The sequence below is a fragment of the Paenibacillus sp. FSL P4-0338 genome (genome assembly GCF_038002365.1).
In the GTDB taxonomy this organism is placed as follows: domain Bacteria; phylum Bacillota; class Bacilli; order Paenibacillales; family Paenibacillaceae; genus Paenibacillus_AQ.
In genome coordinates this window covers 3,640,001-3,697,671 of record NZ_JBBOCG010000001.1, presented here as the reverse complement: position 1 = coordinate 3,697,671, position 57,671 = coordinate 3,640,001, and the positions used below count along the sequence as shown (strand labels likewise).

At 53.8% G+C, this 57,671-nt stretch carries 54 protein-coding genes, 1 pseudogene, 1 riboswitch and 2 other annotated features (1 of these 58 cut by a window edge); of the genes and pseudogenes, 51 read left to right on the top strand and 4 right to left on the bottom strand.

Translation table 11 applies throughout. From position 1 onward, the window contains the following. The first annotated feature begins 40 nt into the window (after positions 1-40). The 5 genes from MKZ07_RS16265 to MKZ07_RS16245 all read left to right on the top strand — a co-directional run bounded on the left by MKZ07_RS16265 (position 41) and on the right by MKZ07_RS16245 (position 3,565). A complete protein-coding gene (locus tag MKZ07_RS16265) occupies positions 41-1,228 on the top strand; it encodes a hypothetical protein (protein WP_036697494.1) in 1,188 nt (395 codons plus the stop codon). A gap of 176 nt (positions 1,229-1,404) precedes the next feature. Next, a complete protein-coding gene (locus MKZ07_RS16260; RefSeq protein WP_036697493.1) occupies positions 1,405-1,722 on the top strand; it encodes a hypothetical protein in 318 nt (105 codons plus the stop codon). 116 nt (positions 1,723-1,838) lie between these two features. After that, complete coding sequence (locus MKZ07_RS16255; protein ID WP_076162166.1) at positions 1,839-2,618, top strand: SDR family NAD(P)-dependent oxidoreductase; 780 nt, start codon at positions 1,839-1,841, stop codon at positions 2,616-2,618. 217 nt (positions 2,619-2,835) lie between these two features. After that, positions 2,836-3,168, top strand: coding sequence for a DUF3139 domain-containing protein (locus MKZ07_RS16250; protein WP_036697491.1), 333 nt, complete (start codon positions 2,836-2,838; stop codon positions 3,166-3,168). 130 nt (positions 3,169-3,298) lie between these two features. Further along, positions 3,299-3,565, top strand: coding sequence for a hypothetical protein (locus MKZ07_RS16245; RefSeq protein WP_036697490.1), 267 nt, complete (start codon positions 3,299-3,301; stop codon positions 3,563-3,565). A 79-nt stretch (positions 3,566-3,644) separates the two neighbouring features. Here the strand turns inward: MKZ07_RS16245 and hpt are convergent, their stop codons facing one another. Genes hpt through MKZ07_RS16230 form a run of 3 tightly spaced genes read right to left on the bottom strand, consistent with a single transcriptional unit; the run spans position 3,645 to position 6,310 of the window. Beyond that, positions 3,645-4,175 (bottom strand): hypoxanthine phosphoribosyltransferase, encoded by a 531-nt coding sequence (gene hpt / locus MKZ07_RS16240; RefSeq protein ID WP_200869229.1) that lies wholly within the window; start codon positions 4,173-4,175, stop codon positions 3,645-3,647. Positions 4,176-4,202: 27 nt separating this feature from the next. Next, entirely contained in the window at positions 4,203-5,717 is a 1,515-nt protein-coding gene (locus tag MKZ07_RS16235) for an IMP dehydrogenase (protein ID WP_036697488.1), read from the bottom strand. Between the two features lie 32 nt (positions 5,718-5,749). Further along, a complete protein-coding gene (locus MKZ07_RS16230) occupies positions 5,750-6,310 on the bottom strand; it encodes a phosphoribosyltransferase (RefSeq protein WP_036697487.1) in 561 nt (186 codons plus the stop codon). A gap of 124 nt (positions 6,311-6,434) precedes the next feature. After that, positions 6,435-6,537, bottom strand: a riboswitch (purine riboswitch). Positions 6,538-6,868: 331 nt separating this feature from the next. On the opposite strand from MKZ07_RS16230, the gene hemA reads away from it, so the two are divergent. From hemA to ypfJ, 11 genes and pseudogenes are all read left to right on the top strand, one after another. Then, entirely contained in the window at positions 6,869-8,260 is a 1,392-nt protein-coding gene (gene hemA / locus MKZ07_RS16225) for a glutamyl-tRNA reductase (RefSeq protein WP_036697486.1), read from the top strand. Positions 8,261-8,265: 5 nt separating this feature from the next. Continuing rightward, positions 8,266-9,093 (top strand): cytochrome c biogenesis protein CcsA, encoded by an 828-nt coding sequence (gene ccsA, locus MKZ07_RS16220; protein WP_341026523.1) that lies wholly within the window; start codon positions 8,266-8,268, stop codon positions 9,091-9,093. 159 nt (positions 9,094-9,252) lie between these two features. After that, positions 9,253-9,891, top strand: coding sequence for a precorrin-2 dehydrogenase/sirohydrochlorin ferrochelatase family protein (locus MKZ07_RS16215; RefSeq protein WP_036698997.1), 639 nt, complete (start codon positions 9,253-9,255; stop codon positions 9,889-9,891). Between the two features lie 611 nt (positions 9,892-10,502). Then, positions 10,503-11,447 (top strand): hydroxymethylbilane synthase, encoded by a 945-nt coding sequence (gene hemC, locus MKZ07_RS16210; protein WP_036698944.1) that lies wholly within the window; start codon positions 10,503-10,505, stop codon positions 11,445-11,447. 98 nt (positions 11,448-11,545) lie between these two features. Continuing rightward, positions 11,546-13,102, top strand: coding sequence for a uroporphyrinogen-III C-methyltransferase (gene cobA, locus MKZ07_RS16205; RefSeq protein WP_036698945.1), 1,557 nt, complete (start codon positions 11,546-11,548; stop codon positions 13,100-13,102). Between the two features lie 122 nt (positions 13,103-13,224). Next, complete coding sequence (gene hemB / locus MKZ07_RS16200; protein ID WP_036698946.1) at positions 13,225-14,223, top strand: porphobilinogen synthase; 999 nt, start codon at positions 13,225-13,227, stop codon at positions 14,221-14,223. Between the two features lie 18 nt (positions 14,224-14,241). Beyond that, positions 14,242-15,543, top strand: a complete 1,302-nt coding sequence (gene hemL / locus MKZ07_RS16195; RefSeq protein WP_341026518.1) for a glutamate-1-semialdehyde 2,1-aminomutase — start codon at positions 14,242-14,244, stop codon at positions 15,541-15,543. 41 nt (positions 15,544-15,584) lie between these two features. Beyond that, a pseudogene (locus MKZ07_RS16190) lies at positions 15,585-16,388 on the top strand (RluA family pseudouridine synthase); the annotation flags it as partial. Positions 16,389-17,164: 776 nt separating this feature from the next. Next, on the top strand, positions 17,165-17,608 hold the full coding sequence (locus tag MKZ07_RS16185; protein WP_036698947.1) for a hypothetical protein: 444 nt from the start codon (positions 17,165-17,167) through the stop codon (positions 17,606-17,608). A 118-nt stretch (positions 17,609-17,726) separates the two neighbouring features. After that, a complete protein-coding gene (locus MKZ07_RS16180; protein ID WP_036698948.1) occupies positions 17,727-18,278 on the top strand; it encodes a hypothetical protein in 552 nt (183 codons plus the stop codon). 195 nt (positions 18,279-18,473) lie between these two features. Next, positions 18,474-19,334: a KPN_02809 family neutral zinc metallopeptidase gene (gene ypfJ / locus MKZ07_RS16175; RefSeq protein ID WP_036698949.1), complete on the top strand. Its 861-nt coding sequence runs from the start codon at positions 18,474-18,476 to the stop codon at positions 19,332-19,334. Positions 19,335-19,576: 242 nt separating this feature from the next. Here ypfJ and MKZ07_RS16170 read toward each other — a convergent pair whose 3' ends face one another. Then, on the bottom strand, positions 19,577-20,818 hold the full coding sequence (locus MKZ07_RS16170) for a GGDEF domain-containing protein (protein ID WP_036698950.1): 1,242 nt from the start codon (positions 20,816-20,818) through the stop codon (positions 19,577-19,579). A 198-nt stretch (positions 20,819-21,016) separates the two neighbouring features. Between MKZ07_RS16170 and MKZ07_RS16165 the strand changes: the two genes are divergently transcribed. From MKZ07_RS16165 to ilvE, 35 genes are all read left to right on the top strand, one after another. After that, a complete protein-coding gene (locus tag MKZ07_RS16165) occupies positions 21,017-22,438 on the top strand; it encodes a glycosyltransferase family 4 protein (protein WP_076162105.1) in 1,422 nt (473 codons plus the stop codon). A 135-nt stretch (positions 22,439-22,573) separates the two neighbouring features. Further along, complete coding sequence (locus MKZ07_RS16160; RefSeq protein WP_036698952.1) at positions 22,574-23,827, top strand: LysM peptidoglycan-binding domain-containing protein; 1,254 nt, start codon at positions 22,574-22,576, stop codon at positions 23,825-23,827. A 239-nt stretch (positions 23,828-24,066) separates the two neighbouring features. Further along, positions 24,067-24,729, top strand: coding sequence for a stalk domain-containing protein (locus MKZ07_RS16155; RefSeq protein ID WP_051493905.1), 663 nt, complete (start codon positions 24,067-24,069; stop codon positions 24,727-24,729). Between the two features lie 92 nt (positions 24,730-24,821). Beyond that, positions 24,822-25,106, top strand: a binding site (T-box leader). Between the two features lie 159 nt (positions 25,107-25,265). Continuing rightward, a complete protein-coding gene (locus MKZ07_RS16150) occupies positions 25,266-27,902 on the top strand; it encodes a valine--tRNA ligase (RefSeq protein ID WP_036699001.1) in 2,637 nt (878 codons plus the stop codon). A 5-nt stretch (positions 27,903-27,907) separates the two neighbouring features. Next, positions 27,908-29,284 carry a bifunctional folylpolyglutamate synthase/dihydrofolate synthase gene (locus MKZ07_RS16145; RefSeq protein WP_036698953.1) on the top strand — a complete coding sequence of 459 codons (1,377 nt, stop codon included), beginning with the start codon at positions 27,908-27,910 and terminating at the stop codon, positions 29,282-29,284. A 7-nt stretch (positions 29,285-29,291) separates the two neighbouring features. Then, positions 29,292-30,668, top strand: coding sequence for a UDP-N-acetylmuramate--L-alanine ligase (gene murC / locus MKZ07_RS16140; protein WP_341026505.1), 1,377 nt, complete (start codon positions 29,292-29,294; stop codon positions 30,666-30,668). A gap of 259 nt (positions 30,669-30,927) precedes the next feature. Then, positions 30,928-32,127, top strand: coding sequence for a GGDEF domain-containing protein (locus tag MKZ07_RS16135; RefSeq protein ID WP_036698959.1), 1,200 nt, complete (start codon positions 30,928-30,930; stop codon positions 32,125-32,127). Positions 32,128-32,144: 17 nt separating this feature from the next. Further along, complete coding sequence (locus MKZ07_RS16130) at positions 32,145-33,341, top strand: GGDEF domain-containing protein (protein ID WP_341026504.1); 1,197 nt, start codon at positions 32,145-32,147, stop codon at positions 33,339-33,341. A 182-nt stretch (positions 33,342-33,523) separates the two neighbouring features. Further along, positions 33,524-34,705, top strand: a complete 1,182-nt coding sequence (locus MKZ07_RS16125) for a glycosyltransferase family 4 protein (protein ID WP_341026502.1) — start codon at positions 33,524-33,526, stop codon at positions 34,703-34,705. 174 nt (positions 34,706-34,879) lie between these two features. Beyond that, the gene (locus MKZ07_RS16120; protein WP_036698965.1) at positions 34,880-36,067 is read left to right on the top strand and encodes a glycosyltransferase; all 1,188 of its coding nucleotides are present in this window, start codon (positions 34,880-34,882) and stop codon (positions 36,065-36,067) included. A 76-nt stretch (positions 36,068-36,143) separates the two neighbouring features. Further along, positions 36,144-37,499: an SPOR domain-containing protein gene (locus MKZ07_RS16115; RefSeq protein WP_051493906.1), complete on the top strand. Its 1,356-nt coding sequence runs from the start codon at positions 36,144-36,146 to the stop codon at positions 37,497-37,499. A 227-nt stretch (positions 37,500-37,726) separates the two neighbouring features. Next, positions 37,727-37,972, top strand: coding sequence for a DUF4321 domain-containing protein (locus MKZ07_RS16110; RefSeq protein ID WP_036698966.1), 246 nt, complete (start codon positions 37,727-37,729; stop codon positions 37,970-37,972). 36 nt (positions 37,973-38,008) lie between these two features. After that, positions 38,009-38,611, top strand: a complete 603-nt coding sequence (locus tag MKZ07_RS16105) for a Maf family protein (protein WP_036698967.1) — start codon at positions 38,009-38,011, stop codon at positions 38,609-38,611. Between the two features lie 26 nt (positions 38,612-38,637). Continuing rightward, positions 38,638-39,327: a RadC family protein gene (gene radC, locus MKZ07_RS16100; RefSeq protein ID WP_036698968.1), complete on the top strand. Its 690-nt coding sequence runs from the start codon at positions 38,638-38,640 to the stop codon at positions 39,325-39,327. A 39-nt stretch (positions 39,328-39,366) separates the two neighbouring features. Beyond that, the gene (locus MKZ07_RS16095; protein WP_036698969.1) at positions 39,367-40,401 is read left to right on the top strand and encodes a rod shape-determining protein; all 1,035 of its coding nucleotides are present in this window, start codon (positions 39,367-39,369) and stop codon (positions 40,399-40,401) included. 67 nt (positions 40,402-40,468) lie between these two features. Beyond that, positions 40,469-41,338, top strand: a complete 870-nt coding sequence (gene mreC, locus MKZ07_RS16090) for a rod shape-determining protein MreC (protein WP_235218519.1) — start codon at positions 40,469-40,471, stop codon at positions 41,336-41,338. Next, the gene (gene mreD / locus MKZ07_RS16085; RefSeq protein ID WP_341026499.1) at positions 41,338-41,868 is read left to right on the top strand and encodes a rod shape-determining protein MreD; all 531 of its coding nucleotides are present in this window, start codon (positions 41,338-41,340) and stop codon (positions 41,866-41,868) included. The genes mreC and mreD overlap by 1 nt, the downstream gene beginning before the upstream one ends. 81 nt (positions 41,869-41,949) lie before the next feature. Continuing rightward, the gene (minC, locus tag MKZ07_RS16080; RefSeq protein WP_036698972.1) at positions 41,950-42,609 is read left to right on the top strand and encodes a septum site-determining protein MinC; all 660 of its coding nucleotides are present in this window, start codon (positions 41,950-41,952) and stop codon (positions 42,607-42,609) included. Between the two features lie 5 nt (positions 42,610-42,614). After that, a complete protein-coding gene (minD, locus tag MKZ07_RS16075) occupies positions 42,615-43,409 on the top strand; it encodes a septum site-determining protein MinD (protein ID WP_036698975.1) in 795 nt (264 codons plus the stop codon). 166 nt (positions 43,410-43,575) lie between these two features. After that, positions 43,576-44,442 carry a M23 family metallopeptidase gene (locus MKZ07_RS16070; RefSeq protein WP_036698977.1) on the top strand — a complete coding sequence of 289 codons (867 nt, stop codon included), beginning with the start codon at positions 43,576-43,578 and terminating at the stop codon, positions 44,440-44,442. Next, on the top strand, positions 44,435-45,277 hold the full coding sequence (locus MKZ07_RS16065) for a M50 family metallopeptidase (RefSeq protein WP_036698979.1): 843 nt from the start codon (positions 44,435-44,437) through the stop codon (positions 45,275-45,277). The genes MKZ07_RS16070 and MKZ07_RS16065 overlap by 8 nt, the downstream gene beginning before the upstream one ends. A gap of 33 nt (positions 45,278-45,310) precedes the next feature. Next, positions 45,311-46,552: an Rne/Rng family ribonuclease gene (locus MKZ07_RS16060; RefSeq protein WP_036698981.1), complete on the top strand. Its 1,242-nt coding sequence runs from the start codon at positions 45,311-45,313 to the stop codon at positions 46,550-46,552. Positions 46,553-46,657: 105 nt separating this feature from the next. Further along, positions 46,658-46,743 (top strand) — a sequence feature (ribosomal protein L21 leader region). Between the two features lie 14 nt (positions 46,744-46,757). Beyond that, a complete protein-coding gene (gene rplU / locus MKZ07_RS16055; protein WP_036698983.1) occupies positions 46,758-47,069 on the top strand; it encodes a 50S ribosomal protein L21 in 312 nt (103 codons plus the stop codon). A gap of 12 nt (positions 47,070-47,081) precedes the next feature. After that, a complete protein-coding gene (locus MKZ07_RS16050; protein WP_036698984.1) occupies positions 47,082-47,417 on the top strand; it encodes a ribosomal-processing cysteine protease Prp in 336 nt (111 codons plus the stop codon). 17 nt (positions 47,418-47,434) lie between these two features. Next, positions 47,435-47,746 carry a 50S ribosomal protein L27 gene (gene rpmA / locus MKZ07_RS16045; RefSeq protein ID WP_020429282.1) on the top strand — a complete coding sequence of 104 codons (312 nt, stop codon included), beginning with the start codon at positions 47,435-47,437 and terminating at the stop codon, positions 47,744-47,746. A gap of 239 nt (positions 47,747-47,985) precedes the next feature. Next, the gene (locus tag MKZ07_RS16040; RefSeq protein WP_036698985.1) at positions 47,986-48,726 is read left to right on the top strand and encodes a Spo0B domain-containing protein; all 741 of its coding nucleotides are present in this window, start codon (positions 47,986-47,988) and stop codon (positions 48,724-48,726) included. Between the two features lie 15 nt (positions 48,727-48,741). After that, complete coding sequence (gene obgE / locus MKZ07_RS16035) at positions 48,742-50,049, top strand: GTPase ObgE (protein WP_036698986.1); 1,308 nt, start codon at positions 48,742-48,744, stop codon at positions 50,047-50,049. Between the two features lie 225 nt (positions 50,050-50,274). Further along, positions 50,275-51,450, top strand: a complete 1,176-nt coding sequence (locus tag MKZ07_RS16030) for an SPFH domain-containing protein (protein ID WP_036698987.1) — start codon at positions 50,275-50,277, stop codon at positions 51,448-51,450. A 5-nt stretch (positions 51,451-51,455) separates the two neighbouring features. Further along, complete coding sequence (locus MKZ07_RS16025; RefSeq protein ID WP_036698988.1) at positions 51,456-52,196, top strand: hypothetical protein; 741 nt, start codon at positions 51,456-51,458, stop codon at positions 52,194-52,196. A 15-nt stretch (positions 52,197-52,211) separates the two neighbouring features. After that, positions 52,212-52,967: a hypothetical protein gene (locus MKZ07_RS16020; protein ID WP_341026492.1), complete on the top strand. Its 756-nt coding sequence runs from the start codon at positions 52,212-52,214 to the stop codon at positions 52,965-52,967. 271 nt (positions 52,968-53,238) lie between these two features. Next, the gene (locus MKZ07_RS16015) at positions 53,239-53,676 is read left to right on the top strand and encodes an ACT domain-containing protein (RefSeq protein ID WP_036698990.1); all 438 of its coding nucleotides are present in this window, start codon (positions 53,239-53,241) and stop codon (positions 53,674-53,676) included. Between the two features lie 8 nt (positions 53,677-53,684). Further along, positions 53,685-54,971, top strand: a complete 1,287-nt coding sequence (locus tag MKZ07_RS16010) for a homoserine dehydrogenase (protein ID WP_036698991.1) — start codon at positions 53,685-53,687, stop codon at positions 54,969-54,971. A gap of 64 nt (positions 54,972-55,035) precedes the next feature. Then, entirely contained in the window at positions 55,036-56,016 is a 981-nt protein-coding gene (thrB, locus tag MKZ07_RS16005; protein WP_036698992.1) for a homoserine kinase, read from the top strand. Then, a complete protein-coding gene (gene pheA / locus MKZ07_RS16000; RefSeq protein WP_036698994.1) occupies positions 56,013-56,900 on the top strand; it encodes a prephenate dehydratase in 888 nt (295 codons plus the stop codon). Before thrB ends, pheA begins: the two co-directional genes overlap by 4 nt. A gap of 4 nt (positions 56,901-56,904) precedes the next feature. Then, on the top strand, positions 56,905-57,671 hold the 5' portion of the coding sequence (ilvE, locus tag MKZ07_RS15995; RefSeq protein ID WP_036698996.1) for a branched-chain-amino-acid transaminase. 115 nt of this gene lie beyond the right edge of the window; the window shows 767 of its 882 coding nt (coding positions 1-767); its start codon is at positions 56,905-56,907; its stop codon lies beyond the right edge, outside the window.

The window sequence follows — 57,671 nt, the reverse complement described above, 5'->3', positions numbered from 1 at the left end:
TTCTGTGGAGAGGGTAATATATATTCAGGAGGTGTTACCGATGAATAGAACGACCAGATTACAGCAGATAACCGTAACTCTTCTTACCGCAGGTCTACTTGCCCTGTCAGGCTGGGGAGCGGCGGCTTCCCCGGTTCAGGCGGCGGCAGCTTCGGCCGCGGCACCGGCTTGCGGGACTGGAGATCACGAGCTGCTTCAGGATTTGCAAAAGGCACATGGCGGAGCTGACAGCATTCCGCTTACCTTCTCGGATGTGGAGTTTCTGAACGCGAATATCGGGCGCGCAGCCGGAAACGGTTTTCTGATTGGAACCTCGGACGGCGGCTGCCATTTCCAAAAGATCTATGAAGGACAGTGGAGTTTCCAGCAGATTGATTTCCCAGATAATGTTCACGGCTGGGCGCTTGCTGCCGTCAAGGACGGGCAGGCTAAATATCTGCTAAGAACGGCAGACGGCGGCTCTACCTGGACAAGGCTGTCGAACCAGGCAGTAACCTTTGAACGGATAGAGTTCCTGGACAAGAGTCAGGGCTTCGGATACAACCGCGCATCTACATATTATACGAAGGATGGCGGGGAGAGCTGGAGTCTGATCAAGACGCCTGCCAACACACGCGGAGCGGAATTCACCAGCCGGAATAACGGCTGGGCTGTGGTGGTCGTTCCCGGCAGCGGCTATCGGGTGATGAAGACAACTAACGGTGGAGCAGCCTGGAAGCAGGTACTTAGCGCTTCCACCCCTGAGGCGAATTACGGACAGATCTACGCTAAGGACAGTCAGGTGTATGCGCTGCTGTACGGCGGCGTCGGCATGTCGCAGACCTCTTATTCCCTCTACGGCAGCTCTAACTCCGGCGGCAGCTGGACCCGGGTGATTGCCCAGGAGACCGCAGGCGGCGGTCCGGCTCCGGGCAGCGGCGCAGCCATAGCGAAGAAGGGGCCAGCTTCGGGTACCCCCGGTAATATGGTGCTGATCGGCACACAGACTGCCTTTCTGGCAGGATACCAGCCGGCAGCGGAGCAAGTGGGAATCGGGCTCACCAAGAACAACGGACAGAGCTGGAAGAATCAGCAGACCATTCCCGGATTCGAAGGAACGATCTCGTTCACCGACGTCAATCAGGGCTGGATGGCTGTTAAGGATATGAACAGCTCCACCCTCTATGTGACGAAGGATGCAGGCGCTACCTGGACAGCACGGTTTTCTTTTGAGACGGCAGGGCAGTAGGTTGTCCGTTAGATCTTGACGAATGGCAAAGATGACTAACAAAGATGAGTGATAAAGACGGGTCTTGTCCCCATGGGGACGGACCCGTCTTTAATTGAAGGTATTGTGGAGAATAACGTTAGCTTTGGTGTAATACTTGTGAGTAGCGGGTAATGGGATAGCATAGGGGGTGAAGCATGGTTAGACCCGTTAGAATACTCTGGATTATTGCTGTCGTGGTGAATATTGTAGGCTTAGCGCTCGTTGTCCTGCTGACTAACCCATGGTTCAGCCAAGGATTTATCCTGGATGTCATAAATATATTGCTGCTCCAGATAATAGGCATCCCTTCTGCGGTTTTGGTTGTTGCATCGCTTCTTCTGTTGAAGTACACAAGGAAACCGCCAGGCTGGGCGGGGTACATAGGAATCATCATCATGATAGGGGCACTGCTGTGGATTGGGGGATATTTTCTGTTTTTTGCATGGCTGATGCTATTTGAGAACGTTCGGTAAAAATAATACTTTACCGAACGTTCTTGAATATGTTAAGATGCAGCTACGAAAGAAATTATTTTTTTGACAATAATAGAACGATCGGTCTCAAATAAAAACGATAAGGAGTGGTAACGATGGGGAAGCTTGACGGGAAGGTTGCATTGATTACTGGAGGGAATAGCGGGATTGGGTTGGCTAGCGCAAGGTTATTTGTGGCGGAGGGCGCCAGAGTGGTCATTACCGGCCGTAATCCGGTATCCCTGCATGCGGCGGTAGAAGAGCTGGGCGCGGAGTATGCGGTTGCTGTGCAGGGGGATGCGACTGATCCGCAGAGTGCGGTGAAGGCTGTGAATGCAGCGATAGAGGCTTTCGGCAGACTGGATGTAGTCTACGCGAATGCAGGAATCGCGGGCTACACACCGCTGGGTAGCACAGAGCTTGCCGCCTTCGAGGAAGTGCTCCGGGTCAATGTGACCGGTACCTTCTTCACCGTCCAGGCTGCGCTGCCTCATCTGAAGGCCGGAGCCTCCGTCATTCTGACGGGCTCTGTGTTAGCCAAGGCCGGAAGACCTGGCAATTCCGCCTATGCCGCCAGCAAAGGAGCGGTTAGCAGCATGACCAAAGTGCTGGCCTCCGAGCTGTCCCCGCTGGGCATCCGCGTCAACAACATTGCGCCCGGCGTAACGCGCACTCCGATCTGGGGCGAGTCGGCGATGGATAACTGGAAGCAGGTTGAGGCAGGCATGGCCCTTTCGATTCCGCTGGGCCGCGCGGCTGTGCCGGAAGAGGTCGCCAAGGTAGCGCTGTTCCTGGCCTCCGAGGATTCGTCGTATATCCAGGGCGCAGATATCGCCGTCGACGGCGGAGCGGGCAGCTCTCCGCTGGGCGCACCAATATACCGCCAAAACGCATAAGGATGGAAAGTGGCAGAAAAAGTGGCTAGTGGCAGGAAGCACCTTGAGGGGTGCTTTTTTGCGTTCAGGCGGAAGAGTTGATGAGTGACCGAATATATGTGAGAAACCGAATACAATATGCTGGCATTCACCAAGTATGGTAAAATGAACTGACACTTGTAAATATATGTTATTCTCACTCAGGGTTGGAACCCTATTTTGAACGGAGGTTATCCGCATGAGGCTTACTAACCGGGGTACGATAATTGCTGTTGTGGTACTCGTTGTTGTAGCAGGAGGGATCTACCTGTCGCTAACCGGATTACCCTATAAAAGAAGTCAAATCGCTAATGAGGTCAAAGCCTACCTGATTCATACCAGAGCATATCCCGAAGCAGATATTCAAGAGATCCGGGGAGTCTATAGCCTGAAATCGGGCGATTATGAAGCGGAGGTACGATATAAGGATGAACCCGATCAGAATTATACGTATGCCAAAGTGAATGGTGTGTTCAGACTCGTCGGAGTCAGCAGCATGTACGGGGGACATATTGATGAAACTTTTTATTGATGATTGATTTCCAGGTTAGAGGTAAACGTTCTGCGCTGTCGAATAAGAGAATATACATAATGATGGAAAAGCTTGCATGTAAGGCGGATGTGTTGTAAACGCTCACAATTGATGCAGGAGGCGAACGGGAATGGATGGTAGCAAGTCGTTGATCTATCAAATTCTTAAGACTATTGAAGAGGGCAAAGTGCCGGTTCTGGAGAACCTGGAGGGAGTGACGGTTGGGGGCTTTCACAGTGCGCTTGAACAGATTGTAGAGAACAAGCTGGCGAATAATATTAGCTTCTCCCTCAGTGGCAAAGGCAAGAAAGCGGTCCGCGTCGTGGACACGAGCGGCTCCAAATTGACGGCGCAGGGCGTAAATTATATCCATGTCCAGGATAGCCGCACCTACTAGCTATATAAGAAACAAGACAACACCCGCAGAAGTGGAGAGACAATCTCCTGCTGCGGGTGTTTCATTGTGGGGCAAGTACCTATTCGCCAGTCTTGATGATCCAGACCTCCGGCAGATTACGGTACTGCTCGGCATAGTCGAGGCCGTAGCCGACGACGAATTCGTCCGGGATGTCAATCCCGCTGTAGTCAATGGGAACATTGACCAGGCGGCGGGAAGGCTTGCTGAGGATGGTGCAGATGCGTACGCTGGCGGCTTCGCGCAGGGCGAACAGCTGCTGCAGATGCTGAAGTGTCAGCCCGGTGTCGATCAGATCCTCGACGAGCAGGACATGCTTGCCCCGGATATCGATGTCGATATCCTTCTTGATCGTGATGACACCGGAAGAGGTAGCGCTGGCGCCGTAGCTGGAGACCGACATATAATCGATGCCAACCGGAAAAGTAATCTCCCGCATCAGGTCGGACATGAATACAGCGCCGCCCTTAAGAATACCGATAAGCACAAGCTCCTTGCCTTCGTAGTCGCGCGATATTTCAGCGCCCAGTTCCTGTACTCGCTGCTGTAGCTGGTCCTTGCTGACCAGAACTTTGGTAATTTGGCTCATGATTGACGCTCCTTATGGATCAGGATGGGATCAGGAAGATGATCTGTCCTTTTCCTTAAGCATAACATCATGTGCGCCTCCTTCAAAGATCGTTGTCGAGGAGACCAGGGTAATCTTGGCCTTCTGCTGCAATTCCGGGATGGTTAGCGCGCCGCAATTGCACATGGTGGACTTGATTTTGCTGATGCTGAGATCAAGATTATCCTTCAGCCGTCCGGCATAGGGGATAAAGGAATCCACCCCCTCCTCGAATTCCAGCTTGCTCTCTTTATCGGCATTGCCGAAGTCATAACGCTGCCAGTTGCGGGCCCGGCTGGAGCCTTCGCCCCAATATTCCTTCACGAAGTTCCCGCCGACCAGCAGCTTGCGTCCGGGACTCTCATCGAATCTGGCGAAATAGCGCCCAAGCATCACGAAGTCAGCGCCCATCGCCAGCGCCAGCACAATATGATAGTCATAAACAATTCCGCCGTCCGAGCAGATGGGGACATAGATGCCGGTCTGCTCATAATATTCCTGGCGCGCCGCCGCCACTTCGATGACGGAGGAGGCCTGGCCCCGGCCGATGCCCTTTTGCTCGCGGGTGATGCAGATGGAGCCGCCGCCGATACCGACTTTGATGAAATCAGCTCCCGCCTCCACGAGATACAGGAAGCCCTCCTTATCGACAACATTGCCCGCGCCGACCTTCACGCTCTCCCCGAAAGTCTCCTTAATATAATGGATGGTCTCCGCCTGCCACTCCGAATACCCGTCAGAGGAATCGATACACAGGATATCTGCTCCAGCCTCCACCAGCGCCGGTACACGCTCCTTGTAATCCCGCGAATTGATTCCGGCACCCACGATGAGCTGTTTGTTGTCGTCATGCAGCTCCAGCGGATACTCCTGATGGCTGTCATAATCCTTTCGGAAGACCAGGTGGACGAGATGGCCGCTGTCATTCACAATCGGCAGGCAGTTCAGCTTATGATCCCAGATCATGTCGTTCGCTTCTGTCAGTGTGATGCCTTCTTCGGCGTAGATCAACGAAGCCAGCGGGGTCATGAACTCTGTAATCGGGCAATCCGGCGGGAGGCGGTTCTCGCGGTAATCCCGGCTGGTGACGATGCCCATCAGTCTGCCCGTTGGTTCTCCGTTGTCTGTAATCGCAATGGTAGAGTGGCCGCTGCGCGCCTTCAGCACCAGCACATCCTGAAGCGTATCTTCCGGGCGCAGGTTCGAGTCGCTGAGGACGAATCCGGCTTTGAACTTTTTGACCCGGCGGACCATTTCGACCTGTTGCGTGATAGACTGGGAGCCATAGATGAAGGAGATGCCCCCGCTTTTGGCCAGTGCGATTGCCATGTTGTGGTCGGATACCGCCTGCATGACCGCCGAAGTCACGGGGAGGTTCATGGTCAGTGCCGGGGTCTCTCCCCGGCGGAATTTGGTTACCGGTGTGCTAAGATCCACATTTCCGGGAATGCAATCTTTGGTGGTCAGGCTGGGCACCAGCAGGAACTCACTGAAGGTTCTTGAAGGCTGCTCGTAATAATAAGCCATGGCTTGTCACTCCCCTGCTATTTTTGGACAACTTATACCTGGGACAGGAACCTGACGGGTACTCCGATGTCCGCTTCCAGCTGCTTGTAATGCTCACCTTTGGCTAAGATTGCCTGCACGCCGACAAGCGTCACGCCCATCACAGACAATTGAGCAGCAATGCAGCGGATCGTAGCGCCTGAACTAATCACATCATCCAGCAGCAGCACGCGGTCACCGGAAGAGAAGCCGTCAAAATAGATATAATTCTCATTATACGCCGTCTCGCGCCTGACACTAACCTCATAATTCTCATACAGCTCCGTACTGAGGCGCAGAATATTCATCGGCTTCATCAGCTTGTAGGCAGCCAGCATCCCCCAGGTATGACCGCCGGGTTCAGGGGAGACAATGTAATCAAAATCGGGAAATTGCTCCGCTACAGCATCCGCCAGTTTGTGAGTGATTTCACGGATCAGCTCGGGGGCGATATACGTTCCGCGTTCTCCGAAGGGGTAGAGCTTGAAGTCATAGGCGGTGTCCTTGTTCTTGTAGATCCTCACATTTCTGGCCTTACGGATCGATTCACTTAAGCTTGCGTAGGATGCACTCATTTGCCCTCACTCCTTCTATTATAATGGATGCTAAAAACCCCAGGCTAAAGGAGGCGCAGTCCAGAGCAGGATACATCAGCAGAGAAAAGCCCGGTTTCACCCGTAAGCTCACACTGATTTATCCAGCAGGGGTCTGGCCTCTTGTAGCCTGGGGCAATTTACGGTTGCCTGTAGATACGCCCATTCCGGATTAACGGGCTTATACAAGAGAGGTTTGAAAGGACATAACTGACACAATGTTAACTTAGGAAAGGAGAATTAGGTCGTTTTTGCTACATATGTTATAAAAGTTAACTCAGATCATTTGTTATATGCTATCATCCGTAATAAAGTGTGTCAATATTCCATCGATGTGTTATATTTAATTACTTATGGACTTATTTATAATAATTATTATCTGCAATTCATAAATAGTTCAAAGGTTTTGTTAAAAGCCGTATTTTGATGTGATATACTTAACACAGCGTTTTGAGATCTTGTGAAATTGATTCTATTATTTGCTGATAAGCAGTAACAGCGCCTACACCAATGAATATAGATTAGGATGGTGAACAAGCGATGCATATTGTCGTCGTTGGCCTGAATTACCGTACGGCTCCCGTAGAGGTGAGGGAACAGTTCGCTTTTGCCGAGAAAGATCTGCCGCTTGCGCTTCATCAGCTGCTGCAGACGAAGAGCGTTCTGGAAGGGGTCGTTGTCGCCACCTGTAACCGGACGGAAATTTATGTGGTCGTGGACCGCCTTCATATGTGCGGATATTTCATCCGCAGCTTCATGGAGCAGTGGTTCGGAGTAAGAAGCGATGTATTTACGCAACATATGTATATATATGAAGACGAGCAGGCGATTGCCCATCTGATGCGTGTCACCTGCGGTCTGGATTCCATGGTGATTGGCGAGACACAGATTCTGGGTCAGGTGCGCAGCGCCTTCCTGACGGCTCAGGCGGAAGGGGTTACCGGAACCTGGTTCAACCGGCTGTTCAAGCAGGCGGTGACGCTCGGCAAGCGTGCGCATAGTGAGACCTCGATCGGCGAGAGTGCGGTGTCGGTCAGCTATGCGGCAGTGGAGCTGGGGAAGCGGATCTTCGGCATGTTCACCGGCAAAAGAGTGCTCATTCTCGGCGCCGGCAAAATGAGCGAGCTGACGGTCAAGCATCTGTACAGCAGCGGCGCGGCGGAAGTAATTGTTGCCAACCGCACATTGTCCCGTGCCATCGAGCTGGCCGAGAAATTCTCGGGTAAGCCCAGCACGATTGAAGAGGCGCTGAAATCTCTGGATGAAGTGGATATTGTGATCAGCTCCACGGGTGCAGACGGCTATGTGCTGACGGCTGCCCAGGTAGCCGAGGGCATGAAGCGCCGTCCTTCACGGCCGCTGTTCATGATCGACATTGCGGTGCCGCGCGATATTGACCCTGCTGCTGCCAGTGTGCCGGATGTATTCCTCTATGATATCGACGATCTGGAAGGCATTGTGGAGAGCAATCTGGAGATGCGCCGCAGTGAAGCCGCCAAGATCGAGGTTATGATTGAAGGCGAGATGGCGGATTTCCAGCAATGGTTGAAGACGCTCGGCGTCAGACCGGTAATCCGTGCGCTGCAGGACAAGTCAAACGGAATATATGAAGAAACGATGGGTAGTCTGTTCAACAAGCTGCCTGAGCTGGATGAGCATCAGCGCAAGGTGATCCGCCGGCTGACCAAGAGCATCGTCAACCAGATGATGCATGATCCGATCAATGTGATCAAGGAGATGTCCGGCGGCAAGCAGGGGAATGAAGCACTGGAGTATTTCACTCAGATCTTCGCCCTGCAGGAGCAGCTGGATGCAGGTCCGGCCGGTGAAAGTGTTGAACCGCTTCAACGCAGCACTGCTGAACGTCCCTCCGGCGGAGAGATCCGTGTGCCGGGAGCGGTGCTTACCCCAGCCGGTTTGCTGGGCGGGTGAGCCACATGCTACTGCTGAACGGAATGTATGATGCCGCTCTGCTGCTATATGCCCTGAGCCTGCTGTTTGTTTTCTCGGATTGCCTTCGGCGTAATCCGGGCGGAAAGCGGCTGGGCACAGGGCTTCTTGCTGTCGTGGGCCTGCTGCAGCTGACCGGACTTGCGATCCGCTTCGCCCAGGAGGGCGGATTGCCGATTTTCACGCCTTATGATTTCCTGTTCTGGTTCTCCTTCAGCATGGTGGTTACCTCGTTTGCTGTGACGTATACGCGCGGCGGTGAGTTCACGGTGCTGCTGCTCAGCATGGCGGGCTTCAGCGTATTCCTGCTGAACCGGGTATGGCTGACGGCAGAGGATCATACCTTGCAGAGCTGGAGTGCGGTGCACGGGTGGCTGGCGATGCATGTGATTTTGGCGAATCTGAGCTTTGCCGCACTGACACTGGGGACGGTATTTGCGATAATGTATCTATTCCTGCATACGAAGCTGAAGAATAAGAAGTGGGATGACCGCGTACGCAGGCTGCCCAGCCTGGAGACGATGGACAAATATTCCTACACAGCGATCCTGGCCGGAGTTCCGCTGCTGCTGGCCTCGCTGGTTCTGGCGGGTCTGTCAATTGTCGCGGAAGGGCGGACGCCGCTGTTTCAGGATACGAAGGTCCTGACTACGCTTACGGGCCTTGGCGTCTACATTGCCTACCTGGTGCTGAAGTTCTCCGGCCTCCGGAGCGGTACCGTCATGGCCCGCTGGGCGATTGCCGGGTACGGCTTCATTATTCTTAACTTCCTGTTGAATTCCTGGTCGAAGTTCCATGGCTGGGGCGGGGAGTGAGCGGGATGGAGAGTAGCCTGCCAGTAGGCTGGAAGATGGATGAGAGTGAGTTGGGAGTGCCGGGGGAGCTGGAGTGAGCGGGATGGAGAGTAGCCTGCCAGTGGGCTGGAAGATGGATGAGAGTGAGTTGGGAGTGCCGGGGGAGCTGGAGTGAGCGGGATGAAAAAGTATCTGCCGATTATGCTGGATGTGGAAGGCCGGCGTGTGGTGATCGTTGGCGGCGGGGCAGTGGCTGCTCGCAAGGCGGCTCCGCTGCTGGAAGCGGGCGCGGAGCTGGTCATTGTCAGCCCCTCGCTCAGCGGGACGCTGGCTGACGAGGGGCGGCTGGAATGGATCAGCCGCCCCTATGCTCCCGGGGATCTCCAGGGAGCTGTTCTGGTCTATGCCGCCAGCGATAATAGGGCGGTGAACGAGGCCGTTGCTGCGGAAGCCCGGCAGCTGGGGCTGCCCGTTAATGTGGCCAGCCATGCGGAGGCGGGCACGTTCATTACGCCCGGCGTGCTCCGCCGCGGGCGCTTGACGGTTACGGTCTCGACCTCCGGGGCGGGACCGTCTGCGGCTGCGGAGATTACGCAGCAGATTGCGGGGCTGCTCGGCGAGGAATACGAGCCGTATCTGGATTTCCTGCATGAGCTGCGGACAGCGATTAAGCAGCTGGAGCCAGCGGCAGAGACACGGTCGCGGCTCTTGCGGCGGCTGGGGAAGCTGGATGTGTTGAATGAGCTGCGGCAGGGCACCTTTATACCATGGACACCCGGGGAGATTGAGGCTTGGGTGGCGCGCAACCGGGAGGAATAGGCGGCGGAAGTGACTGGGAGTGTGCCGAATGAGGGGCAAAAGTGCCCCTGATTTCTACGAAAGCCGCCAAGGTGAACGAATCAAGGGCAAAAGTACACTTGAATTCGGCCGAAGTGGCTCAGGCGAGCCAATGAAAAGTATAAGTACACTTGAATTTAACCGAAGCAGCTCATTCGAGCAAATGAAGAGTATAAGTACACTTGAATACGGGCGAAAGTGGCCCAGTCAAGCCAATGAAGTGTATAAATACACTTGAATTTGGCCAGAACGGCTCATTCGAGCAAATGAAGAGTATAAGTACACTTGAATTTGGCCAGAACGGCCCAGTCAAGCCAATGAAGAGTATAAATACACTTGAATACGGCGAAAGCGGCTCTCAGTCGAGCAAATGAAGAGTATAAGTACACTTGAATACGGGCGAAAGTGGCCCTGTCGGGCAAATGAAGAGTAAAAATACCCTTGATTTCGGCGAAAGCGGCTCAGTCGAGTAAACGAAGTGTATGAATACACTTCATTTTGGCCGCAGCAGCTCAAGCGAGCGTGCTGATTCACGGGAGAGTTATAAGGCGGCGGCTGGAATAAGGGACTGACTTGAACAGGGGGAATTGGGCATGCGGAAGATTATCGTGGGCAGCAGACAAAGTGCGCTGGCTTTAACGCAGACGGGGCATGTGATTGCCGATCTGGAGCGGCTTAGCGGAGCGCATGGATTTGATTTTACTTTTGAGGTGCATAAGATTGTGACCAAGGGTGACCGGATTCTAGATGTGACCCTGTCCAAAGTGGGCGGCAAAGGTCTGTTCGTCAAAGAAATTGAACAGGCGATGCTGGCGAAGGATATTGATATGGCAGTACATAGTATGAAGGATATGCCTTCCGAATTGCCGGAAGGCTTGATGAATGGAGCGGTGCCGAAGCGCGAAGATCCGCGCGACGTTCTGATCTCGGGCAGCGGAGCAGGACTTGAGGGTCTGCCGCAAGGCGCGCGCGTAGGCACAAGCAGCCTGCGGCGCTCCAGCCAGCTGGCTGCGCTAAGGCCGGATCTGCTCATTGAGCCGGTACGCGGCAATATCGACTCCCGGCTGAAGAAGCTGGAGAGCGGTGAATATGACGCGATTCTGCTGGCAGCGGCGGGGCTGTCGCGGATGGGGTGGCAGGACCGGATTACGGCATATTTGCCGCCTGAGGTCTGCCTGCCCGCTGTAGGCCAAGGAGCACTTGGTATTGAGTGCCGTGAGGACGATGAGGAGCTGCTGAGGCTGCTGGCGCTGTATAATGATGAGCGTACGGCACTCACGGTGACGGCGGAGCGGACCTTCCTCGGCGCTCTGAACGGCGGCTGTCAGGTGCCGATCGGCGCTTACGCGATCCTTGAGCCGGAAGGTGAAGCTGCGAGTCCGCGAATCACTCTGACTGGGATGGTCGGAACACCAGACGGCACAGTCATTCTGAAGGAGACCTGCACCGGTGAAGATCCGGTGGAGCTCGGTGCGGAGGTCGCGCGTAGGCTGGTGGCTAGAGGTGCGGAGAAGATTTTGGCAGATGTAAGGGAATAAGGGATAAGGGTTAAGAGTTAGACAGGAAATAGTGTGGGTTGGGGAGAAGCTTATGCAGGCCAGGATCGTATGTGTATAGGGATAAGGGGATGACGGAGATGGCGGGGAAGGTATATCTGGTAGGTGCAGGTCCGGGGGATGCGAAGCTGATTACAGTCAAGGGGCTGGAGTGTATCCAGAAGGCTGATGTACTGGTCTATGACAGGCTGGCCAGTCCAAGATTGCTGAAATGGATGAAGCCCGGCGGGGAGAAAATATACGTAGGCAAGCTCTCGGACCGCCATACGATGAAGCAGGAGGATATTAATCAGCTGCTGGTCGATCTCGCGCTGGAGGGCAAAACGGTGGTGCGTCTGAAGGGCGGGGACCCCGTGATTTTTGGCCGGGTAGGTGAAGAAGCGGAGCTGCTTCGCAGGAACGGCATCTACTACGAGATTGTGCCGGGCATTACCTCGGCCATTAGTGTCCCGGCGTATGCAGGTATTCCGGTGACTCACCGTGAGGCATCATCTTCCCTGTCGATTATTACCGGCCATGAGAGCCCGGATAAGCTGGATCATTCCATTCAATGGGATAAAGTAACGAATGCTACAGGCACGCTGGTGTTCTTGATGGGTGTCGCCAAAATTGGTTACATCAGCGCCCAGCTCATGAAGCACGGCCGTCCGCCGGAGACTCCGGTAGCGCTGGTGCGCTGGGGGACGCGTGCGGATCAGGAGACGCTGACCGGTACGCTGGCCGATATTGAGGCGAAGGTTACGGCGGCCGATTTTCAGCCGCCGGCGGTTATTGTAGTCGGTGACGTTGTGCTCCAGCGGGAGCACCTGATGTGGGTGGAGGCGCTGCCGCTGTTCGGCAAGCGGATTGTAGTGACGCGGGCGCGCGCGCAGGCAAGTGAGCTGGTGGACCGGATCGAGGAGCTGGGCGGCGAGCCGTATGAGTTCCCGGTCATTGAGACGGTGATGCAGCGGGATGCGGACAAGCAGGCGGAGATCGCTGCAGTACTTGGCGGGCTTCCGGCGTACGACTGGGTGTTCTTCACCAGTCCGAACGGCGTAGACTTCTTCATGCGTCATCTGACGCAGCAGAAGCTGGATATCCGCAGCCTGCACGGGGCACGCCTGTGCGCTGTGGGACCGGGTACGGCCGCGGCGCTCGCAGAGCGAGGGTTGATCTCCGAGGAGCTGCCCGGCCGCTTCCAGGCCGAAGGGCTGATCGAAACCTTCGGCCCCGAGCTTAAGCCCGGGCAGAAGGTGCTGCTGCCGCGCGGTGATCTGGCCCGCGACTGGCTGCCTGCGAAGCTCGGGGAGCTGGGGCTGGAAGTGACGGAAGTGGATACTTATGAGACGATTGTCACCGGCGAGGATGATATTGAGCTGGTGAAGCTGCTGGAGGAGAAGCGCATCCATGCGGTGACCTTCACCAGCTCGTCTACAGTGCGCAATTTCCTCGGCATCCTGAAGCGGATGGGCCTGGAAGATCCGCTGGCGCTGCTGGCAGGCGTTAAGATTGCCTGCATCGGTCCGGTTACCGAGCAGACCGCAGTCGAAGCAGGACTCACTCCGGGACTGCTCCCGGAAGAAGCCACCATCGAAGGGCTGGTGCAGGAGCTGTGCCGCTGGAATGAATCGACAAGGCTTCACGATATAAATTGAACCTGGAAAAATACAGCGGTACAATTGAGGGAATCTGGGACAAGTCATGCCCGTTTAGAGATAATAATTGCTTAACATAGACAGATGTGTGTAAATACTTACTCAACAGGAGGTTTACAGCAATGAGCTTTCCAATAACCAGACACCGCCGTTTGCGCGGGTCGGCCGGTATTCGCGGCATGGTGCGCGAGACGGTGTTGAATGTGCTGGATTTCATCCAGCCGATTTTTGTAACCTATGGAACCGGTGTGAAGAATGAGATCAGCTCCATGCCCGGCGTCTATCATTTCTCGCTGGATACGCTGAAGGCAGAGGTAGATGAGATTGCTTCCCTGGGCATTCCAGCGGTGCTGCTGTTCGGTATTCCCGAGACGAAAGATGCAGTCGGCTCGTCCGGCTTCGCAGACGATGGCATTGTGCAGGAAGCCACGCGTCTGATCAAAAAATGGTATCCCGACCTGCTGGTCGTAGCCGACACCTGCCTGTGTGAATTCACCGACCACGGCCACTGCGGCATGGTGCATACCCATACGGTGGACGGCGTGGTTCACGGGGATGTAATCAACGATGCTTCGCTTGAGCTGCTGACCCGCACGGCGGTCTCGCAGGCCCGGGCAGGGGCGGATATTATCGCACCGTCCAACATGATGGACGGATTCGTGCAGGCGATCCGTGCCGGACTCGATGCGAATGGCTTTGAGCAGGTACCTATCATGTCCTATTCGGTAAAATACGCCTCCGCCTTCTATGGCCCGTTCCGTGAAGCGGCGGATTCGGCTCCCCAGTTCGGCAACCGCAAGACGTATCAGATGGACCCGGCCAACCTGCGGGAAGCTATCCGCGAAGCGGATTCCGATGTGCTGGAAGGCGCGGACATGCTGATGGTGAAGCCCGCACTGGCTTATCTGGATGTAATCCGTACGATCCGTGACCAATTCGATCTGCCGCTTGTAGCCTACAACGTCAGTGGTGAGTACTCGATGGTCAAGGCGGCTGCGCAGCAGGGCTGGATCGATGAGCAGGCCGTTGTGCTGGAAATGCTGACCGGCATGAAGCGCGCCGGAGCAGATGTAATCATTACCTATTTCGCCAAGGACGCAGCCCGCTGGCTGCGCGGCTAGGATCAGGAGGGAACAAGCATGGGCAATATGCCGCTGAACCGCCGGGAAGAGGCTTCCCGCACCGCTTTTGAAGAGGCAAAACAATATATTCCCGGCGGGGTGAACAGCCCGGTCCGGGCATTCAAATCCGTAGGATTGACCCCGGTGTATGTCGAGAGGGGCGAAGGCTCGCGGATCTACGATATTGACGGCAACAGCTTCATTGACTACGTCTGCTCGTGGGGACCGCTAATTATGGGACATGCCCATCCTGAAGTGGTGAAGGCGCTGCAGGAGACTGCGGCTAGAGGGACAAGCTTCGGCGCGCCGACCCTGATGGAGACCGTTATGGCCAAAACCGTGGTAGAACGTGTAGCATCGGTGGACATTGTGCGCATGGTGAACTCAGGAACGGAAGCGACGATGAGCGCGATCAGACTGGCCCGCGGCTACACCGGACGCAGCAAAATCCTCAAATTCGAGGGCTCCTATCACGGCCATGCCGACAGTCTGCTGATCAAGGCTGGTTCAGGGGTGGCTACCTTGGGGCTGCCGGATAGTCCGGGCGTGCCGGAAGGTGTGGCGGTGAATACGATCACGGTACCATATAATGACTTGGACGGGGTCAAAACCGCTTTTGAACGTTACGGCAACGAGATTGCCGCTATCATCGTTGAGCCGATCGCCGGAAATATGGGCGTTGTGCCTCCGCTTCCGGGCTTTCTGGAGGGGCTTCGTAAGGTGACTACGGGGTACGGGGCTTTGCTGATTTTTGACGAGGTGATGACCGGCTTCCGTGTGGACCGGGGATGTGCGCAGGGGCTGTTCGGAATGGACCCGGATCTGACCTGCTTTGGCAAGGTTATCGGCGGCGGGCTTCCAGTAGGGGCTTATGGCGGCAAAAGAGAGATCATGGAGCAGATCGCTCCTTCCGGTCCGATCTATCAGGCAGGCACACTCAGCGGGAATCCGCTGGCGATGGCGGCGGGCTACAGCACGCTTGCGCTGCTGACCCCGGAGGTCTACACCCGTCTGGAGTCGCTTGGCGCGAGACTGGAAGCCGGACTTAAGCGCAATGCGCAGGAGACGGGCATTCCGCTGACGATTAACCGCGTGGGATCGATGGTATGTCCGTTCTTCACGGAGGAGCCAGTCATTAACTTCGAGACGGCCAAGACCAGTAACCTGGAGCTGTTCAAGCGTTATTTCGGCAAAATGCTGGATCAGGGTATCAGCGTTCCGCCGTCCCAGTTCGAAGGAATGTTCGTATCCGCTGCGCATAGCGAGCAGGATATTGACGATACGATTGCGGGCCATTACCAGGCCCTGAAATCGCTATGACGGCGGGACCGGAGGACCGCTCCGGCCAGCATGGCAGCAGCATGGGCCAAGACGGAAGTGATACCGCCAGTGCCCCCTTCGCGGGGGGCGGCAAGTGGACCCGGCGCGGGGAATGGCTGGAAGCCATGCCTGGCCGGGTCATTACGTCGGCTGCCGACAGAACGGCAGCCATCGATGCCTGGCTGCTGGGCGTAGCTGGCATGCCGGAGAAGCTGCACGCCCGGCTGCGCCGCGAGGACGGCATCCAGTGGAGGGGCGACCGGCTGCGGCTGGCCTTGTTCCCCCACAGGGAAGCGGGAATAGAGCCGGTATGGCAGGAAGCTGCGGCTAAGGTGCTGTTCGAGGACGACTTTTGCCTCGTGGTCCATAAGCCTGCGGGTATGGCAGTTCATCCGGACGGCAGCAGCACCGAGGTGACGCTGGATCATATCGTTGCTGCGCATTATGCGGCTTCCGGCGGAGGGATTGCCATCCGCCATATCCACCGGCTGGACAAGGATACTACCGGACCCGTGCTGTATGCGAAGAACGAATATGCCCAGCTTGTGCTGGATGAAGATATGCGTGAGAAGAAGGTATCCCGCCTGTATGCCGCGATTGTTGAAGGCGCAGTGCCGCCTGAGCTTACAGTGATCGATGCCCCCATCGGCCGTGACCGCCATCATGCGGCGCGCAGACGGGTATCCCCTGGAGGGCAAGCGGCGGTAACACGGATTGTGGGGCGTGAAGCCCTGCCCGGCGGAACCGTAGTGAAGCTGCAGCTGGAGACGGGCCGGACGCACCAGATTCGTGTCCACCTCAGCCATGCGGGTCATCCGCTGTTCGGGGATGATCTCTACGGCGGATCGGGCTGGCATACCGCGGGTATTCCCTCTTTATATGATGAGAAGCCCCCGCGTACGAAGCCTGGTCAGGTGAAGTCTGCCATTACAGCCTGGTTTGAAGAGCAGGAGAAGGCAGGCCTTACCCCTGGTCTGCAAGTCTCCGGCAAGCAGCCAGCTCCACCTTCCAAGCTGGGAGTCACGGCGAAGAAGGAGAGTTCCGACCGCCAGGCGTTGCATGGCGAGAAGCTGATTTTCGCCCATCCCTGGACCCGCATCAAGATCGAAGTATCTGATCCCTGGCCGGAGGATATGCGCCGTCTGCGCCAGCAAATCGGCGGCGTAGATCAGGAGTAGGCCATTAACCAAGTGGGCCTGTGAACTTAAGGTAATTCTTCTGTGAAGCTAAGGTAAGTCAATATAATCTATGCCCAGCCGGGCCGCGTTTCTCTAATATCTGGAGGATTGCGGCTCGGCTTTTAGTTGTTGTTCAGCATGACCTCCCCTCCAGCCGGAACATCGAACAATAAGTGGATTTATGCTATTTAATTTACGCCCCATTGCTCTCCGAGAAGTGTTAAGTGGATTTAGGGCATCTAATTTTCTCAATATGTCGTATGTGTTCATTTGCAGCTTATATAAGTGATGTTTTTCCAACTGTTGCCGGATATTCGTAGATTTACTGGTGAACAGTTGCCCTTTTTCCACTTAATTAATTGAAGCTACCTGTTCGCTCGCCTCCCCTCTGATACAATTCTGCTCTCAAGCCCGTCTTACTAGTATGAGGAGATGATTTGGCAGTGAGCATGAGATGGAATCGCAGAGTGTTAGGAATTTTAGCCGCCTCGACCCTGGTGATTACCGCCGGAATAATGCTGGTTGTGCAGCTGGACAATAAATATGGCGTACTGGGTCTGGTTGCCCAGCTTCAGAGCTTCCAGGTGAGGGTAGACAATCAGTCAGACTTTGAGCTGAGTATTCTGGAGACAGGAGTGGTAACCAGCGCAGCAGCGGAGGCGTCAGTAGACGAAGTTGGCAAGATTCTCAAAAGCGGAAAAACAATAAAAATCAAACCCCGGCTGACCTTAAGCGGTGAGGGCGGCATTTACCTGAAGTATTCAGACCCGAGAGAACCGGATGTTTCCAGAACCGTCGGAGTATGCTCCTACACCGAGACTTTATCCGGCTATTCCAAGGTTATTATTACGAATGACAAGGTGACAATCGAACAAAACTGCAGCTAATCTATACACAATCCATATATTTGCAGATTTCTAGTAACATTTGTAACTGACGGGCTTCCAATATATTGATAAATATATTATGTAAGCGCAGTCTATTTGATGAACTGGGGGAATATTTGTGAAAAAAGTTACTAAGTTAATGCTCGTGGCCGGCATCTCATTGGCACTTGTCGGGGTAGGGAACAGCGGCGCCCTGAACAATGTCACTTCGGCAGCGAGCGCACCGCTTAAGGTAGGCCGGGTGGAAGCGGCTGCCCATGGCACCAAATGCTTCACCGTAGCGGTTGCTGTAGTCCAGAATGGCGTGATCGTTGCGGCTTCACTGGATGATTATCAGTTCCTGGGCACCGATGTAGCCACTGGCGTACCGAACTCGGACAAGGATTTCGGCCAGAACTACAAAGATCCGAACATGGTACTGGCCTCCAAGAAGACCAACGCCAAATATTACAGTGAGCACATGACGGAAGAAGCCAAATCAACAGTATCCTATGACAAGAACCTGGCTGCCATCGAGAAATTCGCAACAGGCAAAACTATAAAATCCCTTGAAGCTACACTGACTAACAAAAGCAAAGAGCAAGTCGTTGATGCTGTAAGCGGTGCAACTCTGGTGGATACCCAAGGTTACCTGAAGGCCATTCTAAGCGCAGCCAAAGCTGCAAAATAATTAACAGTTCCATCTATTTAACCGATGTTAACCCCTTCATGGCTGCGGCTGTGGAGGGGTTTTGCTATGCTGTTTCCATTTGTCTCCAGACCGGCTCCGCTGTTCAAGAGAGTGGCACCCCTGCAATTATGGGTATAACAGTAATAAGTACAAAGACATCAGTATTCGTGAGTATTCATAACTGGGGGGAAGGCCATGAAATGGCAGGGCAGAAGAGGCAGTTCTAATGTGGAAGACCGCAGAGGCCGCGGCGGCGGAAGCGGGGGCAAGCTGATCGGCGGCGGAATTAGCGGGATCGTGATTATAGTGATTGTTACGCTGCTGAGCGGAGGGAATATCGGTGATATTATGGGGAATCTGACCTCAACCGGTTCGGGCACGAACTCAAATGTCCCCTATGAACAGAGCGCACAGGAGAAGGAGCTATCCGAGTTCGTATCTGTGGTGCTGGCCGATACCGAGGATGTCTGGTCCGATATTTTCAAGGAGCAGGGGATGACTTACCAGGACCCGACGCTTGTGCTCTACAGCGGCAGCGTGAACTCTGCCTGCGGAACCGCCAGCTCCGCCGTCGGCCCGTTCTATTGTCCGGGGGATGCCAAGCTGTATATCGATCTCAGCTTCTATGATGAGCTGCAGCAGCAGTTCAAGGCGCCTGGCGACTTCGCCATGGCGTATGTAATTGCCCATGAGGTAGGTCATCATGTACAGACGCTGCTGGGCGCTTCCAAGCAGCTGAATGCAGAACGCCAGCGCCTCAGCGAGACTGAATTCAACAAGGTTCAGGTCCGCTTCGAGCTGCAGGCCGATTATTATGCCGGGGTATGGGCCCATCATGCCCAGGGGATGAATCTGCTTGAGGAAGGGGACCTCGAAGAGGCGCTGACTGCCGCGAGCGCGGTGGGGGATGATACGATCCAAAAGCGGGCGCAGGGATATGTGGTGCCCGACAGCTTCACGCACGGCACCTCCGAAGAGCGTAAGCGCTGGTTCTATAAAGGTTTTAACTCTGGCACGATTGCCGGTGGAGATACCTTCAAGGCTGCTGAACTGTAGCCACCTGCATCAGGAACAACAAGAGCCGCTCTTCCGGTTGCCGGAGGGCGGTTCTTGTTCTTATTGGGGATATTACTATGAGGAGCAGTTTCTGCTCCGCCGCGAAGCTGTGATGTATGCGAAAAACAGCATGCAATGTGCTGCCGTGCAGGCGCCCGGGCCGGATGTATGCCAAAAACAGCATACATTCGGCGGGTTCTGCCCGGCCCCCACAGGCCGTCCCCCTGCGCGGGAACGTGTGCTTACAGCTGCACATCGTTCCGGTAAGAAAGGCGGTTGCGGCCAAGCTTCTTGGACTCCAGCAGGAGCTGGTCGGCGTAGACGTACCCTTTTTCCATAGAAGTCTTCTGGTCCGGATCAGCCTTATAGTAAAAGAGTCCGAAGGATGCCGAATATGGCACGCGGATCATCTGCTCCTCGAATTCTGCACTTACGCTGTGATCATGAAGGCTGTCCAGAATCTCCTGAATCTGTGTCCTGCACTCCTCGAAGGTCTTGTCCCTCAGCAGCAGTGTGAACTCTTCCCCGCCGCTGCGGAACAGGATGTCTCCCTCCTGCAAATGCTTCTGCAGCGTCTGCGCAAAATGAACAATGACCCGGTCGCCGACGGCGTGGTTATAGGTGTCGTTGATTTTTTTGAACCGGTCGATGTCCGCCACTACAATTCCGATGTACTCCCCGCTCTGGTTCAGCTCCTTCATCATCTTGTCCATATGCGCCCGGTTATAGGTTCCGGTCAGGAAGTCGCGGTAAGCCATCTGCTCGAATTTGTCGCGTTCATACTTGTGCTGGGCACTCTGTGATTTGGAATAGAACGAGATACTGACAACATAGTTGAGCACGAACAGGGCGATCAGCATCTCCCATTTCTCCATTTGCAGCAGCCGCAGCAGCAGAGCATTGCTCAAGGCGACCTTGCTGAAGTCCAGCAGACTCCGGCTCCGCAGGAGCAGGTTCCGCGCTTCACCGCGTGTCTTGATATCTCCCGACAGGGCAAAGGTCAGCACCAGGAAGGTGGAGGACAGCAGGGTTGTGACGCAGACCACAAGCAGGAACAGCAGCCAGTATCCGAGCGGAAGCTTGTCCGCCAGGGGAGAGAGCGCCGTATACAGATAGTACGCAGCAGATCCGCCCAGTGTGAACGCGCCGATATTATAGAAGGTATCCAGCAACTCTCCGGGATCGTCGGTTTTTGTTTTCTTTTTATAGAAATATACGATGAACCGGTATACCGTCTCGAACAGGAACGTGCCGAGCGGACCGGCAAAAATCCCGAATGAGGAGGTATAGCTGATTGCATAATCGATTGTAGAGTTCCCGCTCCGGGTCACAATCCGCAATTGGAAGTAGATGCTCGAGAAGATAGTGTATAGCAGTAATGCTTTTATATAGGTGGCGTCCAGGACTACAGCATGCGCGTGAATGAAAGCTATAGCCAGGGAGGCGACAAATAGGAAAAGGTCAAATACCCTCGCTTTTGACATGTCGGAAATTTCCTTTCAGGATTTATACCGATTATACCCGAAAAGACGATTCTTGATTAAAAGTTATTTTCAAAATTTGTATTGAATGACCATATATCCATTTCCGCCTGTCTGCAACCTTCATATACTATCCTGGCTAAGGTGGAGCAGACTGCTCCTGTGCCTCTAAATAAATCTATAAACCGGGGAGAGGAATGCATGAAGATATTGCTGGTCACCTACTGGGGCCTTACCAATATGGGCGGGATTTGGACGTATATGAAGCAGCTGGCAGACAAGCTGGGCGAGCAGGGCCATTCCGTTACAGTGATGGGCAGCCATGTGGAGAACAATACATTGTATCTGCTGAACCGGACAGAGTCTTTTGATAAAAAAGCGTTCTATTCGCTTCTGCTGCCCCGGCTTGATATCGGCCGGTTTCCCTCGCTGCATCTGGAGCATGGCATCTTAAGCTTTGAGCTGGGGCGTTACGTATTCGAGGGCGGCGCCGCTGTGCTTGGGCTGGAGGAATATGATGTCATTCATGCCCAGGACCCTATCGCCTCCTATGCGCTGCGGCGGATCATGCGCCGTCCTGTTCCGCTGGTCGCAAGTGTTCATGGGGCATTGACCAAGGAGACCTACTATGAGTACAAGGGACTTGAGCCCGGACTGACCCGGGAGGCCTATGAGCAGCGGCCGATCTGGAGATATTTCCGCAAGCTTGAGACACTGGGGGCCCAGGCGGCTGACCAGATTCTGGTCTCATCGGAGTGGATAGGACAGCTTACGCAGAGTCTGGGCGTCAGCCAAGGACGTATCCATACCTTGCCGTACGGGCTGGACCTGCATCAATATGCTGCCCGGGCCGCAGAGACGCCGCCGCTTCAATTTGCAGAAGGAATCCCTGTGATCATGTATGCCGGGCGTCTTGAATATATCAAAGGCGTCCATGTGCTGATAGAGGCGCTAGGGATTCTGCAGCAGCGCTGTCAGCAGTGGATCTGTGCGGTGGCTGGAATCGGCAGCCTCCTGGAGGAGCTCATGGAGCAGACCCGCCGGCTGGGTATCGCGGATAAGGTCCATTTCACCGGGAAGCTGAACAACATTCCGGCTGCACTCCGGGCAGCCGACATCTATGTGCAGCCCTCCCTTCAGGACACGCAGCCCTTCTCGGTTACGGAAGCGCAGCTTGCCGGGATCGCGCCGATTGTCGCCGGAACCGCAGGCATGCCGGAGATGGTCCGGCAGGGAGAGACGGGCTGGATTGTTCCTCCCGGAGATGCCGCGCAGCTCGCCCTGCAGATCGAGCAGCTGCTGGGGGATGAGGAACTGAGAAGACGCACCGGCCTCCAGGCTAAGCAGTGGGCAGAGCAGACCCGTTCGCTGGATGTCATGGCTGCGGGTACGCTGAATGTATACCAGAGAGCGGTCAGTCTGCGGGCGGGCCGGCCGGCAATTCCGGATTACCTTCGGTTTGAGGAAGAACCGGGAGCGGGTGCGCTGCCGGCAGCTTTTCATCCGGCGGATGTGCTTAACGAGTGTAGTCCGGGGAATCCGCTTGCCGTAACGCTGCGTGTCAAGCTTCCACAGCACTACTCTATTCCTGATGCACGTACAGCCCTTTCTCCCCTGGGATAGACGCTGTCCGCAATTGAAGCGGCAAAGTTGTCATGCCTGCCTGATTGAAGCATATACATGAGGGGAGTAACATTTTGGGCTTATACTCTGGGCTTGTCTCAGGGATAGATTATGCCAAGAAGGAGGACATTTCCCGTGTTTGACCAGTCCCATGGCTTGCGGTTTGATATTTATGAACGCATTCACCTTTCGGAAGAGCTTCCGGGAATAGCAGAGCTGGAGGAAGTCGAGCTGGTTCCCGACATCCAGGTCATCCAGCGTGAGGACCGGGCTGAACTGCACGGACAACTGCTGCTCACCGGACTCTACCGGGGGGAGGATGACCTTACACAACGTCTGGAGCATGCAATTCCCGTTGAAATCACTGTTCCGCTGACCCGGGTCAGCTCACTTGATGACATAGGGGTGGAGATCGAGAATTTCGATATTGATCTGCTGACAATGCGAACCGTCAACATTACCGGAGTGCTCTCGCTGCGCGGAATCGGAAGTGCAGATGCACAGCCGGCCTGGCAGCAGGAGGAATACACGGTAGCGTATTCGCCGGAGGCAGGAGACGGCAATACGTCTGAGGAGAAATTACGCAGTCCGGAGAATGATACCCTGTATGAGAATTCGCTTTGGACCTATGGCGAGGGGGCGTCCGAGGGCTCTGAAGAAGATCAGAGCTCTGCTGATCCGGCTGAGGCTGCAGCTGAGCCGCTGTATGCGGAAGACGCTGCGTACACCCAGCCCGCTGCCTATCTCTCCACACCCCTGAAGGACAAGGAACCCAGAGCAAGGACCCATAGCCTGGATACGGCTTCTTCGGCAGGCAGCGCCGTCTTGAACACAGTGGATCATTGGGGCAATGCGAAGCTTCATGCCGCAACGCAGCCTGAGCCGGTGCTAACCTCCGCTGCCAATGATGCTGCTGCGCTGTTTGCCGGGAACGAAGAAGGGGAGGCGGCAGAGGAGATCCAGGCCACAGACAATGAGGTCTTCCTGTCTGCGGAATCTCTGGCTCCCCCGGAAGAGAAGCAGGATCTCAAGGTTGCCCTTGGCAGCAAAAAAGAACCGGGAGCCGCCGAGCAGGAGCCGCTCACCTTCTCTTCGCTGCTCAGCGCAAGCCGCGCCAACAGAGAGCAGGAGGAACTGCTCGCGGGCGATATTGACTCTGTAGCGGAGGCTGTCCCTGAGCCCGGCAATGATACAGCGTGGAAGAGCCGGTTCATCGGCGGCATGGGCGGAACGGAGCTGTTCCGCAAGGTAAGGCTCTGCATCGTGCAGCGGGAAGAGACGCTGGATACCATAGCCGAGAAATACCAGCTAAGCACCCGGGAGCTGACCATGTATAACCGGCTGTCCGGCCAGGTTGTAGAAGAGGGACAGGTATTATACATCCCTTGAGATTGATGATGCGCGGAGAATTCAGGCTTAACAGGAACAGCCCTTTCCTTACGGATGGGGCTGTTCCTGTTTCTTTGTGAAGCGATGAAGTGATTTTTATTATGCGGTCTGTATATAAGATCTCCGCTTCTGGTTTACAAACCGTTCAGCCGGGGGTAATAGTCACTACCGGCCTACATACATTACACATTCAGGCAGCTATGCGCTGGTACACCACTTCTGGAAGGATGATCACTCACATGAAGAGAAAAGTGGCAGCCACTGCGGCCGCACTAAGCTTGACGCTCACAGTCTCGGCCGGTGTCTACGCCGCCAGCAATCTGCAGGAGATCAAGGCGCTCCTGAACAACAAAATCGGGATCGTCGTGAATGGTCAGGCATACACGCCAAAAGACGGCAACGGCAAAACCCTCGCCCCGATTACCTACAACGGCATCACTTATCTGCCTGTACGCTCTATCGGCGAAGCACTGAACACCGCTGTCACTTATGATGCTGCAACCAGCCGGGTCATCATCGGTGATGCGGCTGCTCCGGCTGTCTCCTCCGGAGGCTCGTCCGCAGGAACACCAGCGGATTCTGTGAAGCGCCCGAAGAGCCTGCCGGCGGACTTCCCGCTTCCGGCGGACGCGAAGATATATGATCTGATCGAAGGCTCGGCGACCGGCAAGCCGTCTGCGACCTTCAGCTACCGTACGAAGCAGAGTCTGGAGACGCTCGGCAATACGTATAAGGACTATTTTGTACAAAAAGGAGCTACCTCCAAGTCCGAGGAAGTCTCAGCCTCAGCCTTCTCGATTATTGATGCCGGAAGCACATTCTCCGTTACGCTGGATGGCGCTCCCGGAACAGGCAGCAATCAGGGCTTCAATGTGGTTCAAGTGATCTGGAGCGGGGAGTAAGCGCCAAGGTTCGTCTGCTGCGCGCCCTTTGTGTATATGCTGGTTGACTAGGGATAACACTGAATGTATTATTGAACTAAGTAATAACTAGCTTAAAGACTGGGAACGGGAAGAGTAGGCGGTCAGCCCTTCAGAGAGCGGGATTATCATTGGTGTGAATTCCCGCAGGATGCAGCCCCCGAAGTCGCCCCGGAGTTGCCCTTCTGAGCTTGTCTTCATCATGAAGACCGGTTAGGATGCGGCCGGTTGCAGCCGTTACCCTGCATGAGTGTCGCGCTAAGCTTTAGGAACCTGCAAGGGAACTTAAGGCAGTGGTTTATTTTTTGTTGGCGCGAAACAAAGGTGGTACCGCGAAAGAATGGCCTTTCGTCCTTTGAGACGAAGGGCCTTTTTGTATTCTCAGAAACCGCTAGCTACTCAATACATTTAACAGTGGAGGGTTCACAATGGCTGATAACAACAATGCAGCAGCAGAGCTGCCGAACGGGCAGGAAGCGGTAGAAGCTACCGCTTCAGCTAATCACAAGCAGAGCGACATGCCGACTACATATGATCCGGGAGCGGCAGAGAAGAAATGGTATGCGTACTGGATGGAGAAGGGCTTCTTCGAAGCCGGCAAGCGGCCGGATGCGGAGCCTTACAGCATCGTGATTCCGCCGCCGAATGTAACAGGAATGCTGCATATCGGACACGCGCTGGATTTCACGCTTCAGGATGTGCTGATCCGTACCAAGCGGATGCAGGGATATGATACCCTGTGGCTGCCGGGTACGGACCATGCAGGGATTGCTACGCAGACCAAGGTAGAGCAGAAGCTGCGCCAGCAGGGAATTTCCCGCCATGATCTGGGACGCGAGAAGTTCCTGGAGCAGGTATGGGACTGGAAAGACCAGTATGCCCAGACCATTCATGACCAGTGGGCCAAGATGGGCCTGTCCCTCGATTACTCCCGCGAACGCTTCACCTTTGATGATGGAATGAAGAAGGCGGTAAGTAAGGTATTTGTGGAGCTGTACCAGAAGGGCCTGATCTATCGCGGCAAGCGGATTATTAACTGGGACCCGGCTGCCCGTACAGCGCTCTCGGATATCGAGGTTGAATACAAGGAAGTGAACGGGCATCTGTACCATCTGCGTTATCCGCTTAAGGATGGCAGCGGCCATATCACGGTGGCTACCACACGGCCTGAGACGATGCTGGGCGATACAGCCGTAGCAGTACACCCGGAAGATGACCGTTACAAGCATTTGATTGGCCAGGCGCTGGTCCTGCCGATAATAGGCAGAGAGATTCCGGTTATTGCTGATGATTACGTAGATAAGGAGTTCGGCAGCGGTGCGGTTAAGATTACACCGGCGCATGATCCGAACGACTTCGAGATGGGAGTCCGCCATAACCTTCCGCAGATCAACGTAATGGATGAAGGCGGAGTGATGAACGAGGAAGCGGGCGCTTACCAGGGAATGGACCGCAGCGACTGCCGTAAGGCCATCGTAGCTGACCTGAAGGAGCAAGGCGTGCTGATCTCCATTGAGGATCACGTACATCAGGTTGGGCACAGTGAGCGTTCGGGGGCTGTTGTAGAGCCTTATCTGTCCACCCAGTGGTTCGTCAAAATGCAGCCGCTGGCTGAAGCAGCCATCGCTGCACAGAAGGACGGCGACGGGGTTCACTTCGTGCCGGACCGCTTCGAGAAGACGTACCTGAACTGGATTGAGAATGTCCGCGACTGGTGTATCTCCCGCCAATTGTGGTGGGGTCACCGGATTCCGGCCTGGTACTCCGAATCTACCGGGGAGCTTGTAGTAGCACATGATGAAGAAGAAGCGCGCCGCATCAGCGGGCTGTCCGACCTGAAGCAGGATGAAGATGTTCTGGATACCTGGTTCAGCTCCAACCTCTGGCCGTTTGCTACCTTAGGCTGGCCTGACGGGGAGAGCAGTGACTATCAGCGTTACTATCCGAACAACGTACTGGTTACCGGATACGATATCATCTACTTCTGGGTAGCGCGGATGATTTTCTCAGCCATGGAATTCACAGGCCAGAAGCCGTTCTCCGATGTGCTGATGCACGGACTCGTACGCGATGCCGAAGGACGCAAGATGTCCAAGTCTCTGGGCAACGGTATCGATCCGCTGGATGTTATCGAGCAGTACGGCGCTGACGCCATGCGCTATATGATTACTACCGGCAGTACAGCGGGCCAGGATCTGCGGTTCCGTATGGAAAAGGTAGAGCAGGCGCGCAATTTTGCCAACAAGATCTGGAATGCCTCCCGGTTCGCGCTGATGAATCTGGAAGGCGTATCCTTTGAAGATATTGACATTACAGGAGAGCTTGGCACAGCAGACCGCTGGATTCTGCACCGCCTGAACGAAACTTCCCGCGATATTACGCGTCTAATTGACTCGTACGAGTTCGGCGAGACCGGACGCCTGCTCTACAACTTCATCTGGGATGATCTGTGCGACTGGTATATCGAATTTGCCAAGCTCTCGCTGTACGGAGCGGACGCAGCTGCCAAGGCCAAGACACAGTCTGTTCTGGCTTATGTACTGGACCGCACATTGCGCCTGATTCACCCGTTCATGCCTTTCATTACGGAGGAAATCTGGCAGCATCTGCCGCATCAGGGCGAATCCATCACCTTGGCAGAATGGCCGAAGTACGATGCGGCGCTTGAGAATCCGCAGGCGGTATCAGAGATGAACCTGCTGATGGATATCATCCGGGCTGTTCGCGGTATCCGTGCGGAAGTGAATGCGCCAATGAGCAAGAAGGTTGAGCTGATCATCAAGGCCGGCAGCCAGGACACCCTGGACATTATTTCCCGCAATGACAATTACATCGGGCGCTTCTGCAACACCTCTTCGTTCGAAGCAGGTCTTGCGCCGCAGACGCCGGATAAAATGATGTCCGCCGTGGTTACCGGAGCGGAGCTGCTTCTGCCGCTGTCCGGTCTGATCGATATCGATCAGGAGATTATCCGTCTCGAAAAAGAAGTTCAGACCTTGAACAGCGAAGTGGAGCGTGTGGAGAAGAAGCTCAGTAATCAGGGTTTTGTGGCCAAAGCTCCGGCGAAAGTTATCGAAGAGGAACGGGCGAAGCAGGCGGATTATTCCGACAGACGCGAGAAAGTGCTGGCCCGTATTGCAGAGCTGAGAGGATAACAGACATGGAAGAGATCACCTGGAGCGGCGCTGCCGCTCCCTTAAATTCTTATACAGAAGCGGTAGACTGGATCAACAGCCTGATTCCTTTTGGAATCCGGCCGGGTCTGGAGCGGATAGAGCTTCTAATGGAGAAGCTGGGACATCCGCACCGGAAGCTTAAGTTCATTCATGTGGCCGGGACGAACGGCAAGGGCTCAACCTGCGCCTTTTTGACCTCGGCCCTTATTCAGAGCGGATATTCGGTGGGGACCTTTACCTCTCCTTATATCACGAAGTTCACGAACCGGTTCCAGTACAACGGGACGGATATTCCTGAGGAGACGCTGCTTGCGCTTGCCAATCAGCTGCGTCCGCTGGCCCGGGAGATTGCGGGCACTGAGCTGGGCTCACCGACCATGTTCGAGGTGGCGACGGCGCTCGCGATTCTCTATTACGGCGAAGTCTGTTATCCCGATGTAGTCGTATGGGAGACGGGGCTTGGGGGAAGGCTGGATGTAACGAATATCGTCACTCCGGTTGTGTCGGTCATTACTAATGTTGGACATGACCATACCGATGTGCTGGGAGATACGCTTACGCTAATTGCCGGCGAGAAGGCCGGGATTATTAAGCCGGGCGTTCCTGTAGTCAGCTGTGTGAGCCAGCCCGAAGCTGTAGCTGTATTGAAGGCCAAGGCGGCGGCTACCCGTTCGACACTCTATTTAGCGGGAGAAGATTTCAGCTATAGCGGAGTTGAACTGAGAGACGGCTGCCAGCACTTCACCTTCAACGGGCCGTTCCGGGGGCTTGAGCTGGACATTGCCATGAAAGGCGAACACCAGCTGCAGAATGCAGCCGGAGCAATGATGGTCCTTGAGGTGCTGAGGCAGTATATGGCCTTCATGCTGGAGGACGAGGATGTGCTGGAGGGCTTCCGCGGCACATTCTGGGCCGGAAGACTGGAGGAAGTGAGCACCTCGCCCAGAATTATTCTGGACGGCGCGCACAATCCGGAAGGGGCTGAGAGCCTCGCGAAGAGCCTTCCGCAGTTCCAGCCTTACGGTAAATTAAATTTGCTCATGGGGATGCTGGCAAATAAGCATCACGAGTCGTATCTCAAGCATATACTGCCTATAGTGGATACGCTCATCCTGACCGAACCGGATTTCCGTAAGAAAATGGACGCGGAAGATCTGCAGGCGATCGCAGAAAATCTGCGGAGTAAATATGCCAAGGAAAACTTGGAAATCATAGTAGAACGTAATTGGGGCCAAGCGCTGCAGAAGCTGCAGACGATCACAGCGGACGATGACCTCGCAGTTGTGTCCGGAACGCTGTATTTGATTTCTGATGTGCGCAGTACGCTTTTACGGCAACCCGATTCTGAAAAAGGCTGGTGACGAACTGTTGGATACTACTGAACGTGTGCATTTTATAGGGATCGGCGGCTATGGTATGAGCGCGATTGCCCGGGTGATGCTGGAGATGGGATATACAGTTACAGGCTCTGACGTAGCTGCCCAGGAGTTAACGGAGAAATTGATAGCAAAAGGTGCCAAGGTCTTCATCGGGCATACGGCGGAGCAGGTAAAAGGTGCGGATCTGGTCGTCTATTCCACGGCACTTGCCGCGGATAATGTGGAATGGGTGGAAGCAGAGCGTCTGAAAATACCGGTTCTGCACCGCTCGCAGATGCTGGCCCGGCTGCTGAATGAACGCAAGGGCGTTGCGGTGGCCGGAGCGCACGGCAAGACTACCACCTCATCCATGATTGCTCTGGTTATGGAAGACTGCGGCGTGGACCCTACCTACATTATCGGCGGGGAGATTATGAATGTCGGCACGAATGCCAAAGCGGGACAAGGGGAATTCGTCGTGGCAGAGGCCGATGAGAGTGACGGCTCGTTCCTGCAATACCATCCTTGGCTGGGAATCGTTACGAACATTGAAGCCGACCATCTGGAGAACTACGGCGGCGACTTCGGCAAGCTGAAGGATGCTTATGTTCAGTTCATGAATCAGCTGCGCGAGGACGGGACAGCTATCGTATGTGCGGATGATGAGAATCTGAAATCCCTGCTGCCTAAGGTAAAAGGTAAAGTGATCAGCTACGGGATCGAATCAGAGACGGCTGATTATACAGCGACTGATATTGTCCTCGGTGACCGTCAGGTATCGTATACCATGAATCATGGAACTGAGGTATTAGGCCGTATTGAGCTCTCTATTCCGGGACAATACAATCTGTATAACTCTATGGCGGCAGTGATTTCTTGTCTGAAATCAGGCATTGCCTTTGAAGCCATTGCGGCTGCGATTGTGAAGTTCCACGGCGCCAAAAGACGCTTCCAGGTGCTGGGCGAGGTTGACGAGATTCTCATCATTGATGATTACGCACATCATCCAACAGAGATTCAGGCTACGATCAGCGCCGCCAAGGCAACCGGCAAACGCATTATCGCCGTGTTCCAGCCGCAGCGCTACACACGTACCTTCTTCCTGCTGGATGCGTTCAGCCGCGCGTTCAGCGAAGCGGATGAAGTGATTATTACCGATATCTACTCCCCTGCGGGAGAGAAGCAGATAGAGGGAGTCACCTCCGCTAAGCTGGTAGAGCTGATTGTGCAGAACAGCAACGCCGGTGCACGGCATCTGCCGACTAAGGAAGATGTGCTGGCAGACCTGCAGAACCGTATTGCTCCCGGTGATCTGGTCATCACCATGGGTGCAGGCGATATCTGGAAGGTCGCTTATGCGCTGGCAGATAGCCTGAAGAACCGGTAATATTTCGCGAAACATCAAACGTTAAAGTAGCAGCGATTTTCCCGTTATGGGAGAATTGCTGCTTTTTGTTTAAATAGATAAGAACTTATGTGACATTATCCATATGGTTGGTTGTTTCGTATCCCGCTTAAACAGCAGAGCGTCCACCCGAGTGCCCACGTTGATCCTGCTCAAAGTTAACAATGATATTGCCGATATAAGCTGTGAATGTTATCGTTCGGATAGAGCAGGTATATCCGCATAGTTCGGTGGTGTGTTGATGGGCTTTCAGCTTGATATTAAGTCGCTGTTATACTTGTTCATTCTGGGAAATTTATTTTCCGGCCTGATGATTACGTTTTACCGCTACCACTTCCCCAAAGACATTGCCTCCAGTCTATTCATTGCCTCCAAGTGGATTCAGGTGATCTTCTGGAGCTCCATTCTGCTGTGGGACTATATTCCCCATAGAATCGCTGTACCTCTGAGCAATGCGCTCATTCTGGCCGGCGGAGGGCTGGAGATTGCTGCGCTGATGATGATGATGGGCATGCTGGACGGCCGGGCGAAGCTCTATTATCTGGTAATCACGGCAGGGAGCATACTCAGCTTCGTTGTCGTTGCCCTGTTCTTCAACCATCCCAATATACGGGTCGCAACAACCTCGCTATGGGTCATGCTGTTTGTGCTCTACCCAGGCTGCCGCTTGACAGCGAGCCCGGAGCGTTCTCCGCTCCAGAAGATACTCGCCGCCGTATTTTATGCGATTGCAGCGGTGATGCTCCTCAGGTCATTTGTTGCGCTGGCGGTGGAACCGGATATGGGCCCGCTGACGGCTAATCCGGCGCAGTATTTATATTATCTCGGGATGTTCCTGATGCTGATTGGAGGGCTTGCCGCCTTTATCCTCCTCTCCAATGAGCATTCCTACCAGAAACTGAAGCGTATCGCTACCTACGACAGCCTGACGGGGATTCTGGGCCGCAGGGCTTTCCTGTTGGAAGCCGAACTGAAGCTGGCGCTTGCCGCCAAGAAGAGTGAATATTGTACCTTACTGCTGCTGGATCTGGATCATTTCAAAAAAGTGAATGATACCTACGGGCATGACACAGGCGATACTGTACTGCAGGATTTCGCGCTCACTGCCGAGAGTACGCTTGCGGGCGGCGACTTGTTCGGACGGGTAGGCGGAGAGGAATTCGCCATTCTGCTGTACGGGCAGGACGCGCAGAGCAGCAGCCATCAGGCGGAAGCGCTGCGGGAGACACTTAAGGAGGCTTCTGTACACAGTCTGCCCAGCGGATATACGGTCAGTATCGGTATAATATCAGTGCTGCCCGAACAGCATACCAGCTTGAACACACTCTACAAGCTTTGTGATCTGGCACTCTATCAGGCGAAGCAAGAAGGCCGGGACCGTGTGGTCAGGGTCCGGGTAGACGAACCTTCGAATACATATCATACATATACATATCGCTAAACAAAGGGGTGGGCATAATGGCAGCCGGCTTGGATTTGAAGACATTGCTGGCTTGTCTTTTTTTCGGCAATCTATTTACGGTTCTGCTTATTCTGGCATACCGGCCCAGTTATCCGAAAGAGAAGACAACCCCGCTGTTCCTGACAGCCAAAATTCTGCAGCTCGCTATTCTGCAGCTGCTGTTATTAGAGGAAATTCAAGATTTCCCATTCGTGCTTCCAAGTATTATTCTCTTGAGCGTGGCTGCAGGAACTGCGGAGATTCTGGCCCTGCTGAAGAAGCTGGAAGCCGATTCCGAACAAATGAAGCAAAGGTATTACGCGCTGGCCGGAATATCGGCGATAGGTTTGCTGCTGCTTTACCTGCTGCATCCGGATGTTCCCCGGCTGATCGCAGCATCTGCGCTAACGGGTGCCATTCTGCTGCTCTATCCGGCTTATCTGTTATCCTGGAAGGTGAGAAAGACCCCGCTGCAGGAAATTACGGGTATGCTGTACGGCGTGGCTATCCTTTCTCTACTCAGTAAGGCCAGCGGCCTGTTCTATCTTTCGCCGGCCGGCTCGATTGCAGCGGCATGGCTGCAGAGCTTTTTCTATGCCGGGATCTATCTGTTGATGTTCCTTGGAACTGCGGGCTTCATGCTGCTCTCCCGGGAACAGTCCTATGCGGAGCTGGAGCGTGTGGCGACGTATGATGAACTGACGGGCGTCTTGAACCGCAGGGCGTTCGTGCTGCGTGCCCAGCCTCTGATTGCTGCCGCCGCGAAGGAGGTGGTGCCCTTCTCGTTCATGCTGCTGGATGTGGACCACTTCAAGCAGGTTAATGACACCTATGGCCATGATACGGGGGACCGGGTGCTGCAGGATTTCGCCCGCAGAATTGAGCGCGAGCTCGGCAGCGGGGACCTCTTCGGAAGATTCGGGGACGAGGAATTCGCGGTGCTGCTGCACAGGTCGGATGAGGAAGACGGTGAGAGAATAGCAGAGCGGCTGCGCTGCTCGGTGCTTGGTGCGACTGTCGAAGGCATGCCGCTCTCCTATACAGTCAGCATTGGTCTGATTACGATTCTCTCCGGGGAACGCGTGCCGCTTAGCACCCTATACAAACTGAGCGATACCGCCCTATATGAGGCGAAGCAGCGGGGAAGGAACTGTGTAGTCAGGAATTACAGCTATCCGGGCAAGGTGCCGGAAGCCGGTATTTTGACAAAGTAGAAATGGCAGTTAGCTAGCAAGCCGAATGTCAGCGATTCTCCGTTTACCGGGGGACCGCTTTTTTTAGCTATATATGATCCTTCTATTTTTGCTGAAACGGTACAACCTGAATTTGGGTAATAGATCCTAGATGTCCCGGGCCGTCCAGGGCAATTGATCAATGGAAAGTAGGAGAACAAGCCATGAAGGAGCCGTTGCTATTCATTTCCGCAGAGAATCCATATCCGCAGGATAGCGGGGGCAAGCTGAGAACAGGCAATATTCTGAAGCTTCTGCTCGCCAAATATGAGGTGGAGCTTATCACCTATGCCAACCCCAGGAAGACAGGGACGCCGGAGGAACTTCCGTCACTTACGGTACATGAAGTAGAGCGTACGGTCAGCTACCGCAGTGCGCTTCTCCGTTCCCTGTATACCTGGCGGAATTGTTCTTATATGAGCCATGTCGATGTGGACATGAAGGCTAAGATTATAGAGCTCTGCAGCCGGAAGTCCTATGGTCATGTATTTATTTCGCACAGCCTGCTGGGCTGCTGCATCGATATTGTACAGCGCTGCCTGCCTGACACTGTGATCATTACCGATGCGCATAATTTCGAGAGCGGATTGTCTGCACAGCTGGCAGGCGGGAAAAAGGGGATCGCCAAAGTCTATTATTCCCTTAATGCTGTATGGACGCGCCAGGATGAGCTTAAGCTGATGGATAAGACTAATCTGCTGCTGACCACTTCGGAAGAGGATGCTCTGGCCTTCAAGGCACTGGCCCCCAGCCAGTCGCAGAAAGTCCATGTCATTCCCAATTTCATACGCATGGAGGATTACCGGGCCAAGACGCAGTTGTCCAAGGAAAAGTGGATTATTCTTCCGGGTAATATGAACTACTTCCCCAATATTAACGCAGCCCTCTACTTCTACCGTGAGGTATATCCTCTGGTTAAGGCAAGGGTACCGGACATCAAGTGGTATATTGTCGGACGGGATGTGCATCCTGAGGTAGCGGCGCTGGCCTTGAAGGATTCCTCTATCGTCATCACCGGGTATGTGTACAGTGTGGCAGATTATATACGCAAGGCGCAGGTGGTCATAGCTCCGCTCCTGGAAGGCAGTGGGACACGGCTGAAAATTCTGGAGGCCTGGGCGCTGAGGACCCCTGTCGTATCCAGTTCCAAAGGGGCAGAAGGGCTGCTCTATGAGCATTCACAGAATATTATGATTGCCGATGACCCGGTTTCCTTTGCCGATAGTGTGACACTGCTGCTTCAGGATCATGAAAGAGGAGTAGTGCTCGCGGACCGTGCATACGAGACTCTGCTGGCAAATTATGAGGCGGAAAGTGTCAAGGATAAGCTGCTTCGTCTGGTCTGAAGGGATAGGGAAGGTAAAAAAAATTTTTTCCCCATAAATCGACAACCTTCTCAGGAGGACTGCGTTACTATAGATCTACATCGAAAGTTTCACATTTCTGGGCTGGATGTCATCCGGCCTTTTTTGTTTCGTACACATTCATACACATTTACATAGAACCAAGGAGCTATAGCCATGAGAGAGAGAATGTTGTTCCTTTCCGCCCGGAGTCACACGCCGGAAGACCGGGAGGGAGACATCAGAACAAAAAATTTCCTTGATATGCTGCTGGAGCGGTTTGACATTGATCTGCTGGAGTATTGCCACCACCGCCGCGAGACGCAGATTTTGCGCAGTCCTGCCCTGACCGTGCATCAGGTGAAGCGGCCTGCGTCCACCCGCAGAAGCCTGCTGTTTCCGCTGAACAGGCTCCGCAAGGATGCCTCGGTGATCGGCAATGACAAGTCGCTGCGGGCAGTAATTACCGAGATGTGCAGCCAGCACGACTACAGCCATGTGTTTGTCTCGTATGCGATGCTCGGCAATGGGCTGGATCTGGTCGCCTCACTGCTTCCCGGAGCCGTTATCGTCACAGACGCTCGCCGTGCCGGTGGCATACGGGTGCAGAGCCGGGCGGCTGGCAAGCGGGGAATCAGCACAGGCTACCGCAAACTGAATGATGCGCTGATCCGCCGGGAAGAGCGCCGGTTAATGAACAAGACCAGCCTGCTGCTGGCTGCTTCAGAAGAAGAGGCACTGTCCTTTAAGGCGGTATCCTTTGCTGATGCAGGCAAGGTGCATGTAGTTCCGCCGTACATTGATCTGAGCGAGCCTCCTTATGCGGCTGCTGGAGATACTGTCAAGGATAACTCCATTGTTCTGCACTGGGACATGCATTCCACTGACGGTAAGAATGCAGCACTGCTGTTCTTCAAGAAGGTATATCCGCTGATTCAGGCGGCAGTGCCGGATATCCGCTGCTGCATTATCAGTAGTGAGGTGCATGCAGAGGTCGCAGCTGTCGTCCAGAAGGACTCTTCTATTCTAATCATCAGCGAAGCTATACAGACAGCTGATTATATCCGCATGGCCAGAGCTGTGGTTACCTCATGCTGCGAGGACTGCGGGAGTCAGAGCAGCATTCTGGAGGCCTGGGCCCTCCGTACTCCGGTGGTCAGCAGCCTGAAGGGCTCGGAGGAGCTGATCTGCGAGCCGGGGCGAAATATTCTGCTGGCAGGAACAACGGCTGGCACTGCCGATCATCTGATCAGGCTGCTAACGACGCCGGAGCTTGGCTCCATTATTGCGAATCAGGCCTACCGGACGCTCAGCAAACATTATGCCGCAGACGGTGTGAAGGCGAAGCTGCTTAGTCTGGTGTAAATATATTAAAATAGCATATCTCTCTCGCATCTTTCATATCTATCAGTATAGAACTGAAGATCGCGAGGTGAGGGTATTGAATAACGGAAGAATGACATTCCGCTTCGACGGGGACCAGGGTAGACAGCGAACAGAGACGGTAGAGCGCCGGGCGGTGAACGAAACCGGTATAGTTCTGGAGGACAAGGAGACTGACAAGGTCCAGCGCGGGGGAGTTAAGACATCCTCCTATTCCAAGGCCGATGAATATATTGTGGATCTGGCCAAGGTGGAGTTGCCCCGGTCAGTAGAGGCAGCTTACATGAAGCCCCCAGGCTCTGGCCGCCGGAAAATGAAAGCTCCTGAGGATAACTATGATTTGGGGCTGTATTCTGTTGTCCGTCCTGCTTCTGCAAGGAATCTATGGGAACAGAGTGAAGATTCGGAGGAGCATTCCTTCTATGGAGGGTCAGATGAAGAAGGACTGCATTCAGCAGATGACTACTACCCGCTGCATGACGATAACCGTGAATCTGCTACAGACAGTTATGATCAATCCGGCGCTCAAGGGGATAGCTACGGCGGCTCTTATCATACCCGCCGCCCCTCGTATTGGTGGAAGTTCGCACTGTCCATCGCTGGAGCACTGGGAACGGGAATTCTGCTCGGATACGCAGCCCTGTCGTTCATCATAGGAGGGTCGGGAGAGAATGGTAAAGCTGCCGGCAATGCGGCGGTTAAGACGGGAATCACTCAGGGGCAAACGGCGGCAAACGGCGGTACACCGGCAGACATAACGGGTGTGCCTGCTGAGCAGATGGGAGAAGCGGTGATCGCACAAATTCCGGTTCAGGTTGCCCCGCAGAGCTATTATCTACTGCAATATGGTGTCTTCAGTACACCGGCAGGAGCGGAGCAGGCCCGGCAGGAGCTGCTGGCCGCAGGCCTTGCCGCAGGTCTTGACCCGGCAGACGGCAACCGTGTGTACGCCGGAATGTCTCCTGATCGTGAGCAGGCCAAGCTGCTCAGCAATGGCCTAAAGGGGCAGGGCATCGAGCTGTACGTGAGAGAAGTGGCCCTGCCAGCTGTGAATCAGGTCCGTTATACCGGAACGGCGGTGGCGGTGGACAGTTACTTCACACTCAGCAGCAAGCTGTTAAGCGAGCTGAGCAGCTTGTCTGCTTCCCTGCTTGGCGGGGGGAGCAGCGGAAACGCTGGCGGAGAGGTAAGTGATCTCCATATGCAGTGGACCCAGGCGGTCAAGGCGCTGGAGCCGGGCCTGACCCCGGAAGGGCAGAGAATCGCTGACGGGCTGGAGAAATCCATGAGCCAGGGAATAGCCGCCTTGAACGAATACAGCAAGAATAAAGCGGAGGGGCTGCTCTGGGAGGTGCAGGAGGCCATGATGAGCTTCCTGACCGGCCAGAAAAGCCTGTTGTCCGCCATGAGCTGACAACTGAGGCGTAAAGCGCCGCTGACTATAGGCTTAATAAATGATCCCCCGTACCAGGCGTATGCCCGGCGGGGGATTGCTATATTTCCAGAGGTAATCCTGTGGTGTGATAAAATCCGCAGGCTGCTTACGTGGTAAACATTCCCTGGATGGATTTTGAGTTTGTATTGCACTCCGTTTCACCGTATAATAATTAGGGTGTCAAAAAATGGCGAGGGAAGACTTGAATGAAGAAGAAAAATGTAGGAACACTGCTGTTATTTCTTATTCTAGGCTGGCTGGCCGGAGCCTGGATTGCCAAGCTGCTGGAACCTGTACAAGCTCTGTCTTTTCTTACAGCTTCGACTGTTCTCAAGTGGTCGCCGCAAGCCGATTTAGACATCATAACCTATGACATCACAATCCATTTGAAACTGTGCCTGCTCAGTCTTGCCGGAATTATTACAGCCGTATGGCTGTACCGCAGGCTGTAGCCTTAGCTGGCAGCATCAGGAAGGGACGTAATTACAGTGGAGCATGACAATTCGCGGCATATTATTCTGGCCTCAGGTTCGCCGCGGCGGCGTGAGCTGTTAGCCTCGCTTGGACTGCCTTTCGAGGTGCTGTCCAGCGATGCTGATGAGAGTACACCGCCCGAATGGAGCCCTGAAGCTATTGTACGGAATCTGGCTCTGCGTAAGGCAGAAGCTGTGATTCCTGTTGCCGGAGACCGTGATGCCGTTATCATCGGCAGCGACACGATTGTTGTGCTTGACGGAATGGTGCTCGGCAAGCCAGCGGATGAGCAGGACAGCGCCAGAATGCTGGGCATGCTGCAAGGCCGGACGCATCAGGTATACACCGGGGTGGCCTGCATCGGTTCCGCAGAGGGACGTACCCTGGTAGATCATAGGGTAACCTCTGTAACTATGAGAGCAATGAGCGAAGAGGAAATCTCCGCTTACATAGCGACCGGGGAGCCTGCCGACAAAGCCGGCTCTTACGCGATACAAGGACTGGGAGCCACCCTGGTGGAAGAAATTGAAGGCTGCTATTTTAACGTGGTCGGGCTGCCGCTGTCACTGCTGAGCGGTATGTTGTCCGGGTTTGGCATTTCGGTGCTGAACCGGTAAGGGTAGCCGAAGAAAGAAGGTTAGGGATGGAGTCGCAAACATTTATGCTGCGTGACCTCCCCCATGAAGAACGACCACGAGAGCGCTTGATGCATTATGGGGCGGAATCATTAAGTCAAGCGGAGCTTCTGGCTATTCTGCTGCGCACAGGTGCGCACCGTGAATCTGCCCTTCTTATCGCCCAGCGGCTCTTGAGCCATGCAGGCGGTCTCCGCGGACTGGCGGATCTGAGCATTGAAGAATTGACAACAATCAACGGCATCGGCCCTGCCAAGGCCGTGCAACTCAAAGCAGGCATAGAGCTGGGAAGACGCATGGCGAATTCCCGGCTTACCGAACCGGTCATTATCCGCAGTCCCCAGGACGCGGCGGAGATTCTGACCGAACAGCTGCGTTATTTGCAGAAGGAGCATTTTATCTGCCTGTTCCTGAATACGAAGAATCATGTTATTGCGCAGGAAACATTGTCCATGGGTAGCCTTAATGCCTCCATTGTGCATCCCCGCGAGGTGTTCCGGGCAGCCATGAAATGCAGCAGCGCAGCAATTATATGCGCACATAATCATCCGAGTGGTGATCCTACGCCGAGCCCTGAAGACATCTCCCTGACCTCTAGGTTGATGCAGGCAGGCGAAATTGTCGGCATTGATGTACTGGATCATCTGGTGATCGGAGACAGCAGCTACGTAAGTTTGAAAGAGAAAGGCTACATGTAATACAATTGTCTAGATTCACATGGAAAAGGAGCATACAAGATGTTAGGTGGTTTTACGAAAGACTTAGGAATTGACTTGGGGACAGCGAATACGCTTGTCTACGTGCGCGGTAAAGGGATCGTTGTCAGAGAGCCGTCCGTGGTAGCCATTAATACAGATAGCAAGACGATTGAAGCCGTAGGGGAATCTGCCAAAAAAATGATCGGACGCACGCCGGGCAACATCCGTGCCATCCGACCAATGAAGGACGGGGTCATCGCTGATTTCGATACTACAGCAACTATGATCAAATATTTCATCCGCCAGGCCCAGAAGCAGCGCTCGATGTTCCAGCGCCATCCGAATGTCATGGTGTGTGTGCCCTCCGGAATTACAGCCGTTGAACAACGTGCGGTAGAGGATGCTACGAAGCAGGCCGGAGCACGGGAAGCTTACATTATCGAGGAGCCATTTGCTGCTGCCATCGGTGCAGATCTTCCGGTATGGGAACCAACCGGCAGTATGGTTGTAGATATCGGCGGCGGAACTACCGAGGTTGCTGTAATCTCACTCGGCGGTATTGTTACCAGCCGTTCTGTACGCGTGGCTGGGGATGATGCGGATGAGTCTATCATCCAATACATCAAGCGTCAGTATAACCTTATGATCGGTGAACGCACCTCCGAGCAGCTCAAGATGGATGTGGGCTCTGCCCTGCCGCTTGAGAAGGCTGAGACGATGGAGATCCGCGGACGCGATCTGGTAACCGGTCTGCCGAAGACGCTGACCATTACCTCCGATGAAATCTGCGAAGCTCTGTCCGATACTGTGAATGCGATTGTTGAAGCCGTGAAGGTTACGCTGGAGAAATGTCCGCCGGAGCTGGCCGCTGATATTATGGACCGCGGCATTGTGCTTACGGGCGGCGGTGCGCTTCTGCGCAACCTGGACAAGCTGCTGGCGCGCGAGACCGGAATGCCGGTGATTGTGGCCGAGAATCCGCTGGACTGTGTTGCGATCGGCACAGGCAAGGCGCTGGAGAATATCCACTTGTTCAAGAGCCGCAGCAGTTCGGGTCTCCGCTCCAAACGCTAGGAACATGCGGACTGTGAACGTCAATCCCTGAGGTTGGAGAAATACGGTTATTAGAGGGTGCTCGAGATTGTTCAAGCTGTTTAACAATAAACGACTGTTTATATTGCTGATTACGCTGGTTACGTTTATCGTTCTGATGGGCTTCAGCCTGGGGCAGAGAAAGACCCTGTCCTGGCCGGAGAACTTCCTCAGAGATACGACCGGATTCGTGCAGAAATTGTTCTACAAGCCCGCTGGATACGTAGCGGGCTTCTTCCAAGATATCGGCACTCTGAATGAGCTGGCCGAAGAGAACAAGCAGCTTAAGATTCTCGCTGCACAGTACGCCCGGGATAAGGCGCAGTTAAATTTTATTAAAGCTGAGAATGAGGGCTACAAAAAGGATCTTAAATTTACGGAAGCCCAAAAAAACATGTATAAATATGAATATCTAATCGCCAATGTTGTCAGTGTAACGACAGAATCAGGCAATAATACCCTTGTCATTGATCTTGGGGAGAAGGATGGCATCCGGCTGAATATGTCTGTAACTTCTGTCGAGGGCCTTGTAGGAGTCATAAGTAATGTAAGTAAATTTACCTCTACTGTGAAACTGATGACAATGATGGATAGCAAAGACCCCAACTCACAGCCTCCTATATCGGCAACCGCTGTTAACAAGGAAGGCAAGACCTTTGGGATGATTGAGAGCTACGACCAGCAGACCGGAATGCTGCTGATGAACAAAATCCCCGTAGGCGATCCGATTGCCGAGGGTGATATGATTATTTCGTCTGGCGGCGGGGGGATGTATCCCCGTGGAATGACAATCGGCAAGGTGGAAGAAGTCAAGGTAGGACAATACGGGTTCACCTCTACAGCGATTATCAAGCCGGCGGCAGGATTCCAGGACTGGAAGGAACTCTTCGTTGTCTATACGGAGGAGCGTGTAGAATAGTGAGGATGCGCAGATCTGTCCTGGTACTTTTGTTATTCATTTTATTTATTCTGGAAGGCACAGTGCTTCCCTGGCTGATTCCTGACGGCTGGCAGATGCGGATTATTCCTAATCTCGTCTTCATCGTCATTCTGTTTGTAACGGTATACCATCACCGGCATACTGCACTTATTCTGGGCTTGTCGTTCGGTATGCTGCATGATGTGGTCTTCTATGGCCGCATACTGGGTGCTCATTCCTTCGCTATGGGTTTATCTGCGTACCTGATCGGGCTGATATTCCAGATTCCCCGCGCTCCGCTGCCGCTCATGATGACAGTGGTGCTGCTGGGCAGTCTGCTGGAGGACAGTATTCTTTTTGCCATTTATAATGTGTTTAATCTAAGCCAGGAGCCATATAATTGGGCGCTCTTGCATTATATGCTGCCTACCATGCTCATTCATTTTGCTGCAGGCCTGCTTGTCTACATTCCGCTCCGGCGACAGCTGGAGCTGCTGAAGAAAGAGACGCTTGATGAGGAAGCTGCCTAAGTGGCAGCGGTATTTTCTTATCGCCCAAAGAAGGAGTTTGCCCGGCCCGGCACGAATGAATGAGGATAGGGGGACAGGCATATGACAGTTAAATCCAAGCACGTAAGGATTAAGGGCATCAAGGATGGCCTGGTATTCCTGCTAGACGACAAGTGTCCCTTTGAAGATCTCTTAAGCGAGCTTCGCTACAAGCTGGAGCACAGCCATCAAAATATTCTGACCGGACCGATTGTGCATGTGGATATTAAGCTGGGCAACCGTGCTGTTACTGAAGAAGATAAAGAAGCGGTACTGGAGATCCTCAAGAGTCAGGGAAATCTGTTAATCCGTTCGGTTGAAGCTATTGAAGATCCTGAAGAGAAGGATACGGAAGCCTTGTTCATGATGAGCGGAATGCTCCGCTCGGGCCAGGTGCTGCATCATGAGGGCAATCTGCTGTTCCTTGGCGATGTGAATCCGGGAGGCACGATTACCTGTTCAGGAGATATCTATATTCTTGGAGCACTCAAAGGAATGGCACACGCCGGAATCAACGGTAACCAGGAGGCCATTATTGCCGCTTCTCTCCTAGCGCCTACCCAGCTCCGGATTGCTGAGATTATTAGCAGACCGCCGGATGAATGGGGAACCCGGGAGAGCAGTATGGAATTTGCCTATTTATCAGGCGGTGCTATGCAAATCGACAAAATTCATAATATAGTGAAGTTACGTCAGGATTTAAATGTGTTTAAAGGGGTGTAGCCTCCATGGGAGAAGCGATTGTCGTAACCTCGGGTAAAGGCGGAGTTGGCAAGACAACTACAACAGCCAACATTGGGACCGCACTTGCCCTGCAGGGCAAAAAAGTATGTCTGGTGGACACGGACATTGGACTGCGGAATCTGGATGTTGTCATGGGGCTGGAGAACCGGATTATCTATGATCTGGTCGATGTGGCAGAGGGCCGCTGCCGGCTGAATCAGGCGCTGGTCAAGGACAAGCGCTTCAATGAGCTGTACATGCTGCCCGCTGCCCAGACCAAGGACAAGACTGCAGTTACACCGGAGCAGGTGAAGGATATCATTCTGGAGCTCAAGAAAGAGTACGAATATATTCTGATCGATTGTCCGGCCGGCATTGAGCACGGCTTCCGCAATGCGATTGCCGGTGCCGACAAAGCAATTGTCGTCACCACTCCGGAGCATGCTGCGGTGCGGGATGCGGACCGGATTATCGGTCTTTTGGAGCAGTCATCGGTGGAATCTCCGAAGCTGGTGGTCAACCGGATTCGTCAGACCTTGATCAAGTCAGGGGACATGCTTGATATTGAAGACATTCTGCAGGTGCTTAATATCGATCTGATCGGGATTGTACCCGATGATGAACAGGTCATCCGGGCGGCGAACAACGGCGAGCCCACCGTGATGAACCCGGACTCCTTAGCTGCGATAGCCTACCGTAATATTGCCCGGCGTATTCTTGGCGATGCGGTGCCGCTGATGCAGCTTGATCAGAAGACGGGCGCCTTCAAAAAGTTTAAGAAATTTTTTGGAATGGGCTGAATCCCGGCCACGCACTTATACATGACAATCTTCTGTTAAGAGCCCGCTGCTGAGAAATCACCGGCGGGCTTATTTTTGTTGTGCAGTAACTTGGACAGGGCTTGTTCTAAAGCGGCTTCCGCCACTCATAAAATGGAAGTAAAACAAGCCCGCCGGAGGGATCAATATGAAATACCCGAGAGAGTCCAAGAACCGCCGCAAGAAACGTATACAAAATCTGCTGGAGGAGAAGCCGGCAGCCGGGGCAGCACCAGCATCAGAGCGGTTCCGTCTGCCAGGCAGTCCTCCCTCATTCAGAGAATGGGGGGCTGGGGACAGGAATGAATTTGACTCTTCTCCTGAGCCTGACCCTGAGACGATGTGGAAACAGCAGCGTAATCACTGGGAAGATGGAGATGGCAGGGGACCGGGGCAGGGATTCCGTGCTGGTCTGCTGCGGCGGACGGTGGCCAGTCTGTTGGTCTTCGGCGCTGTATGGGGCATTTTTGCCGTGCAGAAGCCGTGGGCAGTGAAGGCGCAGTACTTTATTACAGACATCCTCAGCAATGATATGGATTTTGCAGCGGCACAGGTGTGGTACGAGGAACATTTCAATGGAGCCCCGTCCTTCATTCCCATTTTCGGAGATGAACAGGTACCAGCGGAGAAGGTGACAGCCGCTCATGAGCTTAGCGCTCCGCTTACAGGAAGCATTGTACGTCCCTTTGCTACTACGCTTAATGGCATTGAAATTATACCGGCAGACGATTCAAGTGCCAGCATCACGGTGAAAAGTGTAGATACGGGCCGTATCCTGGCCGTTTCGAAGGAAGCCCGGGGAGGCATCCGTATTACGGTCCGCCACACCGGGGAGATCACGGCAGAATACGGTCATTTGAGCGGGACACGGCTCGCGGTGGATGACTGGGTACAGAGCGGAGACGAAATAGGCTGGATTCAGGGGATGGAGGATGCCCGGGTCCCGTTGCTATTTTTTGCAGTTATGAAAGACAAGACTTATATTGATCCGGCCGAAGTGGTATCGTTTGATTAGGGTCTGCGGCATTGAATTGTCACTGCATCCGCTCTTCGTGCTGATTCTCATGGTATCCGTGCTTACCGGACAGTTTCTGGAGCTGCTCACCTTGTTCCTGATCGTATTCATTCATGAGCTTGGACATGTATGTGCGGCGCTATTGGCCGGCATTACCGTCAGATCGGTGGAGCTGCTGCCCTTCGGCGGCGTTGCGGTTATAGAGGATCATGGGCGGCTTACGGCTGTCCGTGAGATCGGGATTGCCCTGGCCGGTCCGCTGCAGAACGGAATTATGATTCTGATGGCGCTGGCGCTTAAGCAGGTGGAGTATGGAAATATCGCCTATCTGGATTATTTTATCGGAGCCAATGCAATGATCGCTCTGTTCAATCTGCTCCCGGTGCTTCCGCTGGACGGCGGCAAAATCCTTCAGGCAGCCCTGAGTCTGCTGCTTCCGTATTATTACACGCTGCTGTGGACCGGCAGAGTCAGCATTGCGGCCAGCCTGCTTGTGATAGGTTTCGCTCTGCTTCCGCTTGGGAACGGGGATGGTCTCCGGCTTAACCTCCTCATGATCGGAGCGTTTCTGCTCTATTCTAATTGGACGGACCAGCGCAATTTGCCGTATCGGTTTGTCGGGTTTTTGATGAACCGTGAGCGGATTTATGAGCGGTATCTAGTGGCGGAGAACATTGCCCGCCCAATAGTTGCCTCGCTCGCGAAACCTTTGGATGAGATATTGCGTCTATTTAAACGTAACCATTATCATTATATCTATGTGATGAACAACGATAGGGATATCGTAGCCGTTGTGCCGGAGCAGCGACTGATTGCTTCGTATTTCGGAAAGTAACAAGCGAGATTGATTCAAACCAGAGGTGAAGCCATGAAACAAATGATCGTTCACTGTACACAGCATATTACCCGAATGGCACTTCTGGAGAACGGGAGGCTGGTGGAATATGCGGCTGAACGCGATCAGCAGCAGGGTCTGGTCGGGAGTTATTATAAAGGCCGGGTAATGAATGTGCTGCCTGGTATGCAGGCGGCCTTTGTAGATATCGGACAGAAAAAGAATGCGTTCCTATATGTAGACGATGTATTGCATCCCCATCTGGACAAGCAGCCGGCCGTCAAGCCTTCGATTGAGACGCTGCTGCAGCCCGGTCAGGAGATTGTTGTTCAGGTGAGAAAAGAACCGCGGGGCGGCAAGGGCGCGCGGGTAACCACGCATTATACGCTGCCCGGACGCTGGATGGTGTACATGCCCTTTGCCGAATATGTCGGGGTCTCTAAGAAAATATGCCGGGAATCCGAGCGCAGCCGGCTTAAAGGCATAGGCGAGCGGCTGCGCCAGGGTGAGGAAGGACTCATTATGCGCACCGTCTCCGAGGATGAGCCGGTGGAGGCCGTGGAGGGAGATCTGGCTTTTCTGCGGGCGCAGTGGGAAGTGATTACCCGGCGTTCCAAGGAAGTGGAGGCACCGGCTCTGCTGCACTGTGATCTGAGCATCGTCCAGCGGTTCATCCGGGATGCCTTCAATCCGCAGCGTGATGAGCTGTTGATTGATTCGGCTAAGGCGGTTAAGGAAGCGGAAGCTTTCCTGACGGATATGGCTCCTGAAGGGTACAAGCCTGTGGGATTCTACAGGGGACAGGAGCCCATTTTCTCTGCTTACGGGGTGACGGATCAGTTGCACAAGAGCTTCAGCCGTAAAATCATCCTCGAAGGCGGCGCTACGCTGATCTGGGACGAGACAGAAGCCTTGACTGTGATTGACGTTAACACAGCACAGTACACTGGCGGGACCAACCTTGAAGATACTGTAACACGGACTAACTTGCTGGCTGCGGAGGAGATCGGGCGGCTTGTCCGGCTCCGGGATACGGGCGGTATTATCATTGTTGATTTCATTGATATGGAGCGGGAAGAGCACCGCAGGCAGGTGACGGACAAGCTGGAGAGCATTATCAGCCGGGACCGGACCAAGACGCATATTCTCGGCTGGACCCATCTCGGTCTGCTGGAGATGACCCGTAAGAAGGCCAGACATGATTCCGCCGGATTTGCCCCGGTAATCTGCCAGTGCTGCGGCGGTACAGGCAAGGTTGGGACTTGGCTGGAGTAGGGAAGTGAAGATCGGAGCCAAAGCTCTATTTTTGTGAGGGGATATTGACTTGGGCTGATATGTATGATAATATCTTCAAGTATGTGTTTGGTTGTTCCATTCCTGCACATGCTGTAACCGCTCCGATCGGGTAGATGAAGCGTAATTCCTCCGGGGATTGCCACCTTGACTAGGCGAGTCTGAGACATGAGGAGGTGCAAGTACAATGTATGCAATTATCGAAACTGGCGGTAAACAATACAAAGTCCAAGAGGGCGATGTTTTGTTCATTGAGAAGCTGGAAGCTGAAGACGGCGCAAGCGTAACGTTTGACCGTGTCTTGGCTGTTTCTAACGAAGGTGGTTTGACTGCAGGAACTCCGCTGGTAAGCGGCGCGTCTGTAACAGCCAAAGTCGAGAAGCATGGTAAGGGACATAAGGTTGTAGTTTACAAATACAAACCTAAGAAGAACTACCACAAGAAACAAGGCCATCGTCAACCGTACACCAAAGTAACTATCGAGAAGATTCAAGCGTAAGAAGGTGCGTTAATGATTAACGTGCGGATTACACGGGCTTCTGCTCAGGGTGTCATTGTCGGTTTTGCCGTCAAGGGGCATGCGGAATACGCAAGGAATGGCAGGGATATCGTCTGCGCGGGTGTTTCGACGGTTACCGTTGGAACTGTGAATGCGATTGAGAGCCTGACCGGAGTGGTTCTGGATACTTCGATGAAGGATGGATTCTTAAGCGGAACTCTAGTTCCCGTGAATGATCCCGAAGTTTCCGCCAAGGTACAGCTCTTGCTGGAATCCATGGTGCTGATGCTCAAGGATATTGCTAAATCCTACAGGAAATATATTCAGATACAGGAAGTCATCATTTGAAGAAGGAGGTTGACAACATGTTGAAATTGGATCTTCAATTATTCGCATCGAAAAAAGGTGTTGGTTCCACAAAGAACGGACGTGATTCCCACTCTAAGCGTCTTGGCGTGAAACGGGCTGACGGTCAAGCAGTAACCGGCGGCAACATCTTGGTTCGTCAGCGCGGAACCAAAATCCACCCGGGCACGAACGTGGGCATCGGTAAAGATGACACACTGTTCGCACTTGTGGACGGCGTAGTGAAGTTCGAACGTTGGGGACGCGACCGCAAAAAAGTGAGCGTGTATCCGGTGGATGTCGCTCCGGTAGCAGCGGCACTGGAAGCGTAAGCTTACGGAACCTATGAAGATGAGAAGCCTCCGGCATCAGTGCCGGGGGCTTTTTTTGAAATTGTTTCAGGGTCCACGCAAAGTACCTGAGTAAGCATCGAAGCTTAAGCCTCACTTTGTGGGGGATTCTGGTGATTGCGGAGAAAGCCTGTGTTATACTGGGAAATGGTGAATATGAAGCAAGATAAGCAGTGCTTACATTGGAATCAATTTTGCGAACCAAGGGACGGGGAGAAAGAATGAAATCCTGGAAAAGTAAGGTCTGGGCAGTCATGTTATCCGCAGTGTTTCCTTTAGGTCTCGTGTATTGGCAAACCTCCCTTTTCACATGCCTGCTGCTCGGAGTCTGGGTAGCCGGAGTGCTTGCATTCAGCTTTGTTTACAACCGGCGTCAATATGAAGAGGAACTGCGTATACAGGAGAACACTCTGCAGCAGGCGGCAAACCGGACACTGAATCATCATCGTCATGACTGGATGAATGATCTGCAGGTGCTTTACGGATATATCCAGCTGGGCAAGCCTGATAAATCCGTACAATGTGTGGAAAGAATAAAGGAGCGTATTGCGCTCGACAGCCGTATAGCCAAGTTAGGAGTGCCTTCCTTGGTATTCTATCTGCAATCCTTCCGTACGTTCAGAAGCAGTCTGGAGCTGGACATACAGGTGGAGGAAGGGCTCCAGCTGGAGGACAAGCTGAGTCCTGAGGTAGGGGTTGAGCTGACTTCAGTAATTATGCAGACGGTCAGGGCGTACCAGTACAGCGGAATAACACAGCATGGAGACACGCGGAAGCTTGAGCTCAGCTTTTCACAGGAGGGAAGGGACATTCTGATCTCTTTCAAAGGTGAGGGAGAGCAAGATAATCCCGAACTGCTTCAGGGGCAAATTTATAATATAGTACAAGGAAAAATCATGAAGGCGGAGCAGGTTCAGCCTGCTAAGGGTTATATGGAACTGCGGTTACCGCTGGAGATGTAAGGAAGGTGAACATTTATGTTCGTAGATAAGGCTAAGATTTATGTAAAAGGCGGCGACGGCGGGGATGGTCTCGTAGCGTTTCGCCGTGAGAAGTATGTACCGGATGGCGGTCCAGCCGGTGGTGATGGAGGCCGTGGGGGAGATGTAATCTTCCGTGTAGACGAAGGCCTGCGTACCCTGATGGATTTCCGTTATCAGCGGCACTTCAAGGCCGATAAGGGAATCAAGGGCCGCAACAGGAGTCAGCATGGGGCGAACGCCGAGCATATGATCGTGCGGATTCCACCTGGAACGGTGTTGATTGATGATGATACCCAGGAGATCCTTGCCGACTTAACCCGTCATGGACAACAGGTTGTAGTGGCCCGCGGCGGCCGAGGCGGCCGGGGGAATACCCGGTTTGCGACGGCGAACAATACCGCGCCGGAGCTGGCTGAGAATGGGGAAGAAGGTCAGGAGCGTTACATCGTCATGGAGCTGAAGGTCATGGCCGACGTAGGCCTTGTAGGCTTCCCAAGCGTGGGTAAATCTACACTGCTGTCGGTCGTATCTGCTGCCCAGCCGAAGATCGGAGCGTATCACTTTACCACCATTACCCCGAATCTGGGTGTAGTGGATGTTGGAGACGGCCGCAGCTTTGTAATGGCGGATCTGCCTGGACTGATTGAAGGCGCGAGTGAAGGGGTGGGCCTGGGACATGAATTCCTGCGCCACGTTGAACGCACGCGTATCATCATTCATGTCGTGGATATGTCCGGCTCGGAAGGCCGTGATCCTTTTGAAGACTGGGTACTGATCAACGATGAGCTGAAGCAGTACAATGCGGCGCTGATTGACCGTCCGCAGATCGTGGCGGCGAACAAGATGGATATGCCTGAATCCGAGGAGAACCTGGCTTCCTTCCGTGAGCGTGTCGCGGAGCTTCGTCCGGACCTTGAGATTATGCCGATCTCTTCCCTGACACGTCAGGGCGTTCAGGAGCTGCTCTACCGTGCTACAGATATTCTTGACAGTATTCCTGTGGCTCCGGTGGTTGAAGAAGTCGCTGGCAAAGAGCGCAAGGTGTATAAGCTGGAAGCAGAAGAGGATAACTCATTCACGATTACCCGTGACAACGAGGCGTTTGTAGTCAACAGTCCGCGGATTGAGCGGATGATTAAGAGAATGCAGCTAAGCACACATGATGCCATTCTTAGGCTGGCCCGTACTTTGCGTCACATGGGTGTGGACGCCGAGCTGCGCAGACGCGGCGCTGTCGAAGGCACAATCGTGCGCATTGCTGATTTTGAATTCGAATTTGTCGAGAACAGCAGCTACTATTAATAGAGAAGCAAGTATACCGGCTGTATCTTCCGAGAGGGGGATGCGGCCTTTTTTAATGGGAGTCAGGTGGGCTTCACAGAGGGTTTAGCCATTTATACTAATAAAGTTTTCTTTATATATCTGGATTAATTTACTACAATCATTATATAAGAGATGTTAAGTTGAATCCAAAGGATGTAATCTGCGTATATCATACATACCTGTCAGGAAAGAGGGAATGGACAGATGGCAATTATTGAAGTAGTCAAATATGACGGACCTCCGGGTGTCTTCGCCTGGAAGTATCCGAATCAGGAGCTGGGGACCTGGACACAGCTGATTGTGAATGAATCCCAGGAAGCTATTCTGTTCAAGGGTGGAGAGGCGCTGGATTCCTTCACAGCCGGACGCCATACTTTAAGCACAGCGAATATTCCGATTCTGTCGAATGTGGTGAACCTGCCGTTCGGCGGCAGGTCTCCGTTCACCGCAGAGATATGGTTTGTGAACAAGCTGAACTCCATGAATGTTAAGTGGGGGACCAGTGCACCGCTTCAGCTGCAGGACCCCAAGTACAAGATCATGGTAGCGGTCCGTGCCTTTGGGCAGTTTGGCGTGCGGATCGAAGATCCCCGCAAATTCCTGCTGAAGCTGGTAGGGACGCTGCCAGTCTTTGATCAGGATACAATGATCAATTATTTCCGCGGCCTGTTGATGTCCAATATTAATGAACTTATTTCTTCTTATCTGGTGCACAAAAAAATCAGCATCCTGGAGATCAACGCCTACGTGGTTGAAATCTCCAAGCATATTCAGGGGCGTTTGTCCTCCTCGTTCCTGGATAACGGTATTGAGCTTAATAATTTTTATATTGACTCGATCAATATTCCCGATGATGATCCGGCAACCCGGCGTCTCAAGGAAGCCTTGGCCAAAAAAGCGGAGATGGACATTATCGGCTTCACCTACCAGCAGGAACGGAGCTTCGATGCTATGGAGGAGGCGGCAGGCAATCCGGGCAATGCAGGCGTGGGCATGATGAATGCGGGACTGGGGCTCGGTATGGGCTTTGGGCTGGCCGGACCTGCGGCTGAGATAGCCACCCGGATGACCAGGAGCATGTCCCTGGACGGCAGTACGGGCAGCCAGCCGGCACCTGCTGCTTCTAAATCCTGCTCGGGCTGCGGAACCCTTAATCCGGCAGACGCACGCTTCTGTACCGGCTGCGGCCGCAGTCTGCAGCCCCCGCCGGAGGCGGAGAATAAGGTATGCCATAGCTGCGGCAAGGCAGTCATCCCTGGTGCCAAATTCTGTCCGCATTGCGGAGAAGGCCTGATCCTGAAGTGCGCAGGCTGTGGGCATGAGCTGAAGTCTGGACAGAAATTCTGTCCAGAGTGCGGTACCAGAGCGGCTAACGGGTGAACAGAATGCAGAGGTCATATACAGGTCTTATCACTGGCATTTATGTTGCTATTCTGGCAGTTACTGCGGGTACCTTCTTCACATTTGGATTCATGGAATCGCTGCTGCGCTTCGTAGTGACACTGCTCGCTATATGTATGGCAGAGACTGTGGTTTACGTATATTGCATGCTATGGCTGCGCCGTGCTCCTGAAGCGGGCCGGACTTCACCGGTATTCATCAGCGGAGCTGTAATTATAGCCTTCTATCTGGCTGCGGTACTTGCTTCGGCTATTCTGCTGGACTGGATTCTGGAGCTGAGTCCGCTCTGGTATGCGGGAGAGCAGTTGCTTATCCTCATTATAGCTGCCCTCGTACTTGCAGCTACAGCCGGGTATGGCTGGAATGCGGCCTTCGGGGAGCGTAATGCTGCGGACGCTTCGCGCAGCCTGCGTAGTCACATGCAGGAGCTGCATGAGATCAGAGGGATTGCCGGCAGCTGGAAGCATCCTGAGGCAGGCAGGCTGGTGGAGCTGATTGAGGCTCTGGAGGAGAAATTCCGCTATAGTGACCCGGTATCAAGACCGGGATTGTATGCAACGGAAGACATCATTAGGCAGCAGATCTCTCTGCTGCATGACCATGTAGCTTTGCTGCTTGTCCTGAAGGAGCTGCCAGCCAGCTGGGACACGGAGACAGAGGAATTAACCGAGAGTATTGCCGGCACGCTCCAGCGGCGTAACCTGGAGCTGGCGGGGCTTAAATAGGAGGAGTAGACAGCAATGGGGATAGGGAATCAGCCGGGCGGACTACTGCCGGGCCGGGAAGGGCAGCCCTCTGATAGTCTGCCTAAGTATGAGCGGACCACTTTTGATGTTGTAACTATCGGCGCCGGGTATTTGTTTATGCCGCTCGGACTTGTGCTTGCGCTGATACGCATAATCACGACCCATTACAAAAATTACCGCAAGTCTGTCAATTATAGTCTTTTATTCCATTCATTTGTAGGAGGGTTCCTGCAAATGATGGGAATTGTCGTAATTTCCATCTTCAGTGATGACGCGATGGACACCACCACATTGATATCAGGTTTGATCTTCGTAGGTTTGGTGCTGCTCCTTCCCGCCTCTGCATTCGCTAGAAGCGCAGCCAAAGCCAGATTCCGCTTCTCGCAGCTCGCTAATCAGTATGTACATCTGATCAGGGTGGAGAGAGTCCGCTATACCGGGAATCTGGCGGACCGCACCGGGCAAAGTGAAGGGGATGTGAACAGAGACCTTCTCTATCTACAGAAGTACGGGGTCCTGGACTCCGGGCTTCTCTTCCATGAGGGAGCGGATGCAGCGCCCCAGGCCCAGGCGGGACAGGCAGCCGTATCGCCTTTCACGCCGCCTGCAGGGCAGCCGTCCTATCAGCAGCCTAGAGCGCAGCAGCTTCCGAAATCGGTACGCTGTCCCGGCTGCGGGGCACAGAATACAGTAGCTCCCGACCAGTCCACTAGCTGTGATTACTGCGGGACGACCATTGCTTACGGCTGAACGAGCGCGGCAAATATAACATTTTTTTGATTTCTGCAAGTGAAGGCTGTTCCTCCTAGATTGTAGGGGGGACAGCCTTTTCCGAAATATAAGCATTTATATGTTTCACGCTATAAATGATCTTTCTATTTCTCGCTGAACCGGTACCGTCCTTTTAAAAGGACGGTACCGGTTCCACTTGCTTGTTTGCAGAAAGTTATTGCAATAAAAGCCTTCAATCCCGTATAATGTCCACTATGTACATACAAAAGTCTTTGGGGTGAGGACGTTCGTGAAAGAACGCTATTATTTGGTCCGGGAGGACATATTGCCCGATGCGGTGCTGAAGACCATGCAGGTCAAACAGCTGCTGGAAGCAGGAGATGCCAAAACCGTACACGAGGGCGTGGAACAGGTTGGGCTTAGCCGCAGTGCTTTTTATAAATACAAAGATGGGATACACTTAATTCATCAGCTGGAGCGCGAGCGCATTGTGACGATCTCGATTGATCTGGAGCACGAGTCGGGCATGCTGTCCAAGGTGCTCGGTTCTGTGGCTGTTCACGGGGCGAATGTGCTGACAATCCATCAGAGTATCCCGCTGCAAGGGCGGGCTAACGTGGTGATCTCTGTCGAGATCTCCCATCTGAATGAAGAGCTGGGCGACTTGCTGGACAGTCTCAAGGCAATTCCCGGTGTGAAGCGTGCGTTAATTATTGGTCAGGGGTGAGAATACGAATGAAGCCGGTTAGAGTAGGTCTGCTGGGTCTGGGTACTGTGGGTACGGGCGTTGTCCGTATTGTGGAAGGAAATCAGGAGGATTTGAGCAGCCAGGTGGGCTCGCCGATCCTTATTGAACGTATTGCCGTGAAGAATACAGAGAAGCCGCGTGATATCGAAGTGGATCCGTCCAAGATTACCGATGATCCATGGGCCGTTATCCGTGACCCGGAGATTGATGTGATTGTTGAGGTCATGGGCGGGATCGCAGGCACGAAGGAGTACATTCTGGAGGCACTGGAGCGCGGCAAGCATATCGTAACAGCCAATAAGGACCTGATGGCCCTGCACGGCTCGGAGATTCTGGCGAAGGCGCAGGAGAAGCAATGCGATGTGTTCTATGAGGCAAGTGTGGCGGGAGGTATTCCGATTATCCGCACCCTGATTGAAGGTTTTTCCTCGGATAAGATCATGAAGATTATGGGGATCGTGAACGGGACAACCAACTACATTCTCAGCAAAATGAGCCAGGAAGGTGCGTCTTACCTCGACGTACTGCAGGAAGCGCAGGAGCTGGGGTATGCCGAGTCTGATCCGACCTCCGATGTGGAGGGGCTGGATGCGGCCCGCAAGATGGCCATTCTGGGCACGCTGGGCTTCCGGACCAATGTGGAGCTGAGCGATGTCAGTGTAAGCGGAATTTCCGGCGTCAGCAAGGAGGATATAGCTTTTGCCAAACGGCTGGGGTACGAGATGAAGCTGCTCGGAATCGCTGAACGCCAAGATGAAGCATTCAGCATTAGCGTTCAGCCGACGATGATCCGTACGAACCACCCGATTGCCTCCGTGAACGGCGTGTTTAATGCGGTATATGTATATGGTGAGGCTGTAGGGGAGACGATGTTCTACGGTGCGGGGGCAGGGGCGATGCCTACGGCAACCTCGATTGTGGCGGATCTGGTGGCGGTTATCAAGAATCTGAAGCTGGGTGTCAACGGGCTTAAGCAGATTGTGCCATATAAGCAGAAGAAGCTGAAGAGTGATGAGGATATTTTCTACAAGAACTTCCTCCTCCTGCACGTAGATGACAAGGCCGGTGTGCTGGCGAAGATTACTCAAGTGTTTGCCGAATATGATGTCAGTCTAGATTCCGTAGTGCAGCAGGCCAATACTAATAATCCGGATGCAGAAATCATTATTGTAACGCACAATGCCAGCAAGGCGAGTATGAATAAAGTAATGCGGCATTTAGAGCAATTGAACGTCATTCACCGCATCAAAAGCCATTACCGTGTAGAAGGTTAAATATCGCAGGCGTCCATAGAACATTGGGCTTGCGCGCAAATATAATGAAGGAGATTTACCCGCCATGAGTATTTACGGAAGGTCTAGAGTGAAGGTCCCTGCCAGTACCGCCAATCTCGGTCCGGGCTTCGATACGCTGGGCATGGCTCTGTCGCTGTATGCCTGGATTGAAATGGAGGAAGCGGCTGAAACGGTGTTTCATCTGTATGGAGATGAGATGGCTGGTCTTCCCCGGGACAAAAGCAATCTGCTCTACAAGGTTGCGCAAATGGTCTTTGCAGAGGCCGGGGTTCAGGTTCCGGAGTTGTCCATCTCCATGTATTCGGCAATTCCGCTGACCCGCGGGCTTGGCAGCAGTGCTTCGGCCATTGTTGGCGCGCTGGCTGCGGCGAATGCTATGATAGGTTCACCGCTGAGTCAGGCGAAGCTGTTCGATATGGCTACAGCGATCGAGAAGCATCCCGATAATGTTGGAGCCTCGCTCTTCGGGGGAATTATTACGGCCGTGTGGGACGGCGAGCATGCCGATTATATCCGGATCGAGCCTCCTCGGGAGCTTGAAGTGCTTGTGGTCATCCCTGAATTCGAGCTGGAGACTGTCAAGGCAAGAGGCGTGCTGCCGGCGGAGGTTACAATGAGCGATGCTGTCCACAACATCAGCCGTACCTCACTGCTCACCGCAGCGTTAGCCGCAGGACGGCTGGACCTGATGGGTACAGCGATGCAAGACCGGCTCCATCAGCCCTACCGTGCACCGCTGGTACCGGGGATGGAGAAGCTGCTGGCTGAAGCTCCGGGCCACGGCGCGCTGGGGATTGCGCTTAGCGGTGCAGGCCCGACTCTGTTATGTATGGTGGACCGCAGCGAGCAGCGGAAGCAGGAGCTGGAGCTGTTTTTGACTGAGACCATGCAGGAGAACGGAATCTCTGCCCGTACCGTATGGCTGTCCCCATGCACCACAGGTGTCACGGCAGAGCTGCTTGAAAGAAACGGGATGCAAAACGAATCATTTTTGGATATGATAAAAGGAGAATTACAGTCATGAAATCGATAGCGTTATTGCCTCAGGGCTCCGTCTCGCATGAAGCGCTGCTGCATTTATTTGGCGGTAACCCTGTTCATCTGGAGCATCATAAGCTCATCTCCGATGTCTTTCTGTCCACGGCCGGCGGAGTCACTGATTACAGTGTCATTCCGATTGAGAACACGATAGAAGGCTCGGTCAGCCTGCATATCGACTGGCTCATTAATGAAGTGAACCTGCCAATGCAGGCGGAGTGGATTTTTCCGTCGATACAGAATCTGATCAGCTGTCCGCAGGAATTCACGAAGGAGAACGGGGACAAGGATTATACGAAGATTGTCAAAATCTTGTCCCATCCGGTGGCTATGGCGCAATGCACGCAGTTCATCCGTAAGGCTATGCCCTGGGCTGAGCTGGAGTCTGTGGGAAGCACCTCTGAAGCGGTGGAGATTGTAAAAGGCAATCCCGGCAAAGGCTGGGCTGCTATCGGTACGGCGCTCGGAGCTGCTACACACGGGCTGGAGGTTGTGGAACGCCAGATTACAGATCATAATAACAATTACACGCGGTTTGTCCTGGTGGGCCCGCAGCAACTGGAGCTTCCACAGAAGAGCAGTGGAGACAAGACGAGTATTCTTGTTACGCTGCCCGAGGATTTCCCTGGTGCACTGCATCAGGTGTTGGCTGCTTTTGCCTGGCGTAAGCTGAACTTGTCCCGTATTGAATCACGGCCGACGAAGAAGAAGCTGGGTACTTATTATTTCTATATTGATGTGCTGGAACCGATAGAATCGGTACTCCTCCCGGGTGCGATTGAAGAGATCAAAGCCTTGGGCTGTCAGGTACGGATTCTGGGGTCCTATCCCACATACACCTATGAGGAAGAGAAAGCGGAGGTGCAGTAAGTTCATGGCTGAGCAATGGATCTATCTGGATGGACAACATGTAACGAAGGACAAGGCAATGGTGTCCGTATTCGATCACGGTTTTTTATATGGAGACGGAATCTTTGAAGGTATCCGTATTTATAACGGTAACATCTTCAAGTGCAAGGAGCATCTGGACAGGCTGTATGATTCGGCGAAGTCGATTATGCTGGACATTCCGCTGGCCTATGATGAGATGCTGGAGGCTATGGCCGAGACGATCCGCCTGAACGAAATGCGGGACGGGTACATCCGGCTGATCGTATCACGCGGTCCCGGCAACCTGGGTCTTGATCCGCGCCGTTGTCCCAAAGCAAGTGTAATCATCATTGTTGAGCAGTTAGCCATCTACCCGGAGGAGGCTTATATGAACGGACTTCGTGCCGTTTCGGTCTCCCAGCGCCGCAATCTCCCGGATGCCCTGAATCCGAAGATCAAATCGTTGAACTATTTGAACAATATTCTGGTGAAGATTCAGTCGAATCTGGCGGAAGCCGATGAAGCGATCATGATGAACGCCCAGGGTTATGTAACCGAAGGCTCCGGCGATAATATCTTCATTATCAAAAGAGGGGTAGTCTATACACCGCCTTGTTACCTGGGTGCCCTGGAGGGAATCACCCGTCTGGCGATCATTGAGCTGTGTGAGAAGCTGGGATTGCCGCTTAAGGAAGAGCCGTTCACCATGCATGATGTCTATATTGCCGATGAAGTTTTCTTCACCGGAACAGCGGCTGAAGTTATTGCTGC

Bases quoted from the DNA above. Each gene is read 5' to 3' on its own strand.
- MKZ07_RS16145 (WP_036698953.1), top strand. From the start codon at position 27,908: ATGGAAGAGATCACCTGGAGCGGCGCTGCCGCTCCCTTAAATTCTTAT.
- radC (WP_036698968.1), top strand. From the start codon at position 38,638: ATGGAGTCGCAAACATTTATGCTGCGTGACCTCCCCCATGAAGAACGA.
- pheA (WP_036698994.1), top strand. From the start codon at position 56,013: ATGAAATCGATAGCGTTATTGCCTCAGGGCTCCGTCTCGCATGAAGCG.
- hemL (WP_341026518.1), top strand. From the start codon at position 14,242: ATGGGCAATATGCCGCTGAACCGCCGGGAAGAGGCTTCCCGCACCGCT.
- rplU (WP_036698983.1), top strand. From the start codon at position 46,758: ATGTATGCAATTATCGAAACTGGCGGTAAACAATACAAAGTCCAAGAG.
- MKZ07_RS16235 (WP_036697488.1), bottom strand. From the start codon at position 5,717: ATGGCTTATTATTACGAGCAGCCTTCAAGAACCTTCAGTGAGTTCCTG.
- MKZ07_RS16120 (WP_036698965.1), top strand. From the start codon at position 34,880: ATGAGAGAGAGAATGTTGTTCCTTTCCGCCCGGAGTCACACGCCGGAA.
- minD (WP_036698975.1), top strand. From the start codon at position 42,615: ATGGGAGAAGCGATTGTCGTAACCTCGGGTAAAGGCGGAGTTGGCAAG.
- MKZ07_RS16095 (WP_036698969.1), top strand. From the start codon at position 39,367: ATGTTAGGTGGTTTTACGAAAGACTTAGGAATTGACTTGGGGACAGCG.
- MKZ07_RS16135 (WP_036698959.1), top strand. From the start codon at position 30,928: ATGGGCTTTCAGCTTGATATTAAGTCGCTGTTATACTTGTTCATTCTG.
- thrB (WP_036698992.1), top strand. From the start codon at position 55,036: ATGAGTATTTACGGAAGGTCTAGAGTGAAGGTCCCTGCCAGTACCGCC.
- MKZ07_RS16155 (WP_051493905.1), top strand. From the start codon at position 24,067: ATGAAGAGAAAAGTGGCAGCCACTGCGGCCGCACTAAGCTTGACGCTC.
- rpmA (WP_020429282.1), top strand. From the start codon at position 47,435: ATGTTGAAATTGGATCTTCAATTATTCGCATCGAAAAAAGGTGTTGGT.
- MKZ07_RS16040 (WP_036698985.1), top strand. From the start codon at position 47,986: ATGAAATCCTGGAAAAGTAAGGTCTGGGCAGTCATGTTATCCGCAGTG.
- MKZ07_RS16010 (WP_036698991.1), top strand. From the start codon at position 53,685: ATGAAGCCGGTTAGAGTAGGTCTGCTGGGTCTGGGTACTGTGGGTACG.
- ccsA (WP_341026523.1), top strand. From the start codon at position 8,266: ATGCTACTGCTGAACGGAATGTATGATGCCGCTCTGCTGCTATATGCC.
- MKZ07_RS16020 (WP_341026492.1), top strand. From the start codon at position 52,212: ATGGGGATAGGGAATCAGCCGGGCGGACTACTGCCGGGCCGGGAAGGG.
- MKZ07_RS16245 (WP_036697490.1), top strand. From the start codon at position 3,299: ATGGATGGTAGCAAGTCGTTGATCTATCAAATTCTTAAGACTATTGAA.
- MKZ07_RS16110 (WP_036698966.1), top strand. From the start codon at position 37,727: ATGAAGAAGAAAAATGTAGGAACACTGCTGTTATTTCTTATTCTAGGC.
- MKZ07_RS16125 (WP_341026502.1), top strand. From the start codon at position 33,524: ATGAAGGAGCCGTTGCTATTCATTTCCGCAGAGAATCCATATCCGCAG.
- cobA (WP_036698945.1), top strand. From the start codon at position 11,546: ATGGCGGGGAAGGTATATCTGGTAGGTGCAGGTCCGGGGGATGCGAAG.
- MKZ07_RS16170 (WP_036698950.1), bottom strand. From the start codon at position 20,818: ATGTCAAAAGCGAGGGTATTTGACCTTTTCCTATTTGTCGCCTCCCTG.
- MKZ07_RS16025 (WP_036698988.1), top strand. From the start codon at position 51,456: ATGCAGAGGTCATATACAGGTCTTATCACTGGCATTTATGTTGCTATT.
- hemB (WP_036698946.1), top strand. From the start codon at position 13,225: ATGAGCTTTCCAATAACCAGACACCGCCGTTTGCGCGGGTCGGCCGGT.
- MKZ07_RS16215 (WP_036698997.1), top strand. From the start codon at position 9,253: ATGAAAAAGTATCTGCCGATTATGCTGGATGTGGAAGGCCGGCGTGTG.
- hemA (WP_036697486.1), top strand. From the start codon at position 6,869: ATGCATATTGTCGTCGTTGGCCTGAATTACCGTACGGCTCCCGTAGAG.
- MKZ07_RS16165 (WP_076162105.1), top strand. From the start codon at position 21,017: ATGAAGATATTGCTGGTCACCTACTGGGGCCTTACCAATATGGGCGGG.
- MKZ07_RS16265 (WP_036697494.1), top strand. From the start codon at position 41: ATGAATAGAACGACCAGATTACAGCAGATAACCGTAACTCTTCTTACC.
- MKZ07_RS16260 (WP_036697493.1), top strand. From the start codon at position 1,405: ATGGTTAGACCCGTTAGAATACTCTGGATTATTGCTGTCGTGGTGAAT.
- MKZ07_RS16230 (WP_036697487.1), bottom strand. From the start codon at position 6,310: ATGAGTGCATCCTACGCAAGCTTAAGTGAATCGATCCGTAAGGCCAGA.
- MKZ07_RS16150 (WP_036699001.1), top strand. From the start codon at position 25,266: ATGCCGACTACATATGATCCGGGAGCGGCAGAGAAGAAATGGTATGCG.
- MKZ07_RS16250 (WP_036697491.1), top strand. From the start codon at position 2,836: ATGAGGCTTACTAACCGGGGTACGATAATTGCTGTTGTGGTACTCGTT.
- obgE (WP_036698986.1), top strand. From the start codon at position 48,742: ATGTTCGTAGATAAGGCTAAGATTTATGTAAAAGGCGGCGACGGCGGG.
- MKZ07_RS16050 (WP_036698984.1), top strand. From the start codon at position 47,082: ATGATTAACGTGCGGATTACACGGGCTTCTGCTCAGGGTGTCATTGTC.
- MKZ07_RS16030 (WP_036698987.1), top strand. From the start codon at position 50,275: ATGGCAATTATTGAAGTAGTCAAATATGACGGACCTCCGGGTGTCTTC.
- MKZ07_RS16130 (WP_341026504.1), top strand. From the start codon at position 32,145: ATGGCAGCCGGCTTGGATTTGAAGACATTGCTGGCTTGTCTTTTTTTC.
- MKZ07_RS16060 (WP_036698981.1), top strand. From the start codon at position 45,311: ATGAAACAAATGATCGTTCACTGTACACAGCATATTACCCGAATGGCA.
- hemC (WP_036698944.1), top strand. From the start codon at position 10,503: ATGCGGAAGATTATCGTGGGCAGCAGACAAAGTGCGCTGGCTTTAACG.
- minC (WP_036698972.1), top strand. From the start codon at position 41,950: ATGACAGTTAAATCCAAGCACGTAAGGATTAAGGGCATCAAGGATGGC.
- MKZ07_RS16255 (WP_076162166.1), top strand. From the start codon at position 1,839: ATGGGGAAGCTTGACGGGAAGGTTGCATTGATTACTGGAGGGAATAGC.
- ypfJ (WP_036698949.1), top strand. From the start codon at position 18,474: ATGAAATGGCAGGGCAGAAGAGGCAGTTCTAATGTGGAAGACCGCAGA.
- MKZ07_RS16070 (WP_036698977.1), top strand. From the start codon at position 43,576: ATGAAATACCCGAGAGAGTCCAAGAACCGCCGCAAGAAACGTATACAA.